Genomic DNA, 56,080 nt, shown 5'->3' on the forward strand with positions numbered 1-56,080 from the left:
ACCGCGCAGGACATCCTGTCGGAGACGTTCCTGCTGGCGTGGCGCAAGCAGCGGTCCGTACCGGACGACGCGTTGCCCTGGCTGCTGGCGGCGGCTCGCCGCCTGCTCGCCAACCGGGTGCGCTCCGATCTGCGACGGCAGGCGCTCGCGCAGCGGATGGCCGCCGTGATGGAACGTGCTCCGCACGAGGTGTTCGAGGACCGCATAGGGGACCGCGAGCGCGTGTTCCGGGTGCTGATGTCCCTGTCGGAGGGCGATCGCGAAGTCCTGTTGCTCACCGGGTGGTACGACCTGAGCGCGCAGCAGGCGGCCGGGGCGCTGGGGTGCAGCAGGGCGGCCTACGCGCTGCGCCTCCACCGGGCCCGCAAGCGGTTCCGCGCGGCGCTGGAGCAGCGGGCCGCGTCCTTCCCCACACATGATTCGGAGGTACACGCATGACGAACGACCCTGTTCTGGACGCTGTCCGGGACCTGCGCCCGCAGGGCGCCGAGGGCTGGAGCGATTCCGTCGACGGGCGGGAGACGCTGCGGAACGTGCTGGGCCGGGCGGCGCCCCGGAGCACGGGGCGGCGCTCGTTGCGGGTCGTCGTGGCCGGCGGCGCGGTCGTCGCCGCGCTGGCGGGAGGCGGGGTCGTGGCGGTCGCCGGGGGCCTGCCGTTCGGGAAGGACTCGGGGGCGCAGGTGATGTGCGCCCGCACGCTCGCCCGCGGCGCGGACCTCTCCGGGCTGCCGTCCGAGGCGATCAAGGAATTCGACCCGCGGGACCCCGGCAAGGCCTGTGCGCAGCGCTGGGAGGAGATGTGGGGCCCGGCCGAGCCCGTCCCCTCGTCCTTCGCGGCCTGCTACTACCCCGGCGCCGCCGGCAAGGTCGTCTGGCCCGCCGAGGGTCTCGGGCAGGACGAGGCCTGCGCCCGCATCGGGGCCCGGCCCATTCCCGTCGGGTAGTCCGGGCCACGCCGGTTCCCCCGCGATCGGCGGCGCGCAGCCGATCGCGGTCCGGAGCGCGGTTTCCCGGGGTCCTTACCAAAAGGGCGCGGGTCGCAGGGGCGACCCGGTGACATTCGGCGTACGCGGTTGCTCCAGGTGACACCTTGCTTTCTTCCGTCCGTACTCGTTGACACGGCGACGGCCGGGCGCGGCGCAGCTGCGGGCGCGTCCGGGACATCAGACGAGAGAAGGCGCGCATGAACGTCAGTGCTCACATCGAGGCCGTCTACGCGGACGTCCGCCGGCGCAATGCCGGGGAGACGGAGTTCCACCAGGCGGTTGGGGAGGTGCTGCACTCGCTGGCGCCGGCGTTGGAGGCGCACCCGGAGTACGCGGAGGCGAGGATCGCGGAGCGCCTGTGCGAGCCGGAACGGCAGGTGATCTTCCGTGTGCCGTGGGTGGACGATCAGGGACGCGTGCGGGTCAACCGGGGGTTCCGGGTGGAGTTCAGCAGTGTGCTCGGCCCGTACAAGGGGGGCCTGCGCTTCCACCCGAGCGTCGACCTCGGGATCGTGAAGTTCCTCGGCTTCGAGCAGATCTTCAAGAACGCGCTGACCGGGCTGGCGATCGGCGGCGGCAAGGGCGGCTCCGACTTCGACCCCAAGGGCCGCTCGGAGGGCGAGATCATGCGCTTCTGCCAGTCGTTCATGACCGAACTCCACCGCCACCTGGGCGAGCACACCGATGTGCCGGCCGGGGACATCGGCGTGGGCGGCCGGGAGATCGGCTACCTCTTCGGGCAGTACAAGCGGATCACCAACCGCTTCGAGGCGGGCGTCCTGACCGGGAAGGGCATCGCGTGGGGCGGTTCGCACGCGCGGACCGAGGCCACGGGGTACGGGGCGGTGTACTTCGCCGCCGAGATGCTGGCCACGCGCGGGCAGGGCTTCGAGGGGCGCAGGGCGGTGGTCTCCGGATCCGGGAACGTCGCCGTGTACGCGATCGAGAAGGTGCGCGCACTGGGCGGTTCGGTGGTGGCCTGCTCGGACTCGGGCGGCTACGTGGTCGACGAGGACGGCATCGACCTCGAGCTGCTGAAGGAGGTCAAGGAGGTGCGCAGGGCCCGGCTGTCGGCGTACGCGGAGGCCAAGCCGACGGCGCGGTACTCCGAGCGCGGCTCGGTCTTCGACGTGCCGTGCGACATCGCGCTGCCGTGCGCCACGCAGAACGAACTGGACGGGCAGGACGCCGGGGCGCTGGTGAAGAACGGCGTGCTGGCGGTCGCCGAGGGCGCGAACATGCCGTGCACCCCGGAGGCGATCGAGGTCTTCCGGGAGGCGGGTGTCCTCTTCGGCCCGGGCAAGGCCGCGAACGCGGGCGGTGTGGCGACCTCCGCGCTGGAGATGCAGCAGAACGCCTCCCGCGAGGTGTGGACCTTCGAGGAGACCGAGGCCCGGCTCGCGCAGGTGATGCGCGACGTCCACACCCGCTGCCGCGCCACCGCAGCGGCGTACGGAGGCACCCCGGACGACTACGTCCTCGGCGCCAACATCACCGGCTTCCTGCGCGTGGCGGAGGCGATGGCGGCGCAAGGCGTCGTCTAGGCGGAACGACCCCGGGGCCCGGGGCGCCGTGCCCTCCCGTGCCGCACGGCACGGGAGGGCACGGGCGTTCCCGGACGGGGGTCAGGAGGCGCCGCCGCCCATGACGCGGGCGAAGGCGGCCGGTTCGGCGTCAAAGCCGCGGACGCCGGGACGGAACCGCCACTCGCCGGCCTCGCCGCGGCGGAACTCGCCGACGGTGGCCGCCGTGGCGGCGGCGACCTCGCCGAGGTCGGAGGCGGCGAGGTCGGTGTGGCTCGCGACGACGCGGACGCCGGTGCCCGCGACGTCGCCGAAGGTCAGGCGGCCGCCGTGCTGCTGCACGACTATGCCGACGACGACCCGGCCGTAGGAGGGGGCGAGCCGGTCGAGTTCGAGGGTCATCACCTCGTCGAATCCCAGCCCCTTGCCGGTCTTGCTGTCACGGTCGAGGGTGATGGTGCCGTCCGGGGAGCGGCTGTCGAAGTGGACGAGGTACGCCGGGGTGCCGTGCGGGTCGGCGGCGGCGTACGTCGCGGCGACGATGTCGAGGTCGCTGGCCGGCGCGCCGATCGGGCTGGGGTCCCACTTGAGCTGGACCTGGACTTTGCCCAGGCCCTTGGTGACGTTGTTCACTCTGGCTCTCCTTGCTTCACGGGGTCGGGTTCAGCGGCGGCCGGTGACGCGGACCGGGGTGACGCGGACCGTGACGCGCTCGCCGGCGTCGCGGGACGCGGGGTGGAAGGCGGCGTAACGCAGGCCGGTGTACTTCCGCGGCGGCTCGCCGAGCAGCCGGTGGCCGGTGTCCGCGGTGACGATCGCGTCGCCGCGGATCTCGGCGCAGGCGTACGGGCTCTCGGGCGGGTCGACCATGACGGGCACGCGCGGGTCGCGGCGGAGGTTCCTGCCCCGCAGGTGGTTCTTCGGACCGTCCGAGAGTACGGCTGGCACAGGTAACGCCCTTTCGTATGCCATCAGTTGGGGGCGGTCGTGCTCCGCGCGCCCGCCCGAGGCGGCAACGAACGAGGGTGACCCCGGATTCCTGGCAACCGACCCCCCGTCCCAGATGGTTCATCGGGTGTGAGGTCGGGAGCACGGACAGGAACGCGATGGCGAGGACACCACGGTGAGGGATGCGGAGACGGACTTCGAGAAGTTCGTCGCCGCGCGCGGGCCGCGGTTGCTGCGGGTCGCCTGGCTGCTGACCGGGGACGCGCACCTGGCGGAGGACCTCCTGCAGACGGTCCTGGCCAAGGTGTGGCCGAAGTGGCGGGGCATAGCCGGGGAGAACCCGGAGGCCTACGTCCGCAGGGCGCTGGTGAACACGGCCTCGTCGTGGTGGCAGCGCCGCTGGCGGGGCGAGGTGCCGCACGGCGAGGTGCCGGACGCGGCCCCGGCGGCCGGGGCGGACCCGTTCGCCTCGGTCGACCTGGAGCAGTCCCTCGCGGTCCTGATACGCCGCCTTCCCGCGCGGCAGCGGGCGGTCGTGGTGCTGCGCTACTTCGAGGACCTGAGCGTCGACGAGACCGCCGAGGTGCTCGGCTGCAGGCCGGGCACGGTCAAGAGCCAGGCGGCCAAGGCGCTGGCGGTGCTGCGGGGGCAGATCGCGGCGGTGCCGAGCCTGGCGAGAGGGGGTGAGCGGTGTGAACACGGGACCTGAGCCGGAGGAGGAGTGGGAGCTCAGCGTGCTGCTGGAGCGCGTCGTGCCGCAGCCGCCGGCGCCGGGGGACCGGATGGCCCGGATCAGGCGGCGGGTGCGGCGGCGCAGGCGGCGCCGCGTGGCCGCCGCCGCGGCGGCGGCCACGATCGGCGGCGTGACGGCGATGGTGGTGGCCGCCGCGCTGTTGCGGCCGGAGGGCGCCGTGACGCCCCGGGGGCAGCGCGTCGATCCCGCGGCGTCGCCGTCCCGCTCGGTGCCGGCCCCGGGACCGTCCCTCCCGGAACCGACCCGGAGTCCGGGGTCCGGGCTCGCGATCGTCCGGCTGGACGGTCTGTACGGGCTGACCCTGCGGGTGCCCGACGGCTGGCGGTCCTTCGAGACCGCCGACCCGGATTCGCTGGTGGTCGGTTTCGTCGGCTCGGGGCCGTTCCGCAAGCGCGGCGACTGCCCGAAGGAGGAGCGGGGCAGCTACTCGGTCTGCGCGCCGGTGGGCTCGATCGCCGAGGGCGAGGTGCTGATCTCGTTCCGGCAGGTGGAGGGGGTCGGTGCCGAGAACGGCGACGGGAGGTTCCTGGTGAAGGGCGTGCTGCCCGCGCGCGCGGGCTGTCGCGTACTCGGCGGTGACAGGGAGCTGACGGCCTGGAGGGCGAACCCCGATCCCGAGTCGGTCGTCGGGCTGACGGTCAGCGCCTGCTTCCACCGTCCGACGTCGGCCGTCGTCGACGCGGTCATGGCGAGCCTGGAGTCGGCGCGCCTGGAGTCCGCGAGCCTGGGCTCGCCGTCACTCGTCGTGCCGCGCGGGTCCCGCGCTCCGGGCTGAACCGACGGTCCCGGACCGGCCCGTCGGCGAAGTTCTTCACTCCGCCCCCTCCTCCCTGTTCTTTCCGAATGACACGAAAGGCATGTCCATGCCCGCATTCCGCCGCCGTGGCGGTGTTCTGTCCGGCATATCGGTCGCGGTGGCCACCGCCGGTGTGCTGGCCGGTTGCGCTCCCGCGGCGACCGTGGCCGGGGCGCCGCGAGCCGCGGCCGCCGCGCCGTCGCTCGCCGCGCCGGCAGCCGCGGCACCGTCCCCCGAGGCCACGCCCGAACCCGCCGTCCCGACGCTTCCGGACGAGGTGCCCGGGCTCGGTCGGCGCACGCTCGCGGCCATCCCGGACGACGCGCGCCAGGTCGTCGTGGTGACCGGGGACGGCAGGAACTCGTCCCGGTCGCGGGTCGTGGTGCACGAGAGAACGCCCGAAGGCTGGCGTGGCGGCGCGAGCTGGCCCGCGCGCAACGCGCAGCGCGGCTGGACGCGTGACCACCACGGCGGCGACAGGCGCTCGCCGATCGGCGTGTTCGGCCTCACCGACGCCGGGGGCCTGAAGGCGGACCCGGGCACCCGGCTTCCGTACGACCGCTCCGGCGGATTCCGGATCGTGGGCACCGGCCTCGAAGGGGAGCCGCTGGAGGGCTCGTTCGACTACGTCGTGGCCATCGACTACAACCGCAAGCCCGGCACCTCGCCGCTGGACTGGACCCGCCCCATGGGCGCGGCCAAGGGCGGCGGCATCTGGTTCCACGTCGACCACGGCGGGCCCACGCACGGCTGCGTCGGTCTGTCCAAGGCCCACATGCGGCAGTTGCTGCGGACCCTGGATCCGGATCTGCACCCGGTCGTCGTGATGGGCGACGCGGCCTCGCTCAGCCGCTGAGTCGCGCCGCCCGCGCGGCCTCGTCCGCTCCGACGGCGCCCGGCCGGGAGCCGCCGAACTCCCAGTGGGTGGCTCCGAGTCCGCCCGCGGCCAGGGCGGCGTCGATCCGGCGGCGGACCTCGGCCTCGTCGTCGGGCGCGGACGCGAACAGCACGCGCAGCCGCAGTTCGCCACCGTCCCCGGGAGCGGCGGCGGTGTGGTGGGGTGCGAGGGGGCAGGGCGGTTCGTGCTCCCAGTGGCCGCACAGGGCGGCGGTGATCGCGGCGCCCGGTGCGCGCTCGTCGCCTCCGGGGGCGAGCGTGACGACCGCGTCGTGGGCGAAGGCTCGGCGCACGTCTCCAGTATGGGCGCCCGGCCGCCGCACTCGTCGCGCGGACGCATCGCCTTGTGCCGGACGCGCCGCCGCAACGCGGAGAGCGGCGGCTCCGGGGCGGCACGCGGGCAGCGCCTCGGGGCCGTGGCCGTCGTAGCGGTACGTCGCCTACCTGGTGCCGCTCCCGGTGGCGGTGCCGCCGGTCGTCGTCGGCTGCCGCCGAGCACGCCGCCCGACGCGGCCGGGAACGCGTACGAGATGCCGAACCCGCCCGTGCAGCGGGTGCCACGCGCGTGCGCCGTGGGGAGAGCCCGCACTCCGTGCCGCCCCCGCGGGCTGCCGGCCGGTGGCGGGCGCCGCCGGTGCCGGGGCGCGGATGCCCCGCGGCACCGGTGATCCGGGTGGTTGCGACCGCCCTGACCTCGTGCCCGCCGGCGGGAGGTGGCCCGGACCGCACCCGGCGACCGTAACGGCCGCGGGGCCGGGGCCCGGCGGACGTGCGGTGTCCGCACGAGGATGTGGCAGGGCCGCGACACGCAGGCCGAGACGGGACCGGGACGCGGTGCTACAGTGCGGACAGCACGGCTGTGCGCCGCTCTTCGGCGCCGGTGCCTTTCCGCGTGACCGCCTCGCCGCGGTCCGCTCCCGCAGTCCGCTGCGGTGTTCCCGTTCGCCCTCGCCCCGCGTCGGCGACTCCCCGAGGCTTCGCCTCTTCTGCCGCGTGACCCGGCGGCCGGCCGATCCGCCGCCGCGCGCGCCTTTCCCCGAGGACCGCGTATGTCCACTGCTCCCACCCCTTCCGCTTCCGCTTCCGCTTCCACCCCCGCGCCCACCCCCGCGTCCACCCCCGCATCCACCCCCGCTTCCTCCGGTCAACGGCTCGTCGCCGTCGCCGGCGTCCTCGACACCACCGAGGGTGGACGCGGCTTCCTGCGCACCGCCGGCTACGCCGAGGGCCCCCACGATGTCCTGGTGCCCCCGGAGGTGATCAGGCGTCACGGGCTGCGCAGGGGCGACGCCGTCGAAGGCGTGGCCACCGCCGGCCGGTCCCGCGCCCTCGTCCGCGCCGAACACGTCGGCGGGCTGCCCGCCGATCTCGCCCGCGGGCGGCGGCGCTTCGCGGAGCTGACCCCGCTCCACCCGCGCGAGCGGCTGCGCCTGGAGTCTCCCAAGGGCGGTCTGGCGACCCGGGTCGTCGACCTGCTCGCGCCGGTCGGCAAGGGGCAGCGCGGGCTGATCGTGGCGCCGCCGAAGGCCGGCAAGACCATGCTGCTGCGCAACCTGGCCGACGCCTTCGCGGACAACCATCCCGAGTGCCACCTGATGGTGGTGCTCCTCGACGAACGGCCGGAGGAGGTCACCGAGATGAAGCGGGCGGTGCGCGGCGAGGTCGTCGCCTCCACCTTCGACCGCACGCCGAAGCAGCACATCGCCGTCGCCGAGCTGGCGGTGGAGCGGGCCAAGCGGCTCGTCGAGACCGGCCGGGACGTCGTCGTGCTGCTGGACTCCCTCACCCGGCTGTGCCGGGCGCACAACAACGCGGCGTCCTCGGGCGGCCGGACGCTGTCCGGCGGCGTCGACGCGGCGGCGCTGCTCGGCCCGAAGCGGGTGTTCGGCTCGGCCCGGCTCGCGGAGGAGGGCGGTTCGCTGACGATCCTGGCCACCGCGCTGGTCGACACCGGATCCCGGGCCGACGACTACTTCTTCGAGGAGCTGAAGAGCACCGGCAACATGGAGCTGCGCCTGGACCGGGCGCTCGCCGACCGCCGGGTCTTCCCGGCCGTGGACGTGGCCCCGTCGGGCACCCGGCGCGAGGAACTGCTGCTCGGCCCGGCCGAACTGGCCGCCTCCCGCGGACTGCGCCGGGCGCTGCGCGGTGCCGGGAGCTTCGAGACGCTGCTGGAGCGGATGCGGGCGACCCCGGACAACGCCGCCTTCCTGCGGCAGATCCGGGGCACGGTGCCTGCGGCGTGACGGCCCGGCACCCGTTCGCCACGCCCGCCCCGCCCCGCCCCGCATCATGGTTCGGTGACCACACCGCAGCGCGTGGGGCCCCGGGAATCCGGCGGGAGGGACCGGCGGCCCGGTTTCGTCTGGTACGCCGCGTACGGCTCCAACACCCATCTCGTGCGCCTCAACAGCTATCTCGCCGGCGGGGTGCCGCCCGGCGGCGGCCGGGAGTATCCGGGCTGCCGGGACGCGCGGCCGCCGCTGCGGTCGGTGCCCCTGGAACTGCCGGGGCGGATGTACTTCGCCACGCGGTCGCCCGTCTGGTCGGGCGGCCGGGCCTTCTACGACGCCGAAGCGCCGGGCGGCGGGGTGCGCGCCCTCGCCCATCTGGTGACGGTCGGCCAGTTCTCTGACATCGCCGCCCAGGAGATGTACCGGCAGCCGGGGACGGACCTCGACCTGGCCGAGGTGCTCCGGCACGGCCGGGCGCGGCTCGGCGACGGGAGGTACGAGACGCTGCTGTACCCCGGAGACGTCGACGGCCACCCCGTGCTCACCTTCACCGCGCCCTGGGACGCCGCGGGCACCGAGCACGTCAGGCCCTCCGGGGCCTATCTCCGGCACATCGCCGAGGGGCTGGCCGCTTCGGGCGCCTGGGATCTGCCCGGCATCGTGGCCTACCTCGCCGAGTGCGCCGACGGGGAGTGGGAGGCACGGGAGATCGCGGCGCTGCTCGGACCGTGACCGCGGTCGCCGATGGATTACGGCGCCGCCGCCGGTCCTAGGTCGTGTCGTCACATGCCCGCCTGCCCCGCGGTGCCTGGCACGGCGCCTCGCTGCGTTGTCGAATCGTCCGAGTAGCCCACTACGAGGACGACTCTCCGCCTTGCGATGCACCGCACCAGACGCCGCTGGGCCCGCCCTTCGGGCGGTGGGGGCACCTCCCGGCGGTAGCTGGGGGAGCTCATTTGACGACACGACCTAGGGATGTACGCGCCACGCATCCCCGGACCCGCACCAGGAGGTCGCCCATGGCCAGGCCCGCGCCGCCCCCGTCCGCGCCCCGGCCGGACGGAGGGCCCGCCGTACTCGTCCTGACCGGGAGGCTCGACCGCGCCGGGATCCCCCCGCTGGTCGAGCGGTTGCGCGCGCTGCTGCGCGAGCGGGGTGGCGGCACGGTGCTGTGCGACGTGGGCGGACTCGAGGGCGCCCCGGACGCCGTGCTGATCGACGCGCTCGCGCGGCTCCAGCTCACCGCCCGGCGCCACGGTGGCCGGATCCGGCTGTGCGGCGCCGGGAGCGCGCTGCGCGGACTGCTCGCGCTCACCGGGCTGGGCGAGCTACCCGGCCTCGGGTTCGAGGCGGGCGGGGAGGCCGAACAGCGGGAAGAGCCGTTCGGTGTCGAGGAAGGAGTTGAGCCCGGTGATCCGGCCGTCTGATATCTCGATGACCTGCAGCGCCCACGGCTCGTGCCCCCCGTCGGGGCCGGGCCGGTACTGCCCGAAGCCCGGAGTGCCGTTGGCCGTGACCGGGACGAGCCGCGAACCGCGGCAGCCTGAGCCGATCCCGAGCATCCAGCCCCGGATGTCGGCGTGCCCGCGCAGCCACAGGCCGAAGGGCGGCATCGACAGCGTGGCGTCCTCGTGGAGCAGCGAGGTGAGGGCGTCGAGGTCGTAGGACTCGAAGGCGGCGACATAGCGGCCGAGCAGGGCGCGCTGTTCTTCGTCGAGCGGACGGGCCGGGTCGGTGGCGGCGGGGCCGACGGCGGCGAGGGCGGCGCGGGCCCGCTGCAGCGCGCTGTTGACCGAGGCGACGGTGGTGTCGAGCAGCTCGGCGACCTCGGCGGCCTTCCAGGCCAGTACCTCGCGCAGGATGAGCACCGCCCGCTGGCGCGGGGCGAGGTGCTGCAGGGCGGCGACGAAGGCGAGGCGCACGCTCTCGCGCCGGTCGGCGAGGTCGGCGGGGTCGCCCGTCTCGGGCAGGACGCGGCCGTCGGGGGCGGGGGAGATCCAGGTGCTCTCCGGCAGCGTGCCGGGCAGCGGGCCGTCGGCCGTGCCGGGCGAGGCCAGGTCCATGGGGCGGGCGCGGCGGCCGGTGCCGCCCAGGATGTCCAGGCAGGCGTTGGTGGCGATGCGGTACAGCCAGGAGCGGAGGCTGGAGCGGCCCTCGAAGCGGTCGTACGCCCGCCAGGCCCGCACCATCGTCTCCTGGACGGCGTCCTCTGCCTCGAACGCCGAGCCCAGCATCCGGTAGCAGTAGCCGGTCAGTTCGGTGCGATACCGCTCCAGCTCCTGTGCCACATCCGGGGGTGCAGCGAGATTGCTCATGGTTCTCCTCCGCCTTCCGATGAGTTCCGGAGCGCCCACGGGTCTACTTCAGCACAGAGCACTGACAGAACCCCGGAACGGAACGAGGCGGACCATGCCGACCCAGATCTTCGTCAACCTCCCCGTGCAGGACCTGCCCAGGTCGAAGGCCTTCTTCGGCGGCCTCGGCTTCTCCTTCGACGCCCGCTTCACCGACGACAACGCCGCGTGCCTGGTGATCGGCGAGGGCATCTTCGCGATGCTGCTCGTCGAGCCCTTCTTCCGGCAGTTCACGAAGAAGGAGGTCGCGGACGCCACGAAGACCACCGAGTCCATCCTCTGCCTGGGCGTCGAGTCGCGGGAGCGGGTGGACGAACTGGTCGACACGGCGCTGTCCACGGGGGGTTCGCCCTCGAACGAGCCCATGGAGCAGGGCCCGATGTACGGCCGCAGCTTCCAGGACCCGGACGGCCATCTGTGGGAGGTCGCGTACATGGATCCGGCGGCGCTCCAGGGCTGACCGCCGGGCCCGGGCGGGGCGGGTGCTCAGCGCGGGGGGACGCCCGGAAGCTCCTGTTCCGCCCAGATCAATTTGCCGTCCGCGGTGTAGCGGGTGCCCCATCTGCGGGTGAGCTGGGCGACGAGGAAGAGTCCGCGCCCGCCTTCGTCGGTCGTCCTCGCGTGCCGCAGCCGCGGCACCGTGTTGCTGCCGTCGTAGACCTCGCAGATGAAGACCGACTGCCGGATCAGCCGCAGCCGGATGGGGCCGGAGGCGTGCCGGATCGCGTTGGTGACCAGCTCGCTGACGACCAGTTCGGTGGTCGTCCGCAGTTCCTCCAGCCCCCACTCGGCGAGCTGGCGCCCGGCCAGCGCGCGGGCCTCGCTCACGACCGCCGGGTCGACGGGCAGGTCCCAGGAGACGAACCGGTCCGGGGTGAGCGCGCACGTACGGGCGAGGAGCAGGGCGACGTCGTCGGCGGGCGGGCCGGGCAGCAGGGTGTCCAGTACGGCCGTGCACAGGTCCTGCAGGGGCAGCCCCGGGCGGGCCAGGGCGTGCGCGAGCCGGTCCAGGCCGACGTCGACGTCCTCGCCGAAGGTCTCGATGAGCCCGTCCGTGTACAGGGCGACGACGCTGCCCTCGGCCAGTTCGAGTTCGGCGGACTCGAAGGGCATGGCGCCCAGGCCGAGCGGCGGGCCGGCGGGCAGCTCGGCGAAGGTGACCCGGCCGGAGGGGTCGACGAGCGCCGGCGGCGGGTGCCCGGCCCGGGCCATCGTCAGCCGGCGGGTCACCGGGTCGTAGACGGCGTAGAGGCAGGTGGCGCCGGTGACGGTCGTGGCGACGGACTCGTCGGCGCTCTCCTCCTCGGTGAGCCGGATGACGAGGTCGTCCAGGTGCGCCAGCAGTTCGTCGGGCGGCAGGTCCATGTCGGCGAGGGTGTGGACGGCCGTGCGCAGCCGCCCCATGGTCGCCGCCGCGGTGAGTCCGTGCCCGACGACGTCCCCGACCACCAGTGCGATGCGCGCCCCGGACAGCGGGATGACGTCGAACCAGTCGCCGCCCACGCCGTCCCGGATGTCGGTCGGCAGGTAGCGCGAGGCGACCTCCAGTGCCGTGCCGCCGGTCAGGGCGTGCGGCAGCAGGCTGCGCTGCAGGGTCAGCGCCGCCTCGTGCTCGCGGGTCCAGCGCCGGGCGTTGTCCAGGCACACCGCGGCGCGGGCCGCCAGCTCCTCGGCGAGCAGCAGGTCGTCCCGCTCGAAGGAGCCGGGCCTGCGGTGCCGGAGGAAGGTCACCACGCCGAGAACGGTGCCACGGGCCAGCAGCGGGACCCACATCACCGACCGCATCGCGAACTCGCGGATCTTGGCCGCGCGGGCCGGGTCGTCGGTGAGCCAGGACGCCCGGTCGATGGCGATGTCGGGCTCCAGCTCGGACCGGCCGGAGATCATGCAGCGGACGTGCGGGGAGGTGTCGCCGGCGTTGATCCGCTCGCCGAGCGCGACGATGGACTCGGGGGTGCCCCGGTGCACCGAGCGCATCCCGGAGCGGCGCAGCGGGACCCCGCGCAGCGCCTCGCCGGTCGGCGGCTCGTCGCCGCGCAGCACCGGTTCCAGCAGGTCGACGGTGACGAAGTCGGCGAGCCGGGGGACCGCGACGTCGGCGAGTTCCTGGGCGGTGCGGGTGATGTCCAGGGTGCTGCCGACGCAGGCCCCGGCCTCGTTGAGCAGCGCGAGGCGGGCGCGCGCCCGCCACCGGTCGGTGACGTCCATGCCCATGTAGCAGACGCCCATCACCCGGCCCTCGGGGTCGTCCAGGCGGTAGAAGGACGTGGAGAAGGACCGCTCGCGGTACGGGGCGGCCAGGGTCCAGCCCTGGTACTCGTGGTCGATCACGGGCTCACCGGTGAGCAGCACCTGGCGCATGATGTCCTCCAGCGCCCCGGTGTCCAGACCGGGCAGGGAATCCGCCATGCGCATGCCGATGCGGCGCTCGCGCGGTACGCCGCCGAAGCGTTCCAGGGTGTCGTTGAGCCACACGTAGCGCAGGTCCGGGGTCAGGACGGCCATGCCGATCGGCGACCGGGTGAGGAAACCCTCCAGGATCGCGCTGCTCACCGCCCAGGAGGGGGTCCTGGCCAGGTCGATCGCGGACACCAGCCAGCGCTCCCGGCCGTCGGAGTCCGTCAGCGCGGACACCCGCAGTCCCAGCTGGATCCGCCGTCCGTCGCGGTGCCGGGCGGCCACCAGACCGCCCCAGATGTCCTGGTCGCGCCACTGGGCGACGACGTCGGCGGCCTCGGCCGACTGGTCGGGGGAGGCGAGCAGCAGGGCCGCCGCCCGGTGCAGCGTCTCCGCGGCCGGATAGCCCAGCAGGTGCTCCGCGGCGGCCGTCCAGCCGACGATCGTGCCCTTGTCGTCGATCAGCGCCGACGCGGCGTAGGCGAGGTCGAACGGTGCCTCGGCCGGCGCCGCCGCGCTTCCCTCCGGGGTGACCATCAGGGGTGTCCCATTCCCGTGGTTCCGTGTCTTTCATGCTAGGACCTCCCGACCGAGGGGGCTCCCTCGCTCCGGACCCGCTCAGGAGAGCGGGTCCGGGGGCCCGGGCGGCGCGGCGGGGCGCAGCGCGTGCAGACCGCCGTCCACGGGGAGCGCGGTGCCGGTGACCGCTGCGGCCGCCGGCCCGGCGAGGTAGGCGACGGCGTCGGCGACCTGCTGGGCGGTGACCAGCCGGCCGCTGGGCTGGCGGGCGCAGAGCGCGGCCCGCTCGGCCGCGGGGTCGGGGGCGGCGGCGATCAGCCGCTCCACCCAGGGTGTGTCGACGGTGCCGGGGGTGACGCAGTTGACCCGGACCCCCTCGGCGAGGTGATCGGCGGCCATCGCCAGGGTGAGCGCCAGGACGGCACCCTCGCTGGCCGCGTACAGGGCCTGGCGCGGCAGCCCGGAGGTGGCCGTGACCGAGCAGACGTGGACGATCGACGCGTAGGGGGAGCGGCGCAGGTACGGCAGCGCGGCCCGGCTCGCGCGGACCACGCCGAGGACGTTGACCTCCAGCACCCGGCGCCATTCCTCGTCCGGGTTCTCCTCGACGGTGCCCACGGCCTCGATCCCCGCGGTGTTGACCAGGGTGTCCAGCCCGCCCAGGTCCTCCACGGCGCGGCCGACCGCCCACCGTACGGAGGCGTCGTCGGTCATGTCGGCGGCGAGCGCGTGCAGGTGTCCCGGTGCCCGGCCGGGCGCGTGGTCCAGTACGGCCACCCGCGCGCCGCACGCCGCCAGCGTCTCCGCGGTGGCCAGTCCGACGCCCGTGGCCCCGCCGGTGACGATCGCGGCGAGACCCCGCAGTTCCCGGGCGGTCATCGGGCCGCTCCGGTTCCCGCGCGCGTGACATTGCTCCCCGAACGGGTCGGGCGCAAGTACCCATCACTCGTACGGGTGAAGCCCATCTCCGCGGCCCGCCCAGGTCCCGCCGTCCTCGCACGCCGCCGACGGCAAGGCGGCGGGTCACCGGGGGCGCCGCCGTACGGGCGGGGAGCGGTCGAGGGGGTGTGCCGCCGGGGTGGGGCCGCCGGATCCGGGGCGGCGGTCGTCCGTACCGCCGGGGGGTGCCGGGCGGCGGGCCGCGCGCGTGCCCCGCGGGGCGCATGTGACGTGCGGAAGCGCTGCTCGGGGGTCCTCGCGGGGGCGGCTCGCCCGGTGTGTTCCTGCGCGCTCATGAGGGCCTCCCGGGACGCGGGAACCGGCGTCGTCCCTGATCAAGCCATCCTTGGTCAAACAGTTTATATCGGTCACCGGACATGATCGATTCATCGCCCCGCGGAGCCGGACCTCATGATCGTCAACGGTTTGCGCGAGCGCCGCAGAACCGATAACCATACGTCAACAGGCATGTGCCAAAGGCATTATGAGAGGGCATCAGCCAGAGAATGGAAGCGGCTATGCTACTTGCGGCTCAGCGTGTTGTAGCAATTACGCCAGGTCAGGTGCTCGCTGCCGGACGACCGCCGATTGCCCAGCCCGCCGAGGCCGCACTCCGCTCGCTCGTGCCGTGTTCGTTCCATGACTAGCGATCACCTGAGGATGCTGATGGTTCGTGCTGGATCGTCCCCCGGAGACCGCCGGCCCACCGCCACGTCCGCGTGGTTATTGCCGGTCGTCATAGTCGCGGCGGTCACGGCCGTCGCCGTATGGACCGTCCCGTCGGCCGCCCGGGAGCCGGTGCTGTGGTGTGGTGTGACCGCCACGGTGGCCGTGGCCGTCCTCGGGGCCGAGACCGCCCGCAGGGGCGGTGCCGTCCGGGCCCTGCGCGAGCAGCTCGTACGGCGTGAGGAAGAACTGCAGTTCCGGCTCTCCCGCCAGGAGGCGGAGACCGAACGCCTCGCGAGGGAGCAGCTGCCGAAGGCGGTGGCGCGTCTGCAGCGCGGCGAGTTCGTCGCCGACGTGCTCAAGGACATCGACGAGGACGCCGAGGGCCTGACCCCTGGATTCCAGCTCGCGCACCAGCGGATGCTGCACTCGATTCTCGAGGCGGTCTCCGCGGAGGAGGACATCCGCGAGTCCTCGCAGCGGGCCTTCGTCAACATCGCCCGGCGCGTGCAGGCCATCGTCCACCAGCAGGCCAGTGATCTGCGGGAGATGGAGGACCGGCACGGCCGCACCCCCGAGGTCTTCGGGGACCTGCTCAAACTGGACCACGGCACCGCCCTCATCGGCCGGCTCGCGGACAGCATCGCCGTCCTCGGCGGGGCCCGCCCCGGACGTCAGTGGCGCCGGGCCGTGCCCCTGTTCAGCGTGCTGCGCGGCGCCATGTCCCGCATCACCGACTACACCCGCGTGGAGCTGCACTCGGTGTCGGAGGTGGCCGTCGTCGGCCCCGCCGTCGAGCCGCTGATCCACGCGATCTCCGAACTCCTGGACAACGCCACCCGCTACTCCCCGCCGCACACGAGGGTTCATCTCACCGCCGTCGAGGTGCAGTCCGGCATCGCCATCGAGATCGAGGACGGCGGCGTCGGCCTCAGCGAGGAGTCCCGGACCCGGGCCGAGCGGGCCCTGGCGGAGGCCCAGGCCGGATTCGACCTGGGCGACCTGGGCGAGACCCCCCGCCTCGGCCTCGCCGTCGTCGGGCGACTGGCGGCGACCTGGAACTTCCAGGTCTCGCTGCGGTCCTCCGCGTACGGCGGGGTGCGCGCGGTGGTCATCGTCCCGCAGGACGTCATCACGACCGTGGCCAACGCCACCGGCCTGGCGCACGGCATCGGCTCCGTCTCGGGCCCCCGGCCCGTGGTGCCGGACCAGCGGTCCTCCGACCCCCGTACGGCTCCCGCGCCCGCCCCGGCGGCCGCGCCGGTTCCCGTCACCGGTCCCCGGCCCTCGCCCCCCGCGTCCTCCTCCTGGGCGGAGGAGGACGTACCGGTGGTGCACGAGCGGACGGCGAACGGGCTTCCCCAGCGCCGCCGCCGCAATCCGGCACCGAGCCCCGCCCCCGGCGCGCGGGTGGGCGCCTCGCCCGCCGACGGCGCGGTCACTGCCGCGTCGGACCCGAAGCCGGGCAAGGAGCCCGTGCAACCGGGCATGTGGCTGGCCGCATTCACCAGCGCCGTGTCCGGCGAGAGCACTGCCGCCTCCTCTGACAGCAACAGTGACGAAACGTTAGATAAGGGTGAGTAGCCGTGATTCAGCAGCGGGCCAACATGGACTGGATGCTCAAGGACCTGGCCACGAGCGTCCCGGAGACACGTCACGTCGTGGTGCTGTCCTCGGACGGCCTGCGCATGGCCCAGTACGGCGGCGACACGGACGCGGCCGACCGCCTGGCCGCCGCCTGCGCGGGCCTGCAGAGTCTCGCGGCGGCCATCGCCGGTGAGTTCCCGCACGGCGAGGGGACGATGCGGCTGGTCGTCATCGAGGTGGACGGCGGCTTCTTCTACCTGATGGCGGCGGGCGCGGGTGCCTATCTCGCGGTCCTCGCCGACGAGGGCGTGGACGCCGGGCTCATGGGCAATCGGATGCGCGACCTGGTCGCGCGGATCGGCGCACACCTCACGAGTCCTCCGCGCCGGGACGGGCAGGCCGTATGAGCGACGGACCTGTGGAGGAGTGGGACAACGGAAACCCCGAGCGGCTCTATGTGGTGACGGGAGGCCGCAGCGGATCCTCGGACGAGACCGCCATCGACCTGGTCACCCTGGTACGGGCCCGCTCGGGGCCACCCCCGGGCATGGCGCCCGAACAGGCCGCGATCATGCGGCTGTGCACCTCTCCCCTGTCCGTCGCCGAGATCTCCGCGTATCTGAACCTCCCGGTCAGCGTGGTGACCGTACTTCTCGCGGATCTGCTGGCCGAAAAGCGGGTGGAGGCACGACCGCCCATCCCGCCCGCACTTCTTCCCGACGCTGCACTGATTGAGGCGGTGATGCATGGACTTGAAAGGCTCTGACGCGAACGGCGTCAGGGGGCCGCGGAGCGAGGACGCTCTCCCGGAATCGGCAGCCGCCGCGGTCAAGATAGTGATTGTCGGGGGTTTCGGGGTCGGCAAGACGACCCTGGTCGGATCCGTCAGCGAGATCCGACCGCTCTCCACCGAGGAGACGATGACCCAGGCCGGGGTCGGCGTGGACGACATCGTGGGGGTGGAACGCAAGACCGCGACCACGGTGGCCATGGACTTCGGCCGCATCAGCATCAACGACCAACTGGTCCTCTATCTCTTCGGGACGCCCGGCCAGCAGCGCTTCTGGTTCCTGTGGAACGGGCTGTTCGAGGGCGCGCTGGGCGCGGTGGTGCTGGTCGACACGCGGCGCCTGGAGGTCAGTTTCGACGTGATCGGGCGCCTGGAGGAGCGCGGCACCCCCTTCGTCGTCGCCGTCAACTCCTTCCCGGAGTCGCCGACATACCCGCTCGACGAGCTGCGGTCCGCCCTGGACCTGCCGGATCACGTTCCCCTGGTGGAGTGCGACGCCCGGTCCCGCAGTTCCGTCCGTGACGTGCTGATGACGCTCATGCGCCATCTCCACTCCCTCGCCGCCACATCGGCCCTGTGATTCCTCATCGCCCGTGATCAGGAGCGTCCTGTGACCACCCCACCCCCCGAATGCCCCGCCCACGGCCTCGGCCCGGGCGGCCTGCGGCGGCTCTACGGCCCCGAGGCCGCGGCCGATCCGATGGCCCTGTACGAGAAGCTGCGCGCCGAGCACGGCGCGGTGGCCCCCGTACTCGTGCACGGTGACCTGAACGCCTGGCTCGTCCTGGGGCACCACGAGAACCTGGAGGCCATGCGCAACCCCTCGCGGTTCTCCCGGGACTCGCGGATCTGGCGGCACTTCCGCGACGGCAACGTCGCCATGGACTCGCCGCTGCTGCCGATGGTGGCCTGGCAGCCGCTGTGCGTCTTCGCCGACGGCGCGGAGCACGAGCGGCTGCGCGGCGCCGTCACCACCAGCATGGGCCGGCTGAACCGCCGGGGCATCCGCCAGCACATCATCCGCTTCTCCAACCAGCTGGTCGACGAGTTCTGCCAGTCCGGCAAGGTGGAGCTGGTGACCCAGTTCGCCGAGCAGCTGCCGGTTCTGGTCATGACCCAGCTGCTGGGCATGCCGGAGGAGTACGGTCCGCGGCTGGTCGAGGCGGGCCGGGACCTGATGCGCGGCACCGAGACGGCGGTGGCGAGCAACGAGTACGTGCTGTCTGCGTGCAGGCAGCTCGTCCAGCGCAAGCGCGCCGATCCCGGCGGTGACCTGACCTCCTGGCTGCTGCGCCACGAGGCCGAGCTCACCGACGACGAGGTCGCCGAGCACCTGCGGCTGATCCTCATCGCGGCCAACGAGCCGACCGTCAACTTCATCGTCGGCGCGCTCAAGATGGTGCTGACCGACCCCCGTTTCCGGGCCCACCTCTCCGGCGGCCACATGACGCTCCCCGACGCCCTGGAGCAGGTGCTGTGGGACGAGCCGTCGATCGCCGTGGTCCCGGGCCGCTGGGCCACCGGGGACACCGAGCTGGGCGGCCAGCGGATCGAGGAGGGGGACATGGTGATGTTCGGCATCGCCGCGGGCAATGTGGACCCGCGGGTCCGGCCGGACCTCTCCACGCCGGTACACGGCAACCGCTCGCACCTCGCCTTCAGCAGCGGTCCGCACGAGTGCCCCGGCAAGGACATCGCCCGGGCGATCGTCGACACCGCCATCGACACGCTGCTCATGCGGCTGCCGGACCTGCGCATCGCCGTGCCCGAGGAGGAGCTGACCTCGGAGGCCGCGTGGATCTCCCGGCATCTGGTCGCGCTGCCCGCGGAGTTCAGCCCGGCCAAGCCGCTGGGCGACCAGGCCTCGGGTCCGGGGGAACCGCAGCCGTCCGGGGAGGCCCGGATCCCGCAGACGCCGCCGAAGCCGAGGCTTTCCGGAACGGCTCCGACGGTGGGGGCCGAACTGCCGCCCGCGCAGCCGGAGCCCGTGTACGATCCGCGGCCGGCGGCCGCGATTCCTCCGCAGCGCCGTTCCTGGTGGCGTGCGCTCGCCTCGCGCCTGGGGGTGCGCCGGCGGTAATCACCGTTCTCGGTGTCTCACTGTGTGACCGGTTCACGACGGGCGCACGGGCGAATGCGCCCGTGCGCCCGTCGTGCGCCGTAGGTGCTCTGAGCCGGTCATGGCCGGTAGTGGCCGCATTCGGCCGAGATCGTTCACCCGGCACACACACCTCGCTCCGGAACACAACCGGAATGCACGTCAACTAGCGCTCTGCTGACGAGATTTGGTCTCTTGACGCCTCCGCCATATGCCGGAGTAATTGTCATTTGAGTGATCCACTTGTGTTCGATTTCCGCCACCTGGCGGAGGGGTGCCGAGTGGAGTGGTCGTCGCAGCTGAGAGGTGATCGTCGGTGGAGTCCGGGTCCGTCGTTCCGCCGGCTCGTCCCCCCGCGGGCCTGTTCGCGTGCCCTTGTCGCACGGCCCCCGCCCACCCCTGTCGGTCAACGTTTGGCGCGTTCATGGCAAGGTTGTGCGGAAGGTAGCTGGCCCGGCCTGCCCTCCCCCAAGCTCGAAGGAGCATGTCCGTGACCACTGTGCCCGCCCTTCAACTGGCTCCCTTCTACTGTCCGGTCGCACCGGCCGTGCATCCCTTGGCGGAGGTCTTCGACCGGGCGACCATCGAGTGGGTCCGCCGCTTCGGTCTGTACGAGAACGAGTCCCAGCGCGCGCGACTGGAGCATGTCGGCGCGGGCCGGCTCGCCGCGCTCACCTCGCCGTTCGGGACCCAGGAGGCGACGCAGATCTCGTCGGACTCCCTCATGTGGCTGTTCGCCTTCGACGACGCCCACTGCGACGAGGGCCGGCTCGGCCGGCGCCCCGGCGAGCTCGGCCGCGTACTGACGAGGCTGCTGCGGATACTCGAGGCCCCCGAGACGCCGTTGTCCCCGGGCAGCCCGTACTTCTGCTTCGAGGCGGCCCTCCGGGACCTGCGGCTGCGCGTGGGCCGGGTCGCCACCGCCGCGCAGATCGTCCGGTGGACGGACGCGATGCGCATGTACTTCCTGTGCCAGGTGTGGGAGGCGGCCAACCGCGTCGAGGGCGTGACGCCGGAGCTCGACGACTACGCCCTGCTGCGCATCCACAACGGCGCCATGAAGGTGAGCGTCATGCTGCTGGACATCGCGGACGGCTACGAGGTGCCCCCGGCCGACCTCGAACGCCCGGAGGTCCGCGCGCTCACGGAGGCGACCTGCCTGCTGGTCGGCTGGGACAACGACATCCTGTCCTACCGCAAGGAGCACGTGCGCGACGGGGACAACCAGAACCTCCTCGACGTCCTCGCCCACGCCGCCGGCAAGCCGGTCCCGGGCATGGTCTCCGAGGCGATGTTCCTGCGCGACCAGGTCATGGTCCTCTTCGACAGGCTGGGCGCGCAGGTGTGCGCCACCGCGTCGCCCGGGCTGCGGAGGTATGTGACCTCGCTCGGGCACTGGATCCGGGCGAACCTCGAATGGGGGACGACCTGCGAGCGCTACCTCAACCCCGAGGACCCGGCCTATCTGCCGACCACCTGGGCGGCGGCGCCGATGGCCGGCAGCGACGCCCCGGTGGACCTTCCCGCGATCTCCTGGTGGTGGCGGCAGCTGCAGGGCTGACCGCCCGGCTCCCGTCCGGGCCCCTCGCGCCGCCGTCAGCGGGACGGCGCGAGGGTGCCGGCGCCTCCGGGCGCGAGGGCGTCGTCGGTGGGGGAGACCGCCGGGAGATCCCCGACGGGGCCCTCGGCGGACCGGGGGCCGGGTGCGGTGCCGGCCGGGGAGTCCCCGGCGGCCGGGTGCTTGTCGCAGGAGCAGGTGGGCTTCAGCATGTCGATCTCTCCCAGCGTGTGAGCCCGGGGTCATCGCTCGAGACACGATGATCCACGGTCGTTTCTTACCAGACCGGGACATTCGCCGCCGTGGCGTTGAGGATTCCCACGTCCCGGCCGACTCAATCGGCCAACGCGCCCCGTACTTGTGCCGGCCCATGCCGACGGACCGGTTGAGCGGCCGATCCGGTTGATCCGTAGGAGAGGGTGGCGGGCGCCGGCGCCTCCTAGGATCACGCCATGGAACTGACGTTCGTGGACGTGAAGCCTGGTGAACCGGCCATGAGTGGTGAAGTCGGGCCGCTGATAAGGGCGTTGAGACCCGCCCTGACCGCCGACGGGTTCGCCGCCTTCGCCGCCGAGGCGCATGAGCAGGGTGTGGTCTTCACGGTGGCGCTCGACGAGCGGGAGCGCTATCTGGCGGTGGCCACGCACCGCGTGCTGACCACCAGCAGGGGGCGGCTGCTGGTCGTCGACGACCTCGTCACGGCGCTGGACGCGCGCGGAGCGGGGGTGGGCACGCGGTTGCTCGCGGAGGTGGAGGCCAGGGCCCGTGCGGCGGGCTGCGAGCGGATCGCACTGGACGCGGGCGTGGCCAACCACGGGGCGCACCGCTTCTTCCACGCCCGCCGTATGGCGATCACGGCACTGCACTTCGCGCGCGAGCTCTCCTGATCCCGTCCGGCGACCGGCGACCGGCGACCGGCGACGGCGGCCGCTGACCGCCGTCGCCGGTCGCTCAGAGGTCGCCGGTGAAGGCCACCAGTTGCGGGGTGCCCAACGGTGCCGTCACCGCGGTGCGGGTGGCGTGGTCGAGGAGCCACTGCTTCAGCACGTCGAAGTCGGCGTCCCCGTAGGTGTCCTTGTAGAGCGCGGCGATGCCGGTGACGTGCGGGGCCGCCATCGAGGTGCCGCTCATGATCGCGTAGAGCCCGCCCGGGAAGGCGGAGGCGATGTCGACGCCGGGCGCGTTCAGATTGACGCAGGAGCCGAAGTTGCTGAACGGCGCCCGGTGGTCGGCCCGGTCGGTCGCGGCGACCGTGAAGGCCTCCGTGGCGCTGGCCGGGGAGATGGCGCAGGAGCTGACGTCGTCGTTGCCCGCCGCGACGACCGGGAAGACCCCGGACCGGGCCAGTGTGTCCAGGGCCTCGTTCATCGTCGGAGAGTAGAGGCCGCCCAGCGAGATGTTGGCCACGGCGGGCCGCGCCGCGTGCCGCGCGACCCAGTTGATCCCGGCGATGATGCCGGAGTTCGGGCCGCGCGCCTCGCAGTCCAGTACCCGTACGGCGACCAGGGAGACGCCCCGCGCGATCCCGGTGTGCTCCCCGCCGACCGTGCCCGCCACGTGCGTGCCGTGGCCCGCGCAGTCCGAGCCGTCCCGGCCGTCGTCCATCTCGTCGACGCCGAGCCGGGCGCGGCCCCCGAACTCCGGGTGGGTGAAGTCGATCCCGCTGTCGACGATGTACGCGGTGACCTTGGCTCCGGTGGCCCGGACGGTGAAGCCGTGCGTCGCCGGGGCCCGGTTGTTCACGCGCTCCAGGCCCCAGAACCTGCCGGTGCCGTCGGCCGGGGGTGGGATGCCCGGCAGCCGCCGGCTCGTCGCGACCGGGACCCGGTCCTCCTCGGGCAGGACGACCGTGGTGTCCTGCTCGACGCCGCGCACGGAGGGCAGGGCGCGCACCCGCGCCAACTGCGGCCGGGTGAGCGGAGCGGCGAAGCCCCGCATGACGCTGTCGTACACGTGGGCCGGGGTGACCCCGGCCGCGCTCGCCACGGAGGCGGGGTCGCTCCCCGGGGCGAGCGTGACGATGTAGCGGCCGGGGATGGAGTTCGGCGCGCCCACCCCGAGCAGCGGTGCCAGGGCGGCCGGGGAGTGCGCCTGTGCCGGGTTCGGCGCGGGGAGGGCGGTCAGCGCGGGCACGGCGGTCATCAGCACCGCGGCGAACGTCCGGCGCAGGGACACACGCATGCGTCGATCTCCTCGGGGCTCGGCGGGCGGCACGGCCGACGGGCCGTCAGCCGGCCCTCTCCCCCACCCTGTCAGCCAGGATCGGACGCGGGCGCGCCCTGGTACGCCATCCGGGCCGGGGCGCGACGAGCAGCCCCAGGCCGATCCACACGTAGGCGCTGCCGCCCACGAGTGCGCCCGGGCCGCCGGTGCCGGGGTCGCCCCGCCACAGCCACACCACGCTGCTGCAGAGCAGGACATAGCTGCCGGCCGCCGCGACCACGAGCCCCCGGGTCCGCACCCGCAGGGCCTCGCCGGCCAGTGCGGCCAGCGCCGGGATCAGCCACACCAGATGGTGCACCCAGGTCACCGGGCTGACCAGACAGGCCGTCACACCCGTGAGCGCGACGCCCGTCGCGATGCCGGTCCGGCGCACCTTGTACGCCCACACCGCCAGCACCGCGACGACGGCCACCGCCCACACCCACGTGGGCGCGTCGAGCCGGGCGAAGGTGCCGCGCAGCGACTGGTTCGAGGCGTACGAGAGCGAGCCGACGCGGTCGGTGTCCCACATCGCGCGGGTCCAGAAGTCGCGCGAGGCGCCGGGTGCGACCAGGGCCGCCAGCAGGGTGGCCGAGGCCGCGGTGGCGGCCGCGGCGATCCCGGCGCGGCGGTGCCCGGCGAGCAGCAGCCACCCGATGAACAGGGCGGGTGTCAGCTTCACGGCGGCGGCGAGGCCGATCGCGCAGCCGGCCCAGCGGCTGCCGCGCCGCAGCAGTTCGGCGTCGGCGAGCACCAGGGCGAGCAGGACGAGGTTGACCTGCCCGAAGGTGAAGGTGTCGTGGACCGGCTCCAGGAGCGCCGCCAGGCACCCGGCCAGCACCGCCGCGTACCAGGGGCACCAGCCCTCGCGGCGCACGATCGGCCACACCGTCCACCACAGGACGGCCGCCCCGGCGCAGATGTTCAGCGCGGCCGCGACGACGACGGCCGCCGGCCAGGTCACCAGCGCCATCGGCAGCATGCAGAGCGCGGCGAACGGGGGGTAGGTGAAGCCGTACGAGGTGCCGGGCTTCAGGTAGTCGTAGACGCCGACGCCGTCGTGCACCCAGGAGTTGACCGCTCCCCAGTACACGGAGACGTCGAACCAGTGCCGGTGCAGCGGCACGGTCGCCAGGAACAGCGCGGTCGCGGTCACCGCGGCGGCGGCCGTCACGATCCGTCTCATGAGGCGATCGCGGGCCGTACGAGGCGGACCAGTCGTACCGCGGCGAGCGGCAGCAGGGCCAGCGCCGCGCCCGTCGCGGCCAGGGCGATCTGCCGGGGTGTCGCGGCGAAGCCGCTGGGCAGCACCGCGAGCGCCAGCGCGGCGCTGCCGAGCGCGGCGAGCCGCCGCACCCGGCCGTCCGGGGCGGCCACGGCGAGCGGCACGAGCCCCCACAGCAGGTACCAGGGGCGGATCGCCGGGCCCAGCAGCGCCACCGCGAGGAGGCTGATCCCGAGGGCGTACACCGGCCCGAGCCGTCTGCGGAACAGCCATACGGCGCCGATGACCAGTGCGGCGGCGGCCATTCCGAGCAGCCGCCAGACGTCCGGGGTGCCGACGAACCGGCCCAGGACGTTGACCAGTGACCAGTTAGAGGCGGAGGCGGGCGTGGTCAGCGCGCCGATCCAGCCGTAGCCGACGCCCGTGACGGCGGTGACCGTCACAGTGGCGGCCGCCGCGACCGCCGCCGTGGCGGCTCCGGCGCGCGCCAGGCGCCGGCGGCCGGCCAGTTGCTCCGCCCACAGGCTGGCCACCACCAGCAGCCCGAGTGCCGCCGGTGCCTTGACGAGGGCCGCCAGCGTCACCAGCGCCGCGGCCACGACCGGGCGCCGGGCCAGCGCCGCGCCCAGACCGGCGCCGAGGAGTCCGAGCATCACGGCGTCGTTGTGCGCCCCCGCCACCAGGTGCAGCAGCACCAGCGGATTGAGGGCGCCCAGCCACACGGCCGCGGCCGGGTCGGCGCCGCAGCGCCGCGCGAGACGCGGCAGGAGCGTCGCCATGAGCGCCACGCCCAGCAGCGCCAGCGCGCGCATGCCGGCCACCCCGGCGTGTGCCGCGAACCGTGCCAGCGCCAGGAACGCCGGCCCGTACGGCGCCGGGCTGTTCCGCCAGAGCGCGGGCACCTCGGCCGCCGCCGTGCCCCCGAGCACGCTCGGCCCGTAGGTGTAGGCGTCGATGCCGGCGTTCACCATCGCGCCCTGCGCCAGGTAGCTGTAGACGTCCCTGCTGAACAACGGCGGGGCCAACAGCAGCGGGGCCGCCCACACGGCGAACGTCGTCAGGAGGGCCCGTATCGACGGCGGTTGCGCCCCGCGCACCAGTCGTCCCAGCTGCCACCACGCCGCGATGAGCAGGCCGAGGCCGAAGTACGCCACCAGCAGCCCGGCCGCCGCCTCGCCGTGCGGCAGTGCGATCCCGTCGCGTACGGGAAGCGCCCCCGCGGCCCTGCCGCCGACCGCCAGCGCGACGGTACCGGCCAGTCCGAGAACCATCGTGCGAGTCACGCCCGCACGCTCCCATCACCGGGTGTCCGCCGGACGACCGGCGGGCGACCGGCGGATGACCGGCCCGCTCGCGTGCCCGTTTCGCTACGGTGAGGGGATGTTCACGCCCGGGGAACGCGACCGTGTGCGGGCCCGGCTGCTCGGTCTCGCCGCGGACGACGAGGAGGTCACGGGGGCCGCGGTCACCGGTTCGCTCGCGTTCGCGGGCGGCGGCGACCGGTGGTCCGACATCGATCTGGTGCTCGGCGTGCGGGGCGTGCCGAGCACGGTGCTGGCCCGCTGGACGGGGTGGCTGTACGGGCCGGAGTTCGGGGCGCTGCACCACTGGGACCTTCAGGCGGGGGCGACCGTCTACCGGGTGTTCCTGCTGCCGGGTGCGCTGGAGGCGGATCTCGCGTTCACACCGGAGGAGGAGTTCGGGCCCCGGGGGCCGCAGTGGCGGACGGTGTTCGGCGTCGCGGGTCCCGTACCGGACCCGGAGCCGGTCGACCCGGGGACGCCGGCGGGGCTCGGCTGGCACCACGTACTGCACGCCGCGGCGAGCATCGACCGGGGCCGGCTGTGGCAGGCCGAGCACTGGATCGGCGCGGTGCGCACCCAGGTCATCGCCCTCGCCTGCCTGCGTCTGGGTCACCCGGCGGCCTACGCCAAGGGCGCCCACCTGCTGCCCGAGGAGGTCACCGAGCCGCTGCGGGCCACGCTGGTGCGCTCCCCGGAGCCGGCGGAACTGCGCCGCGCTCTTGCCGCGGCCGCCACCGCCCTGGGCCGCGAGGTGGACCGCGCCGACCCGGCGTTGGCGCAGCGCCTGTGGCCGGTCCTGGTGGAGCGGGGCGGCGCGGCGGGCTGAGGTCCGCCGACGGAATCGGCCTCGCCGACCGGGAGCGGTACGACCCCCGTCACCCGTCCCACCCGGACCGTCGTCGCCGCGCCGCGCCGCGCCTCGCCCGGGCGACCGCTGTGGGTGCCCGCGGGGGCGTACCCCGGAGCCGCCCGCGGCGCGTCGGTGCGATCCTGAACCGCGTGCGAGATGCGATGACGGTGGTGGAGGCGGCGTTCGCCGGTGCCCTGGGGGCGGCGGAAGGGGACGAGGAGACGGCGCTGGACACCGGGGCCTCGGCCATGGGGGCCGCGGAGGCCGGGTGGGAGGAGGTCAGCCGGGCGGTGGCGGCCGCGACGGGCGGGGTGCTGCGGGGGTGCCGGGCGCGCGGCTGGGAGGACGCCGACCTGCTGCGGATGGCCCGGCGGGAACTGCGCCCGGAGCACGTGCGGCTGGCGGGTCTGCTGACGGAGGCCGGGAGCGCTGACGCCGGGGGCCTGCTCTCGTCGTACGGGGCCGCCGAGCGGCTGGACCGCTTCGCGGTGGCGACGGCCGTGCTGGAACTGGTCCGCCTGCTGGGGCGGCTGCCCCGGATCACCCCGCCGTCCGCCCCCGGGCCGGTGCCCGCGCCGAGCGGCGCCGGGCATCCGATGCTGAGGCGGATCAGGGCGCTGCTGGCGAAGGCGGAGTCCACGCTCTTCCCGGAGGAGGCGGAGGCGCTGACCGCCAAGGCCCAGCATCTGATGGCGCGGCACAGCGTCGACGAGGCGCTGGTGGCGGGCACCGCGCCGGGCGCCGGCCCGGGCGCGCGGCGGATCGGCGTGGACCGCCCTTACGAGGCGCCGAAAGCGCTGCTGCTGGACGCGGTGGCGGCGGCGAACCGCTGCCGTGCCGTGTGGTCGGCGGAGTTCGGCTTCTCGACGGTCGTCGGCTGGGAGCCCGATCTGGACGCGGTGGAAGTGCTGTACACCTCGCTGCTGGTGCAGGCCGAGGCGGCGATGCGGCGCGGCGGCGGCCCGGAACCGGCCGCCGGGCCGGGACGGAAGGGCGGCAGGGGCGGGAAGGGCGGGAAGGGCGGGAGCCCGTCCCGGGACTTCCGGGAGTCCTTCCTCATCGCCTACGCGGGCCGGATCGGCGAGCGCCTGGCCGCCGCCTCCCGCGACGCGGCGGAGGAGGCCGCGGAGGGGTCCGAGGGCGCCGAGGTGCTCCCGGTGCTCGCGGCACGCGAGGTCGCCGTGGGGCGGGCCGCGGACGAGATGTTCCCGCAGACCAGGACGGAGCGGCTGAAGGGCCGGGATCGTGAGGGCTGGGAGCACGGCACGGCCGCGGCCGACCGGGCGGCCTTCCACGGTCCGGTCGGCCCGTCCAGGCGTTCTCGTGGGTGAAGTGGCGCCACTTGGGCGGGTGGGGCGGGGCGGGCCTGGTGTTCGGCTGTCGCGCCGTCTCGCTCCCTTCGGTCGCACAGCGGCGGGCTGCGGAGGGGAGGGTGGCGGCCTGGGGCTGGTCGGCGGTGTGCGGGCCGGTGGGTGGCGGGGGTTCAGGCGCCGGAGCGGGTTCCCTCTCCGGTGGTGTCGGTCTCGTTGCCGTCCGCGGGTAGAGATGGCCGGTGACCACGCCCACCGTGCGTGGGTGGCGCGCCCGCCGTAACCGGCGTCTGCGGGTGATTCCCCGGCAGGAAGCGGGCTCGGCGGGTGGTCTGTCGAGATCGGGCTCTGTTCCGCCGACATAGTCGGTGAAAGCGGGCCCGATCTTCCCTGGCTCCAAGATCGGGCTCTGTTCCGCCGACTATGTCGGCGAAAGCGAGCCCGATGTCCCGTCAACGGCTCGACAGCACCTCGAATCAGCCGCAGTCGCCGGTCACGGCGGGCCCGCCCACCACCGGGAGTAGGCGCGGATGCGGCCATCTATACGCGCGGACGGCAACGAGACCCGCGCCACCGGAAAGGCACCCCGCTCCGGCGCCTGAACCCCAGCCGAACACCGGCCCGCACACCGCCGAAGAGGACAAGCCCCCACCCTCCCCTCCGCAGCCCGCATCTCTGCGACCGAAGGGAGCGAGACGAACCCGCACCCGCCACCCACCGGTGGCGACAGGGGCAGGCGCACCGCGTCCCGGCCGGGTGCACCTACAACAGCCACCGGGTCTGGCTGTAGGTGGTGCCGCGGGCGTACGCGAAGGCCATGGTGGGCTCCACCTCGTACACCAGTGCCTCGTGGCCCTCGCCGACGAAGACCTGGTCGCCCACCTCGAAGTGCCATCCGGATCCGTACTTGGCCTCGTACGCCGCCGCGATGCGGCGCAGCTGGTTCTCGCTGCGCACGCGCGCCGCCTCGCCCTCGAGCACCACGTCCAGGCCCTCGCCCAGCGCGTTGTTGCCGGTGGTGAGGACGACGCGGCGGTTGCGGGCGAGGTTCTTCGCCTTGCGTTCGTCGGCGCCGGTGCAGAAGTGCAGGGCGTCGTCCAGCCAGACCCCGATGAGCGGGGTGACGTGCGGGCGGCCGTCGGGGCGGACGGTGGTCAGCCAGTAGATCTCGGCTTCGGCCAGGTGCCCGCGGGCCTCGTGCCAGGTCGTGGGGTCGGCGCCGGCGCTGCTGTAGCGGGCGTCGAGCTCGGGCTCGGGTTCTTTCTCTTCTGCCATGGCTCCACTGATACTCCATCAGCCCGCGCGCAGCGCGTACGCGCTGTCCACGGCTTCCGCCAGGTCGCGCACCGCCGGGTCCTCGGTGATCGCGGCCAGCGCGTGCGCGCGGTCGCCCAGCTCGGCGAGCCCGGGGGCGCCGGGCAGCTGCTCGTCACCGGTGTCGTAGGTGCGCAGCGCGTCGGCGAAGTAGGCGGCGACCGCGTCGACACGGAGCCTCGGCGAGGTGCCGGAGTCCCACAGCCGGCCGGCGAGCCGGTCCGCCTCGACGCCGGAGGACGCCTCGTGCGGGCTGCGGTCCGCCGGGTCGAGCCAGCGCACGGTCGCGGTGGCCACGTGGCCCCGGGCGCCGGGCTTGAGCCGTACGGCGTAGAGCGCGGTGACGGTGTGGCCGGGGCCGACCTCGCCGCCGTCGACCCGGTCGTCGCGGAAGTCCTCGTCGGCGACCGCCCGGTTCTCGAAGCCGATCAGGCGGTAGTGGTCGACGGTCCGCGGGTCGAAGGAGACCTGGGCCTTGGCGTCGCGGGCGCGCAGACCGATGTTGACGGGCAGTTGGTCCACGAACAGGGCGCGGGCCTCGGCCGGGGTCGAGACGTACGAGGTGTGGCCGTCGCCCTTGTCGACCAGCTCCTCCATCAACCGGTCGCCGTACTCGTTGCCCACACCGACCCCGAACAGCGCGATGCCGTGCCGCGTGCGGGCCCGGTCGATGCGCTCCAGCAGGGCGTCGGGCTCGGTCTCGCCGGTGTTGGCGAGGGCGTCGGAGAGCAGTACGACCCGGTTGGTGGCATCGCGCCGAGCGCTCTCCAGGGCCACGTCGTAGCCGGTGCGCAGGCCCGCCTCCAGGTTGGTCGAGTCCTCGGGCGCGAGGCGGTCGATGACGGAACGGGCGTGCCGCCGGGCGCCCTCGGCGCCGAGCCGGGTGGCGGGCAGGGCGACCCGCGCGTGGTCGCTGAAGGTGACGACGGCGAGGGAGTCGTCGTCCCGCAGTTCGCCGACGGCGGCGCCGAGCGCCTTCCGCACCAGGTCGAGGCGGCCCGGTTCGCTCATCGAGCCGGAGATGTCCACGACGAAGGTGAGGACGGCCGGCGGCCTGTTCTCCTCGTCCGCGGCGCGCGTGGCGAGCCCGACCCGCAGCAGCGACCAGCCCTCCTCGTCGCCGATGCGGGCGCCGTCGACGGTGACGGAGAAGCCGTCGCCCCTGGGGGCGGGGTAGTCCTGGCGGAAGCTGTTGACGAACTCCTCGTAGCGCACGTCCGAGGGGGAGGGCAGCGCGCCCTCGTCGAGCCGCCGCTTGGCGTAGCCGTACGAGGCGGTGTCCACGTCCAGCGCGAAGGTCGACAGCCGGGAGGCGTCCGGTGCCCGCTCCAGGTCGCCGTCCTCACCGGTGTCCTGCCCGTTCCACTCGGCACCGTTCTTGGAGCCCTCGTCCGCGCCCCGCACCGGTCCCGGCCGCGCGTCACCGGAGTGCCCCCGGTCCCCGCTCGCACCGCACCCCGTCAGCACCGCGCCGGCCGCCATCGCGGCCAGCACGGTCGCCGTGATCCGTCGCATCATCGTCACCCGCCTCCCCCTGGGCGCCCCCTGCGCCTTCTGCGACTGTGACGTACGGGGTGCCGGGAGGGTGGCATCGGCGCCGTTGCGGAAGGATCTCAGTCGGGCAACGCCCGGTCGGCCCGGGTCAGATGGAGGGGGCCCGCCGCGCGCGTAGGCCGTGGAGCGCGGCACCGGCGGCGAGGACGGCCGCGCCCGCGGCGACCGACGTCCAGGGCAGGGCGAAGGCCAGGACGAGGCAGCCGAGGAGGCCGAGGGCGGGGACGGCGCGCCGGACGCCGGGGCCCAGGGTCCAGGCGGAGGCGTTGGCGACGGCGTAGTACGCGAGGACGCCGAAGGAGGAGAAGCCGATCGCCCCGCGCAGGTCGGCCGTGGCCGCCAGCAGGGCGACGACGGCGCCGACGGCGAGTTCGGCGTGGTGCGGCACCCCGGTCCGCGGGTGCACCGCGGCCAGGGTCCGCGGCAGGTGCCCGTCGCGGGCCATGGCCAGCGTCGTACGGGAGACCCCGAGGATGAGCGCCAGCAGGGAGCCGACGGCGGCGACCGCGGCGCCCACCCGCATCAGCGGCGCGAGGTCGCCCGCGGCGTCGGCCAGGGGCGCCGCCGAGCGGGCGAGCTCCTGCGGGCCCAGCACCGCGAGCAGGGCGACCGCGACGGCGGCGTAGACGACGAGCGTGATGCCGAGGGCGAGCGGGATGGCCCGGGGGATCGTGCGGGCGGGGTCCCTGACCTCCTCGCCGAGCGTGGCGATCCTGGCGTAGCCGGCGAAGGCGAAGAACAGCAGTCCGGCGGCCTGCAGCACCCCGCCCACGGTCGCGTCGGCCCCGATGTCCAGCCGGGCCGCGTCGGCGTCGCCGCCGGTGAACGCGGCGACCACGAAGGCCGCGAGCGCCGCGAGCACGACCGCGACGATGCCCCGGGTGAGCCAGGCCGCCTTCTGCACGCCCGCGTAGTTGACGGCGGTGAGCGCCACGACCGCGGCGACGCCGACGGCCCGCTGCTGCTCCGGCCAGACGTACGCGCCGATCGTCAGGGCCATCGCCCCGCAGGAGGCGGTCTTGCCGACGACGAAGGACCAGCCCGCCAGGTAGCCCCAGAACGGGCCCAGCCGCTCGCGCCCGTACACATAGGTCCCGCCGGATGCGGGGTACAGCGCGGCGAGCCGGGCCGAGGACATGGCGTTGCAGTAGGCGACGACGGCGGCTGCCGCGAGCCCGAGCAGCAGCCCGGATCCCGCCGCCCGGGCGGCTGGGGCGAACGCCGCGAAGACCCCGGCGCCGATCATCGAGCCGAGTCCGATGACGGTGGCGTCGAAGACGCCGAGCCGTCGCTGCAGTATCGCGTTTCCACCGGTCACGGCGGCAAAGCTATACCGTCCCACTGCTAGACACCGCGTCAGCAAGCTGCCATCGTGGCCGCCTGGGAACGGTGACGGAACGACGAAGTGACGACGCGGCGACGCGAAGGCGAAGGGCGGCGGACATGGTGCAGCGCTGGGTCACGGCCTCCGACGGGGTGCGGCTGGCGGTGTACGAGCAGGGGGACCCGGCCGGGCCCACGGTGCTGTGCGTGCACGGCTTCCCCGACGACCACGGCGTGTGGGACGGCGTCGCATCCCGCCTCGCCGGCCGCGGCTTCCACGTCGTGTCGTACGACGTGCGCGGCTCGGGCGCCTCGGGCGTCCCGCGCCGCACCCGCGCCTACCGGCTGCCGCAGCTCGCCGCCGACACCACCGCCGTCGCCGACGCGGTCAGCCCGCACGCCCCGGTCCATCTGCTCACCCACGACTGGGGCTCGGTGCAGAGCTGGCACACCGTCAGCACCCCCGAACTCGCCCACCGCTACGCCTCGATCACCTCGATCTCCGGCCCCGACCTGGACCACACCGGCCGCTGGTACCGAGCCCAACTGCGCCGCCCGTCCCCGACCCGGCTGCTGAAGCTCGCCAAGCAGTCGCTGGCCTCGCAGTACGTCGGGTTCTTCCATCTGGCGGGGATCGCCGAACTCGCCTGCCGCAGCGGCTTCCTGGACGGCGTCGTCACGACCCTGCGCCGCCTGGAGACCGGTGAGGCCCCCATCGGCTACGGCCCCGGGCTCGCCGCCCGCAACCGCGCCGGGCTCAAGCTCTACCGCGCCAACGTGCTGCCCCGCATGCTGCGGCCCCGCGTCCGGCACGCCGCCCTCCCGGCGGTCGTGCTGGCCCCGTCGAAGGACGTGTTCGTCCTGCCGCCGTGGCAGACGGAGATCACCGACTGGGCGACCGGCGCCGAGATCCACCATGTGGACGGCGGCCACTGGCTGCCGTCCCACCGCCCCGACCTCGTGGCCGAGCACGCCGCGCGCCTCGTCGAGCGCGCCGAGAAGGAGAGGAGCGCCGCATGACCGCCGAGCCCGAGCACCTCGTCCTCAAACCGCGCGACGTGCAGTGGGACTGGGACGGACTGCCGGTCCGCTACCTCGACGACGACGCCTTCCTCACCCACTTCGCCAACGTCCTCAACATCCTGCTCCCCGAGGGCGAGGAGTGGTTCCTCACCGTCTTCCAGCAGGCCGTGCCGATGATCAGGGACGACCGGCTGCGCGAGGACGTCATCGGCTTCATCGGCCAGGAGGCCATGCACGCCCAGGCCCACCAGTCGCTGATGGACCACTTCAACCGGGCCGGCCTGGACACCGGCGGCTTCATCGCGCAACTGCACTGGTTCTTCCGGGAGATGCTCGGCGACCGGGGCCTGACCGGCAGGGCGGCGCACGGCTGGCTGATCGAGCGGGTCGCGATCATCGCCGCCATCGAGCACGTCACGTCCTTCCTCGGCGACTGGATCCTGGGCGCGCGGGCGCTGGACGACCTCGACAAGCACGAGAAGGCCGAGGCCGTCCTCGACCTCTACCGCTGGCACGGCGCGGAGGAGGTCGAGCACCGGGCCGTCGCGTACGACCTGTTCACCCATCTCGACGGCCGCTACCGGCACCGGGTGCGGGCCCATCTGGTGGCCTTCCCCGTGCTGCTCTACTGGTGGGTGCGCGGCCTGCGCCATCTCATGGCCGCGGACCCGCTGGGCGCGGGGAAGCCGCGCCCGCGCGACTGGTTCCGCGGTGCCCGGCGCGGGCTGCTGCCGTCCCCGCGCGCGGTCGTACGGCTGTTCTTCTCCTATCTGAGGCCCGGCTACCACCCCTCCCGGTACGGGTCCACCGCACAGGCCGTCGCCTACCTCGCGTCCTCGCCCGCCGCGCGCGCCGCGCTCCACTAGGGGGTCTCCTCACGTGTCCCTGCCCGACCCGCGCACCCTCGCCGCTGCTGGGGCATGGGCGACCCCGCCGCCCCGCCGGGCCGGCGGCTCCCGCCCCGAACCGCTGCTCGCGCTGCTCGCCCGAATCACCCCGCTGCTGGTGCGCGGCAGCGCGCGGCGGCCGGTGCGCGAACCGGCCGCCGTCGACCGGTCCCTGGCGCTGCGCGTCACGGAGGTCACGGCGGAGGCCGAGGGCGTCGTGGGCCTGCGGCTGGTCCGGGCGGACGGCGGCGGCGCGTTCCTGCCCGCGTGGCATCCGGGTGCCCACCTCGACCTCGACCTGCCGTCGGGGCGGCGCCGCCAGTACAGCCTGTGCGGTGACCCGGCCGTCCGGGGCGCCTACCGCGTCGCGGTGCGGCTCGTCCCGGACGGGGAGGGCGGCTCCCGTGAGATGCACGCCCTCGCACCGGGCGCGGTCCTGCGCACCCTCGGCCCGCGCAACGCCTTCCCGCTGGCTCTGACCGGTTCCGGGTCCCTGCTCTTCGTCGCGGGCGGCATCGGGATCACGCCGATCCTGCCCATGGTGCGCGCCGCGGCCGCCGCCGGGGCGGACTGGCGTCTGGTGTACGCCGGACGCAGCCGGGCGACGCTGCCGTTCCTGGCGGAGCTGGCGGGCCTGTCGGCGCACGAGCCGTGGCGGGTGCGGGTCCGCACCGACGAGGAGGCCGGCGGCCCTCCGTCCGCGGAGGAGCTGCTGGCGGACGCGGGCCCCGGAGCCGCGGTCTACTTCTGCGGGCCGCCGGCGCTCGTCCCCGGACTGCGTTCCGTGCCGGCGCTGCACGTGGAGCGGTTCTCGCCGCCCCCGATCACCGACGGCGCGGCCTTCGAGATACAGCTCGGCCGGGACGGGGAGGTGCTCCCCGTCCCGGCCGACCGCACCGCGCTCTCCGTCCTCACGGCCGCGCGGCCCACGACGCCGTACTCCTGCCGCCAGGGCTTCTGCGGCACCTGCCGCGTCCGCGTCCTCGCGGGAGGGGACGCGCTCCGCCACGGCGGCAGCGCCACCGCCCGCCGCACGGACGACGCGATGCTCGTCTGCGTCTCCCGGGGCGCCCCCGGCTCCCGTCTCGTCCTGGACGTCGGAACCGGGTGAGGGGCGGCCGCCCGGCCGGGGCTTGGCGGCCGCGCGGACAGGCACGACCTCTTACACGGACAGCGGGTCCAGCGGGGTGGGGAAGGGGTGACCCTCCATCATCGCGCCGAGGCCGCGCACCGCGCAGACGTCGGGCCGGTCCGCGATCGTGACCGGCATCCCGGTGGCCTGGCGGAGCATCATGTCGAGCCCCGGCAGCAGCGCGCTGCCGCCCGCGAGCATGATGCCGCGGTCGGTGAGGTCGGCGACCAGGTCCGGCGGGCACCGCCTGAGCACCACGCCGATCCCGTCGACCAGCGTCGCCATGGGCATCCGGATCGCCTGCCGCACCCCCTCCGTGTCGACGCGCACGGTGCGCGCGATCCCGCTCGCGACGTCGCGGCCCTGCACCTCCGCGCTGGGTGCCGTGGGCCCGGGCGCGGAGAGGATCTCGTGCAGCGGGCGCACCGACTGGCTGGGCAGCACCAGTTCGTGCGTGTTGCGCAGGTGCTGGACGACCGCGTGGTCGATGGCGTCGCCGCCCACCGAGATGGTCTCCGCCGCGACGATCGAGCCCAGCGACATGACCGCGATCTGCGTGGTGCTGGCCCCGGCCAGCATGAGCATCGTCGCCTCGGGCTGTTCGACCGGCAGCCCGCAGCCGACGGCGGCCGCGATGACGGAGTCGACCAGTTCCACCCGCCGTGAGCCGAGGCCATACAGCGTCTCGATCGCGGCCCGCTGGGCCAGCGGCTCGCTGCCGTTGGGGGTGCAGACGGCCGCCCGGAGCATCGGCTTGCGCCGCCAGGCCTTGCGGAGCTGACCGCCCAGCAGATGGCGGAGCATGCGCTGGGCCATGTCGATGTCGACGACCATCCCGGCCTGGATGGGGCGGACCACGCGGATGTGCTCGGGCGTGCGGCCGGTCATCTGCTCGGCGAGCGAGCCCACCGCGATGAGGGCGCCGCTGTGCGCGTTGACGGCGGCCACGCTGGGCTCGTCGACGACGAGTCCCTGGTTCTTGAGGTAGACGCGGGTGCGGGACGCGCCCAGGTCGACGGCGACGGAGCAACGACGCAACTGGGCCAGACTGACGGTCACGGCAGATCCTCCCCGAGGGGCCGGTTCCCGGGCCGCCCCTGCGGCGGGCCCGTCTGATCATCGTGCGGGCGCAAGTCGAAATCCGCCTGTTCTGATACTCCGAGCGATTGATCCGGTTATCGAATGATCCGTGCGGCCAGGACCGCGATGTCGTCGTCCGCCGGTTCCACGACCAGCAACGACAGGACCCGGTCGACCAGTCCGCCCAGATCACCGTTGGAGTGCAGGCGCAACCCGGCGAGGCGGTCGAGCGAGGCGTCGATGTCCTCCCCGCGCCGCTCGATGAGGCCGTCCGTGTACAGGAGCAGGACGTCACCGGCCAGGCAGTCGGTCGAGACGGCCTCGTAGCCGCCGTGGCCGGTGCCCAGGGGCGGCCCCACCGGGACGCTGACGATGTCGACCGTGCCGTTCGGCCGGATGACGGCGGGCGGCAGGTGTCCGGCGCTGGAGTACGTGCACTTGCCGCGCACCGGGTCGACCAGGGCCAGCAGGCAGCTCGCCGGACGGCCCGACTCGGTCTCCGAGATCAGGGTGTCCAGCCGGCGCAGGATCCGGTGCGGCGGCAGGTCGGCCGCGGCCACGAACCGGAGCATCGAGCGGTACTGGCTCATGTCGACGGAGGCCGCCACCCCGTGCCCCATGACGTCGCCCATGGCGAGCAGGGTGCGCCCGTACGACAGCCGTACGGCGTCGTACCAGTCGCCGCCGACCAGCGCGGTGGTCCCGGCCGGCTGGTAGCGGAACGCCGCCTCGACGGAGGGGTGCGGGGAGCCCGGCTCGGACATCAGGGCGCGCTGCAACTCCAGTGCGATGCCGTGCTCGTGGGTGTAGCGGCGGGCGTTGTCGAGGTAGATGGCGGCCCGCCGGACGACGTCCTGGACGGTCTCGGTGTCCTGGTCGGTGAACCCCGGGGACTCGCCGCACCGCACCAGGGTCACCGTGCCGATCGGCTCGCCGCGCGCGGCGAGCGGCACGACGAGCGCCGAGTGGATGCCGACCGAGCGGAGCGCCGCCATCCGCTCGCGGGCGGGCGCGCCGTGGCCCAGCGCGTCGTCGTCGAAGAGGTTCTGCAGCACCGGGCGCCCGGACTGCAGGCAGCGCGGGATGGTCGCGCCGGACGGGTACTCCACGTACTCGCCGGGCTCGCCGAAGATCTTGACCTGCTCGCGCAGGTTCGGCAGTGCTGCCATGGCGGCCCGGCGCAGCCGCAGCACCCCGCGGTTGTAGGGGGCGGCCCGTTCGGTGGGGAAGACCTCGACGGTGGCGATGTCGGAGAGCAGCGGCACGAGGAACCCGGCGAGTTCGGCGCAGGTCTCGTCCATCTCCAGGGTGGTGCCGATGAAGGTGGCGGCGCGGTCCAGGATCGCCAGCCGCTCCCGGGCCCGCTCCAGCTCCTGCTGGTGCTGGCGGGAGGCGCTGACCTCCAGCATGATCCCGACCAGGCCGAGCACCGTGCCGTCGGCCGCGTCCAGCCGGTGGTACGCGCCCTGCCAGTAGCGCCGGGTCAGTTCCGACTCGGCCCGGGTGTGGCCGCTGGAGGGGACCTCGCGCGATTTGCCGTCGGCCAGGACCTGGCGCAGGGCCTCCTCGCCGGCCTCGTCGAGGTCCGGCAGTACCTCGGTGATCCTGCGGCCCAGGTGGGCCTCGGCCGGCAGGCCGTTCATCCGGGCGAGGGCGGGGTTGACGTAGACGTAGCGAAGCTGCGGGTCGTAGATGCCCACGCCCGCCGGGGTGCCGTCCAGCACCTGCCGCAGGACCGCGTGGTCCAGCGGTGACCAGCTGCCGGGCTCACCGTCACCGCTCACCCGGTCACCCTCCTGTCCGCCGAGTGCGCCCGTTCCCATGATCGGCCGGTCCCGGGCCGGGCGCACGCCCGGATGCGATCACCCCGCCGGGTGGCCGTCGATCCGTGGGGCGTGTCGCCCGGGCACCCCGGAGATCCGGCCCGACAGGATCGGGCGATGCGATGGAGGACGGCGGTCGCGGCGCTCTGCCTTCTGCTCGCGGCGGCTCCGGCGGTGGCCGGCGAGCGCCCCGAGCCGCCGCCCGGCCCGCCGGCGCGGGTGGAGCGGTTGTACGCGCAGGCCGCCCGGGCCGTGCAGGCGTACGAGCAGGCCGAGCGGGCCGTCCGCCGCAAGCGCGCAGACCTGCGGCTGCTGCATCGGGCCGCGGCGGGGGAACGCCGCCGGCTGGCGGTGCTGCGGGACCGGATCGGGGCGATGGCCCGCAGCGAGTACCGCAACGGGGGGCTGGGTCCGTCGGCGCGGCTGCTGCTGTCCAGAGGGCCCGACCGGCTGCTGGAGGGCGCGACCCTGGCCCGGCAGGGCGACCACGCGCAGGCGGCGCTCCTGGCCGAGCGGGTGCTGGCCGAGCGCCGGCTGGCCGCGGAGACGGCGGCCGTCGACCGGACGCTGGCGGTGCTGGCCCGCGAGGTCCGCCGCAAGGACGCGCTCCGGCGGCGCATCGAGGCGCGGCTGCTGCGGGCCCAGGCCGGGCTGTCCGCCCGGGACCTCGCGCTGATGTCCCACGAGGGCCTCTCGGCGAACTGCCCGCGCGACGTCCCCCGGGCCGCGCCCGGGTCCTCCGCCGCCACCCGCCGCCACGGCGCCCCGCACTGGGTGCGCCCGGTCGCGCACTACACGCTCACCGCCGGCTACGACGAGTCCGGGGCGCACTGGGCGCATCGCCACACCGGACAGGACTTCGCGGTCCCCCCGGGCACGCCGGTCCGTGCGGTGGGCGACGGCACGGTGGTGGTGGCCGGGTGCGGCGACGGCTTCGGCAACCAGATCGTCGTCCGGCACGACGACGGCTACTGCACGCACTACGCCCATCTGTCCGTCCTGGAGGTCGCCCCCGGGCAGCGGGTCCGCGCGGGCGAGCGGATCGGCCGGTCCGGGAACTCCGGCAACTCCACCGGCCCCCACCTGCACTTCGAGGTCCGCGTGACGCCCCAGATGGGCTCGTCCGTCCCCCCGCTGCCCTGGATGGCCCGGCACGGGGTGCGGATCACCCGCTGATCTCTCCGGCACCGCGGGGCCGGGCGACCGGTCGGCCCCCGCCCCCCTGCCGTGCCGCCCGGCGCTCAGTGGTGGAAGGCGGTGGGCGCCTCGCCGGGCGGGTGGAGGGGGTGCTCCTGGGCGCGCAACTGGGGGAGGTAGCGCTTCAGGTCGGCGAGGAAGAGGTCGGCGAGGTCCTCGGAGAAGCCGTTGCGGACCACGACGCGCAGCACCGCCAGGTCCTCGCGGTGCGGCGGGTAGGTGTAGGCGGGCACCAGCCAGCCGCGCTCGCGCATCCGCCGGGAGACGTCGAAGACGTCGTAGGCGGTGACGTGGTCCTTGGTGGTGAAGGCGAAGACCGGCAGCTGGTCGCCGCGGGTGATCAGCCGGAAGTCCTCGCACTCCTCGATCCGCGACGCGAGGTAGACGGCCACGTCCCGGGCGGTCTGCTGGACGGTGCGGAAGCCGTCCCGGCCCAGCCGCAGGAAGGTGTAGTACTGCGCGACGACCTGGGCGCCCGGCCGGGAGAAGTTCAGGGCGAAGGTGGGCATGTCGCCGCCGAGGTAGTTGACCCGGAAGACCAGTTCCTCGGGCAGGGCGTCGGAGTTCCGCCACAGTGCCCAGCCGACGCCCGGGTAGACCAGCCCGTACTTGTGGCCGGAGGTGTTGATCGAGGCGACCCGGGGCAGCCGGAAGTCCCAGACCAGGTCCTCGTCGAGGAAGGGCGCGATCATTCCTCCGGAGGCCCCGTCGACGTGGACGGGGATGTCGAGCCCGGTCCGCTCCTGCAGGGCGTCCAGCGCGGCGCAGACCTCGGCCACGGGCTCGTACGAGCCGTCGAAGGTCGAGCCGAGGACGGCCACGACGCCGATGGTGTTCTCGTCGCACAGCGCGACGGCGGCGTCGGCCTCCAGGTGCAGCCGGTCGCCCTCCATCGGCACCAGGCGCGGTTCGACCTCCCAGAAGTTGCAGAACTTCTCCCAGCACACCTGGACGTTGGCGCCCATGACCAGGTTGGGGCGTGCGCCGCCCGGGTGGCGGTCGCCGGCGCGCCCGGTCAGGCGGCGGGCGAGGGACGTACGGCCTGCGCCGTCGCCGACGCGCTTCGCCCAGCGGCGCTTGAAGGCCATGCCGGCGAGCATGCAGGCCTCGGAGGAGCCGGTGGTGGAGCAGCCGACGGCGCTCTCCGGATCGGGGGCGTGCCACAGGTCGGCGAGCATCGACACGCAGCGCCGCTCCAGTTCGGCGGTGCGCGGGTACTCGTCCTTGTCGATCATGTTCTTGTCGCGGCACTCGCCCATCAGCACCCCGGCCTCGGGCTCCATCCACGTGGTGACGAAGGTGGCCAGGTTGAGGCGGGCGTTGCCGTCGAGCATCAGCTCGTCGTGGACCAGCTGATACGCCGTCGAGGGCGCCATCGGGCCGTCGGGCAGCCGGTGCTTCGGGGGCGCCGCGCGCATCCCGGCGACCGGGTCCGCCCCGGCGTAGAAGGGGTTGACGGCGAGCTTCGGCAGGCCTTCGGCACCTTTGTGAAGCGACATGTCGTAACGATAAGGGTGAAATCGGTCACCGGCAGGTCGGCGGGAACCCGCGCCGGTCCGGGGCCTGACCGGGGCCGCTCAGCCCGCCGAGGACATCGACAGCTTCGCCGCGAACCCCAGGAAGAGCGCCGCGGCGCCCGAGGTCAGCCCCGCCGCCAGCCGCCTGCGGCGCCGGAACTGGGCCGCAAGCCGGGTGCCGCCGAAGATCAGCAGCGTCAGGTAGCTGAAGCTGAAGACCTGCGCGATGGCGCCCAGCGCCAGGAAGGACAGCGCCGGGTGGGCGTAGCCGGGGTCCACGAACTGCACGAAGAACGAGATGAAGAACAGGATCGCCTTCGGGTTGAGAAGGCTGATCACCAGCGCCCGCCGGAACGGCTGTTCGGCGTCCGCGACCGCCTCCGCCGCGCTGTCCGCCGCCACCGGCTCCGCGCCCCGGGACCGCCACATCGCCCAGGCGGCCCTGGCCATGCCGAGGGCGATCCACGCCAGATAGCCGGCACCCGCGTACTTCACGATGCCGAACAGCACCGGGTTCGTCGTGAGCAGTCCGGCCACGCCCGCCGCCGAGGCGGTCATCAGCACGGTGTCGCCGATGAAGACGCCCAGCGCCGCGCGGTACGCCGTACGGACCCCGCGGCGCGCCGCGACGGAGAGCGTGTACAGCGAGTTCGGCCCCGGCAGCAGCACGATCAGTACGGTGCCCAGCACATACGTCGACAGGTCGGTGATTCCCAGCATGCGCACCAATATGGCACTTGCACCTCACGTGGCGTGAGGCCGGAGGGTGTGGTCATGAACACGAGCACGGGCTATCCGGTCGGGCAGGTGGCGGGTTTCGCCGGCGTGACCGTCCGCACGCTGCACCACTACGACGAGATCGGACTGCTCTCGCCGAGCGCCCGCAGCCACGCGGGCCACCGGCGGTACAGCGACGCCGACCTCGACCGGCTGCAGCAGATCCTCTTCTACCGGGAGCTCGGCTTTCCCCTGGACCAGGTGGCGGTCCTCCTCGACGACCCGTCCGTGGACCCGCGGGAGCACCTGCGGCGCCAGCACGAGCTGCTGACCGCGCGGATCGGGAAACTGACGGAGATGGCCGATGCCGTCCAACGAGCCATGGAGGCACGCACGATGGGCATCAACCTCACGCCCGAGGAGAAGTTCGAGGTCTTCGGGGAGTACGACCCCGACCGGCACGCCGAGGAGACCCGGGAGCGCTGGGGCGACACCGAGGCGTACGCGCAGTCGCAGCGCCGCGCCGCCTCCTACACCAAGGAGGACTGGCTGCGGATCAAGGCGGCGCAGGAGGACTGGGGCGCCCGGCTCGTCGCGCTCCGCGAGTCCGGCGCCCCGGCGGACGGCGAGGCCGCGATGGACCTGGCCGAGGAGCACCGGCGGTTCATCGTGGACCACTACTACGACTGCACGTACGAGATCCACACCGGCCTCGCCGGGATGTACCTGGCGGACCCGCGCTTCAACGCCTTCTACGAGGCGATCGCGCCGGGCACCGCCCAGTACGTCCACGACGCGATCATGGCCAACGCTAGGCGTGCCGGGGCGTGATCACCGCCGCGGTGCCGTAGGCGCACACCTCGGTGCCGACGTCGGCGGCCTCGCTGACGTCGAAGCGCATCATCAGCACCGCGTTGGCGCCACGCGTCTGCGCCTGCTCGACCAGCCGCTCCATCGCCTGGGTGCGGGTCTGCGCCAGGGTCTTGGTGAGCCCCTTCAGCTCGCCGCCGACCAGGGACTTCAGGCCCGCGCCGATCTGGCTGCCCAGGTGACGGGAGCGCACGGTCAGGCCGAAGACCTCGCCGATCACCCGTTCCACCCGGTAGCCCGGCACGTCGTTCGTGGTGACCACCAGGACGGCGGACTGGGGCGACTGTCCGCCGCCGTACTCGTCGATACCCATACGGGCATCGTCGTCCCGTCCGCCGCCCGTCGCAGCCTCAGTACTCCAGGCGCGGCGCCCGTTCCGGGGCCGGGCAGATCCGGCCGCCCTCGTGGTCGAAGACGTACAGGTGCGCGAGGTCGACCAGCAGCGGCACGTGCTGGCCGGGGCGCAGCCGCAGGTCCGGGCCGGTGCGGACGACCAGGTCGCCGCCCGCGGTGGCGGGCCGCCCGGTCTCCTCCCGCGCGGCCGGACGGTCCAGCACGGCCGTCTGGCCCGCGCCGGAGACCCGCGCCGCGGCCTTCTGCACCAGCCGGCCGAGGCCGGCCGCGCCGCCCGTCCGGGACGCGGCGCGGGAGCGCTGCCGCGCACCGGCCGGCCGGGCGGCCTCCAGCTCGGGCACGACGGCCGGGCGGGCGCCGGCGTCGAGGTGCACCAGCGACTCGTGGCCCTGGTACTCCACGTGCTCCACGACGCCGCTGAGCACCACCTCGCCGGGCCGCGCGCTGCTGGGCCGGTCGATGCGCAGGGCCTCCGAGCGCAGTCCGACGATGAGCGGCCGGCCCTGCTGGATGCGGAGCATCTGGTGGTCCCTGCTCAGCGGCCGGGGGAGGACGAGTCGCTGCCGTCCGAGGTCGATCCACATCCCGCCGTCCAGCGAGGCCACCACGGTCGCCTCGAGCAGGTTGATCCGCGGGGTGCCGATGAAGGCGGCCACGAAGACGTTCTGCGGCAGGTGGTACGCCTCGCGCGGGGTGCCGACCTGCTGCAGGACCCCGCTGCGCATGATCGCCACGCGGTCGCCCAGCGACATCGCCTCGGCCTGGTCGTGGGTGACGTACACGGTCGTCACGCCCATGCCGCGGGTCAGCCGGGCGATCTCGGCGCGCAGGTGCGCGCGGAGCTTGGCGTCGAGGTTGGACAGCGGCTCGTCCATCAGGAAGACGGACGGGTGCCGGGAGATGGCCCGGCCCATCGCGACCCGCTGCCGCTCGCCGCCGGACAGCTGGCCGGGGTAGCGGTCGAGGATGTCCTCGATGCCGAGGGTCCGCGCGGTCTCGGCGACGCGGGGGCCGGTGTCCTGCCCGGGCATCTCGAAGCGCAGCGGGAAGCCGATGTTCTCCCGGCTGGTCATGCTCGGGTAGAGGGCGAAATTCTGGAAGACCATGGCCATTTTGCGGTCGCCCGGTGCCAGGTCGTTGGCGTACTCGCCGTCCAGGAGCAGTTCGCCGGAGGTGATGTCCTCCAGGCCGGCGATCATGCGCAGGACCGTGGACTTGCCGCACCCCGAGGGGCCGAGCAGCACCAGGAACTCGCCGGGGGCGATGTCCAGGGAGAAGCGGTCGACGGCGCGTACGCCGCGGCCGTAGGTCTTCGAGACGTCGTGCAGTGAGATGGCGCGAGTCATGTGGGTTCCGCCGGATCATGATGATTCAGGAGTGACGGGCGACTTGCGGTGTTGCACGGTAAAACGCTTGGGAGGACCGTAGCCGAGCGTTCCCGGGCTGGGAACGGTTCGGTCACGACCACGTTGATACTTTTGGCGCGTGACGACTCTCTCCCTGGGCCCGCAATGGCTCGACCCCGATTACCTCATCTCGTCCGCGGGCCTGATCGGCCTGCTGGCGATCGTCTTCGCCGAGTCGGGTCTGCTCATCGGCTTCTTCCTGCCGGGTGACTCCCTGCTCTTCACCGGCGGTCTGCTGGTCGCCGGCGGCAAGCTGGACTGGCCGATCTGGTCGGTGTGCCTGCTGGTCTGGATCGCCGCGGTCGCGGGCGACCAGGTGGGCTACCTCTTCGGCCGCAAGGTCGGGCCCTCGCTCTTCCGCCGCCCGGACTCCAAGCTCTTCAAGCAGGAGAACGTCGAGAAGGCCCACGAGTTCTTCGAGCGGCACGGCGCCAAGTCGATCGTGCTCGCCCGCTTCGTGCCGATCGTGCGTACCTTCACTCCGGTCATCGCCGGCGTCAGCCGCATGAACTACCGCGTCTTCGTGACGTACAACATCATCGGCGGCCTGCTGTGGGGTGTCGGCGTCACGCTGCTCGGCTACTGGCTGGGCCAGATCGCGTTCGTCCACGAGCACATCGAGCTGATCCTCATCGCGATCGTGCTGCTCTCCGTCGTCCCGATCGCCATCGAGTTCCTGCGGGCCCGCTCGGCGTCCAGGAAGGCCGGGCCGCTGCCCGAGACCCACGCCGACGACGACGCCGGCCAGCCCCCCCTCCAGCGCGGCTCCGGCGGGCGCCACCGCGCGAACCGCCGCTAAGACCCGTTAGCCCACGGAGGGAGTGGGCAGTCGTTCCGCTGTGCCAGGGGGGAGGGTGCCCGCACCCTCCCCCCTGGCACACCCGCACTCGCACCCGTACGCGATCACGCACCGAAAGGAGGATCCCCGTGGCGCACCCCGAGGAGCCCGAGCAGTCGACCGGCGGCTCGGAGTTCACGCCGCCCCTGGGCGTGGAGCTGCCCAGGCCCGAACCGCAGGGTTCCGCCTTCGCCCGCCCGGGGACCCGGACCTCCCCGCAGCTGGCGCACCCGGCCTTCACACCCCCCGAGGGCGTCCCGATCGTCAGCCTCTCCAAGGAGGCTCCCTGGCCCGACCGGATGCGCACGATGCTGCGCATGCCCGTCGGCGAGCGCCCCGCCCCGGAGCAGCCCGCCCGACGGCCGGAGGCGGAGGGCGGGCCGCCGGTCCCGCGCGTGCTCGACCTGACGCTGCGCATCGGTGAGCTGCTGCTCGCCGGCGGCGAGGGCGCGGAGGACGTCGAGGCCGCGATGCTCGGCGTGGCCCACGCCTACGGGCTGGGCCGGGTCGAGCCGACCGTGACGTTCACCCTGCTGGGCATCTCGTACCAGCCCTCGCTGGTGGACGCGCCGGTCACCGCGAACCGCACGGTGCGCCGCCGGGCCACCGACTACACCCGTCTCGCGGCCGTCTTCCGGCTGATCAACGACATCACCGCGGCCGACCTGACCCTGGAGGACGCCTACCGGCGGCTGGCCGAGATCCGCCGCAACCGCCATCCCTATCCGGGCTGGCTGCTGACCGCGGCGGCGGGCCTCCTGGCGGGCGCGGCGAGCATGCTGGTCGGCGGCGGCGGGCCGCTGGTGTTCGCGATCGCCGCGCTCGGCGCGATGCTGGGCGACCGGCTGGCGTGGCTGTGCGCCGGCCGCGGGCTGCCGGAGTTCTACCAGTTCGTGGCGGCGGCGATGCCGGCCGCGGTGATGGGTGTGCTGATCGCGCGCTTCGGCCAGCACCTGCCCGGTACGAGCACCCTTCAGGCCTCGGCGGTCATCACCGGTGGCCTCTTCGCGCTGATCCCCGGAAGGGCCCTGGTGGCGGCCGTGCAGGACGGCCTGACCGGCTTCTACATCACGGCCTCCGCGCGCCTGCTGGAGGTCATGTACCTCTTCACCGGCATCGTCGTCGGGGTGACGCTGATCCTCTACGCCGGGGTCAGCCTGGGCGCCGAACTCGACCCCGACCAGGTGCTGCGGACCTACGAGAACCCGCCGGTGCAGCTCGTCGCCTCGATGGTGCTGAGCCTCGCCTTCGCCGTGCTGCTCCAGTGCGAGCGGAGCGTGCTCGTGATCGCCGCCCTCAACGGCGGCGTCGCCTGGACGGTCTACGCGGCGCTGCACCAGGAGAAGATCGGCATCGGCATGTCGCCGGTCGCGGCCACCGCCGTCGCCGCCGGTCTGGTGGGCCTTTTCGGCCAGGTGCTCTCCCGCTACCGCTACGCCTCCGCGCTGCCCTACGTCACGGCGGCGATCGGCCCGCTGCTGCCCGGTTCCGCGACGTACTTCGGTCTGCTCGGGCTGACCCGCGGCCACCTCGACCAGGGTTTCGCCTCGCTGACGAAGGCGGCGGCGCTGGCACTCGCCGTGGCCATCGGGGTGAACCTGGGCGGCGAGGTCGCACGTCTGTTCATCACGCTGCCGCGTGGCGCTGACCAGGCACGACGTCGCGCGGCGGCCAAGCGGACCCGCGGTTTCTGAGCCTTCCGGGCCCCCTCGTGGCGCCGCCCGGAGATCAACCAGGCAACCTGATGTTAACTGTCCGTATCGTGGTCGTAGTTGACTGTAATCGGCTCCGGGCGTTTCACTTCACCAACTGGAGTCCGATCCGGGGTTAAAACCGACCTTTCGGAGGCATGGAGCCTTGGCTGACGAGTATCTGAGCCCGCTGGATCTCGCCTTCTGGAACCTCGACTCGCCGGGCCATCCCATGCATCTGGGCGCCGTGGCCGTCTTCGAGCGCGACCCGGCGTGCCCGGTCGACGCCGACGGCCTCGCCGCGCTGCTCACCGCCCGGGCCGAGGCCGTACCGCGGATGCGGCAGCGCGTGAAGGACGTCTGGTACGGCGTCGGCGGGGCCGCCTGGGCGGTCGACGAGCACTTCGACGCGCGGCGCCACGTCCACGCCGTACGGCGGGCCGACGCCCACGCCGCCGTAGCCGAACTGATGTCCCGGCCCATGGACCGCGACCGGCCGCCGTGGGAGGTCTACGTCATCGAGGGCGCCCCCGACGCGCCCTTCTCCGTCCTCGTCAAGCTGCACCACGCCCTCGCCGACGGCCTGCGGGCCGTGGAGTTCGGCGCCGCGCTGCTCGACCAGGGGGCCCGCGCCAAGGCGTCCGCCGCGACCGCCCCGGCGCCGCGGCAGGGGGCCGAGGCGGCCGTGCCCACCCAGGTCCGCGGCCCCGGCATCCCGCTGCCGGGACTGCCCGATCCCCGGCAGGTCGTCGCCTCCCTGCCGGAACGGGTACGGGAGGCCGGCCGGGCGCTGGGCATCGGCTCGGCCGTGCTGCGCGCCTCCCTCGACCCGGGCGGCCCCGCCGCGCTGGGCGCCGCCTGGACGCCCGGAGGCGCGGAGCGCCGGTTCGCCACGGCCTCCCTCGACGTCGACGACCTGCACCGGATCCGCAAGACGAGCGGCGGCACGGTCAACGACGTGGTCATGGCCGTCGTCGCCGGCGCCCTGCGGCGCTGGATGGAGGCCCGCGGCGACGACCCGGCCGGACCGGGCCCGCGCGCCCTCATCCCGGTGGCGCGGCGCCGCCGCCGGGGCGTGCGCGGCGGCCGGGGCAACCGCATCTCCGGCTACCTGCTGCGGCTGCCGGTCGGCGAACCCGATCCGCTGGCCCGGCTGCGCGACGTGCGCGCGGGCATGGACCGCAACAAGGACGCCGGACCCGACTCCGGGCCGGGTGCGGTCGCCCTCCTGGCCGACAGCGTGCCACCGCTCGCGCACCGCTTCGCCGCACCGCTGCTCGCCGCCTCGGCGCGGCTGCTCTTCGATGTGCTGGTCACCAATGTGCCCATGCTCGACGTGCCGCTCACCCTGGACGGCTGCCGGATGACCGAGCTGTATCCGATCGCCCCGCTCGCCCGCGGCCAGTCGCTGGCGGTCGCCGTCTCCACGTACCGCCGCCGGGTCCACATCGGGCTCCTCGCGGACGGGGAGTCCGTGCCGGACGCCGACACCTTGGCGGCGGCGCTGCACGGCGCCCTGGCCGAACTGCTCGACGCCTGCGGATGAGACCGCCGGCAACGACGAGGGCGGCCCGCTCCTGCAGGAGCGGGCCGCCCTCGTGGCTGTGGGAGAAGCCGGACGGTCAGTGACCGCCGTGCTCCTTCAGGCGCTTGTAGGACGCCTCGATCTCGGCCTCGGCCTCGGAGCGGCCCACCCAGTTGGCGCCCTCGACGGACTTGCCGGGCTCCAGGTCCTTGTAGACCTCGAAGAAGTGCTGGATCTCCAGGCGGTCGAACTCGGAGACGTGGTGAATGTCACGCAGGTGCTCGACCCGCGGGTCCGAGGCGGGCACGCACAGCAGCTTGTCGTCGCCGCCGGCCTCGTCCGTCATGCGGAACATGCCGATCGCGCGGCAGCGCACGATGACGCCGGGGAAGGTCGGCTCGTCGAGCAGGACCAGGGCGTCCAGCGGGTCGCCGTCCTCGCCCAGGGTGTTCTCCACGAAGCCGTAGTCGGCCGGGTAGACCGTCGACGTGAACAGGTGCCGGTCCAGGCGGATACGACCGGTCTCGTGGTCCACCTCGTACTTGTTGCGGGAACCCTTCGGGATCTCGATCGTTACGTCGAACTCGAGCACAGCCTGTCCTCCATGATCAGCACATACTTCTGGTGATTAAGTGTCTCCCACGCTTGTGTGTGGTCGCGAAAGGGGCTGGTCCGGGGTGCCCGTTCCGAAGAACTGGCAGGTGGTGGCAGGGTCGGCTGCCGTAGGACTTGCCGTGGCGCTGACGGCTGTGGCCGCAGCGGGTCCGTGGGAGTCAGGCCAGCGTACGGCCGAACGGGCGATCGCCGCCTCCCGGGACGGTCAGGGGACGCAGGCGCGTCCCCAGAAGAAGAGCGGGGGCGGCCACAAGGGGGCGGTCGCACCGGTGCCGCCCGCCCCCGAGGTCCTGGCCGCCGTGGCCGCCTCGCACGACGCTCCGGCGCCGACCAAGGCGGGGCTGAACCGCCGGCTCGGCCCGCTGCTGTACGACCCCGCGCTCGGCGCGATGACGACGGGCGCCGTCGTGGACGCGGTGTCGGGCCGGACGGTGTGGGGGCAGCGCTCCGGCACGGCCGCCATTCCCGCCTCCACCACGAAGATCGCCACGGCCGTCGCATCGCTGTCGCTGCTGGGGCCCGACCACCGGCTCACCACGGGGGTCGTCGCCGCGGGCAAGGGCCGCGTCGTCCTGGTCGGCGGCGGCGATCCCACCCTCACCGCCCGTGCGAAGCCCGGGGGCGGCTGGACGGCGGCGTCGCTGCGCACCCTCGCCTCCGACACGGCCCGCGCCCTGCGCGCCAAGGGCGTGCGCTCGGTGAGGCTCACGTACGACACCTCGCTCTTCACCGGTTCCGCCGTCCACCCCATCGGGCGCAACGACAACATCGCGCCCGTCACGGCCCTCATGGCCGACGAGGGCCGCAGCGACGGCAAGAGCCACAAGGGCCCGGCCGCCCGCCAGTGGGACCCGGCGGCGCAGGCCGCCACGGCCTTCGCGGACCTGCTGGGCAAGCGCGGCATCAAGGTCGAGGGCGCGGTGAAGGCGGGCAAGGCGCCCTCGCGCGTGCCCGCGGCCGACCGGCTGGCAGAGGTGCGGTCCGCACCACTGGCCGAACTGGTCGAACGCATGCTGACCAACAGCGACAACGACATCGCCGAGGCACTCGCCCGGCACACCGCCCTGGCCGCGGACCGCCCCGGCTCGTTCTCCGGTGGCGCCAAGGCCATCGACTCGGCCCTCCGCCGGCTCGGGCTCTCTCTGAAGGGAGCCCGTTTCGCGGACGGCAGCGGGCTCAACCGCGGCGACCACCTCACGGCGGAGCAACTGGCGCGGATACTGGCACTGGCCGCGGACCCCGACCATCCGGAGCTGCGCTCCGTCCTGACCGGGCTGCCGGTGGCCGGCTTCACCGGGTCCCTGCGCGACCGCTTCACCTCCGCCGGCGGGGGCGCGGGGCTCGTCCGGGCGAAGACGGGCACGCTCACCGGGGTCAACGCCCTCGCGGGGACGGTCGTCGACGCCGACGGCCGCCTGCTGACGTTCGCCTTCCTCACCAACGGCACCACCAACCCGATCGCGGCCCAGTCCGCCCTCGACCGCCTCGCCGCCAAACTCGCCGCCTGCGGCTGCCGCAAGTAGCCGCGGGCGCTGCCGGCGGCGGCGGGTGGGCTGTTCGGCTGTTCCGCCGTCTCGCTCCCTTCGGTCGCACAGCGGCTGGCTGCGGACGGGGAGGGTGGGGGCGGGCTTTCGCTGCGGTGTGCGGGCCGGTGGGTGGCGGGGGTTCAGGCGCCGGAGCGGGGCGCCTTTCCGGTGGCGCGGGTCTCGTTGCCGTCCGCGCGTATAGATGGCCGCTTCCACGCCATTGGTGGGTGGTGGGCGCGCCTGCCGTGACCGGCGTCTGCGGCTGATTCGGGGTGCTGGTGGGGGGTGGGCGGGACATCGGGCTCGCTTTCGCCGATATGTTCGGCGGAACAGAGCCCGATCTTTGAGCCAGGGGACATCGGGCCCGCTTTCGCCGACATAGTCGGCGAAACAGAGCCCGATCTCGACAGACCACCCGCCGAGCCCGGTGCTGCCGGGGAATCACCCGCAGGCGCAGGTCACGGCGGGCGCGCCACCCACGAAGGGTGGGCGTGGCAACCAGCCATCTCTACCCGCGGACGGCGACGAGACCGGCACCCGCGAACAACGAGCCCCGCTCCGGCGCCTGAACCCCGGCCACCCACCGGCCCGCACACCGCCGACCAGCCCCAGGCCGCCACCCTCCCTCCGCAGCCCGCCGCTTTGCGACCGAAGGGAGCGAGACGCCGGGACAGCCGACCACCGCCGCCGCCACAACCCCCACTCACCCCCACCCACCCCGACCCGCCCGTGCCGCGGGCGGGGAACGCTCCCGGGAGAGCGGACAAGCACGTACCGTGAAGGAATGACGAGCATCGGTGGTGCGGAGATGGTCGACTGGAATCTGGCGGTCGCGACCGCCACCCGCTTCGTGCGGCCCGGACCCGAGGTGAGCCGGGACGAGGCGCGGGCGGTCGTGGCGGAACTGCGGCGGCACGCGAAGGAGTCGGAGGCGCACGTCCGCGGCTTCACCAGGATGTTCGGCGATCAGGAGGACCCGGCCGACACCGGGACCCCGGTGCTGATCGTCGACCGCCCGGGGTGGATCAGGGCGAACGTCGCCGGTTTCCGCGAGGTCCTCAAGCCGCTGCTGGACAAGATGCAGGCCCGCCGGCCGGGCGGCCCCGGCGGTGCCGTACTGGGCACCGTGGGCGGCAAGGTGACCGGCGTCGAGGTCGGGATGCTGCTGAGCTTCCTGGCCTCGCGTGTGCTCGGGCAGTACGAGACCTTCGCCCCGGCGACCCGCGACATGCCGGCCGGGCCCACCGTGCCGGGCCCCGGGGAGCCGCGCACCGGGCGGCTCCTGCTGGTGGCCCCCAACATCGTCCACGTGGAGCGCGAACTCGACGTGGACCCGCACGACTTCAGGCTGTGGGTGTGCCTCCACGAGGAGACCCACCGCACCCAGTTCACGGCCGTGCCCTGGCTGCGGGACCACATCGAGCAGGAGATCCAGGCCTTCCTCGGCGAGACGGAGATCGACCCGTCGACGCTGATCGAGCGGCTCCGCGAGGCGTTCCAGGCGTTCTCCTCCGGCAGCCGGCCCGACGCGGAGGAGGCGTCGGTCGACGCGGACGGCGACGAGGGCCGCAGCCTGATCGACCTGGTGCAGACCCCGAACCAGCGGGAGATCCTGGGCCGGTTGACCGCGGTCATGTCGCTGCTCGAGGGGCACGCCGACTACGTGATGGACGGCGTGGGCCCGGACGTCGTGCCGTCCGTGGCGGAGATCCGGGAGAAGTTCCAGCGGCGCAGGCAGAGCGGCGCAGGGCGGATGGACATGGCGCTGCGCAAGCTGCTGGGGCTGGACGCCAAGCTCCGGCAGTACCGTGACGGCGAGCGCTTCGTGCGGGCCGTGGTGGACGAGGCCGGGATGGACGGCTTCAACCGGATCTGGACCTCGCCCAACACCCTGCCCACCAAGCAGGAGATCGCGAAACCCGCGGACTGGGTGGCACGGGTGCACCGGCGGAGCGATACCTGAGCGGATTCGGGGGCACAGCCACCCCCCGGGGCCTCCCGGTTCACCCGTCCGAGGGACCGTGGGCGCAGGGTAAGCGTGCGATGCTCGAGTATTGCCCGCTGTCTGTCACCATCTAGCTACCCTGCGTCATCTTCACCGTCCCGACGCCTCCCCCAGCCTCTCCAGGAGGGAAACCGGACATGGGTCCCCACCCCGCGGTCGCGGCGATACGCCTGGCGGTTCGCCGCGTACTCCAGGACGTCCTGACCGACCACCCCGGCGGCAGCCCGCTCGTGCTGGCCGCGTGCAGCGGCGGAGCCGATTCGATGGCTCTCGCCACCGCCCTCGCCTTCGAAGCGCCCAAACTCGGCATCCGGGCCGGCGGTGTCACCGTCGACCACGGCCTGCAGGACGGCTCGGCGGCCCGCGCCGTCGACGTGGCCGACCGGCTGCGCGGTCTCGGCCTCGACCCGGTGGACGCGGTCGCGGTCACCGTGGGCCGCCAGGGCGGCCCGGAGGCCGCCGCACGGGACGCCCGGTACGCGGCCCTCGACGCCGCCGCGGAGCGCGCCGGCGCCGCCGCCGTGCTGCTCGGGCACACCCGGGACGACCAGGCCGAAACGGTGCTGCTGGGGCTGGCCCGCGGTTCCGGCATCCGGTCGCTGTCCGGCATGCCCGCCGTCAACGGGCGGTACCGGCGCCCGTTCCTGCTGCTGGACCGGGACACGGTCCGCAAGGCCTGCCTCGTGCAGGGCATCGACGTGTGGGAGGACCCGCACAACCACGACCCCGCCTACACCCGGTCCCGGGTCCGTCACGAGGCCCTGCCGGTGCTCGAGAAGTCCCTGGGCAAGGGCGTCGTGGAGGCGCTGGCCCGCACCGCCCAGCTCTCCCGGGACGACGCCGACGCCCTCGACCAGTGGGCGGCCCGCGCCGAGCGCTCCGCGGCCGACGCCGACGGCGGGCTGGACATCGCCCGGCTGCTGACCCTTCCCTCGGCCGTGCGCCGCCGCGTGATTCGCCGCGCGGCCATCGCCGCGGGCTCACCCGCGGGTTCGCTCTTCGCCCGGCACATCGAGGAGACCGACCGGCTGCTCACCGCCTGGCGCGGCCAGAAGCCCCTCAACCTCCCGGGCGGCGTCGTCGTCGGCCGGCGGAATGGCAGACTGTTCTTCCAGGCCTTGTAGACCGAGCCGGAAGTTGTGCGGGTGAACGAGAACGACATGGGCGCCGACCTCGAGAAGGTGCTCATCTCCAAGCAAGAGATCGACGCCAAGCTGGCGGAGCTGGCTGCGCAGATCGACAAGGACTACGAGGGCAAGGACCTCCTGATCGTCGGCGTCCTCAAGGGCGCCGTCATGGTGATGGCGGACCTGGCGCGGACCCTGTCGTCGCAGGTCACCATGGACTGGATGGCGGTGTCCTCGTACGGCGCGGGAACCAAGTCCTCGGGTGTCGTGCGCATCCTCAAGGACCTGGACACCGACATCGCCGGCCGGGACGTCCTGATCGTCGAGGACATCATCGACTCGGGGCTGACGCTGTCCTGGCTGATCAGCAACCTCGGCTCGCGCCGCCCGGCCTCGCTCGAGGTCTGCACGCTGCTGCGCAAGCCGGACGCCGCCAAGGTCGAGATCGATGTGAAATACGTCGGCTTCGACATCCCCAACGAGTTCGTGGTCGGCTACGGCCTGGACTTCGCCGAGAAGTACCGGAACCTGCCGTTCATCGGCACTCTTGCGCCGCACGTGTACGGCGGCTGAGACTCCGGGAACCCCGACGCCCTCCTCGGCGTTGGAGGGTGGTAACGCTGTTTGTTTACGGTCTCCGGCGCCTTCGGGTGACAATGCTGGGGTACCGTCCGAAGGTCGGTTCATACACCGGATGCATCGGCGGCCCTCCGGCCGCGATGCCTCACTGTGGCAGGAGGGACGGGGCGTGATCGCCCCGCATGGATGGACGTGAAGCGCTATTTCCGTGGGCCAGTCATGTGGATCGTGCTGGCTGTCCTCGCTGTGGTCGTCTTGATGCAGGTCGTTGGTTCGTCCGGCGGCTACAAGACGGTGGACACCGGCCAGGCCATCGAGGCCATCAACAGCAACGAGGCCAAGTCCGCCGAGCTGACCACCGGCGACGAGAACACGATCAAGGTCGAGCTCAAGGACGGCGCCAAGGTAGGCGGCAAGGACCTGGGCTCCAAGATCAAGGCGAGTTACATCGGCGACCAGGGCGTCGAAGTCGCCAAGATCCTGCAGACGAAGGTCGACGACGGCGACAAGAACACGCTGCCCGACGGTTACACCGTCGCGCCCTCGAAGCAGAACGCCTTCGTCGGCATCCTGCTGTCGCTGCTGCCCTTCGTCCTCATCGTCGTGGTCTTCCTGTTCCTGATGAATCAGATGCAGGGCGGCGGCTCCCGAGTGATGAACTTCGGGAAGTCCAAGGCCAAGCTGATCACCAAGGACACCCCGAAGACCACCTTCGCCGACGTCGCCGGCTCGGACGAGGCGGTGGAGGAGCTCCAGGAGATCAAGGAGTTCCTGCAGGAGCCGGCCAAGTTCCAGGCCGTGGGCGCCAAGATCCCCAAGGGTGTGCTGCTGTACGGCCCGCCCGGAACGGGCAAGACGCTCCTCGCGCGCGCTGTCGCCGGCGAGGCGGGCGTCCCGTTCTACTCGATCTCCGGTTCCGACTTCGTCGAGATGTTCGTGGGTGTCGGCGCCTCGCGTGTCCGCGACCTGTTCGAGCAGGCCAAGGCGAACGCCCCGGCCATCGTCTTCGTCGACGAGATCGACGCCGTCGGCCGGCACCGCGGTGCGGGCCTCGGCGGCGGCCACGACGAGCGCGAGCAGACGCTGAACCAGCTGCTGGTCGAGATGGACGGCTTCGACGTCAAGGGCGGCGTCATCCTGATCGCCGCCACCAACCGCCCGGACATCCTGGACCCGGCGCTGCTGCGTCCGGGCCGTTTCGACCGGCAGATCGCGGTCGACCGCCCCGACCTTCAGGGCCGTCTGGAGATCCTCCAGGTCCACCAGAAGGGCAAGCCGGTCGCCCCGGACGTCGACCTCAAGGCCGTCGCCCGCCGCACCCCCGGCTTCACCGGCGCGGACCTGGCGAACGTCCTCAACGAGGCGGCGCTGCTCACCGCGCGCAGCGACAAGAAGCTGGTCGACAACGCGATGCTGGACGAGGCCATCGACCGCGTCGTGGCCGGCCCGCAGAAGCGCACCCGGATCATGTCCGACAAGGAGAAGAAGATCACCGCGTACCACGAGGGCGGTCACGCCCTGGTCGCGGCGGCTTCTCCGAACAGCGACCCGGTCCACAAGATCACGATCCTGTCCCGCGGCCGCGCCCTCGGCTACACGATGGTGCTGCCGGACGAGGACAAGTACTCCACCACGCGCAACGAGATGCTCGACCGGCTCGCCATGACCATGGGCGGCCGCGCGGCGGAGGAGCTGGTCTTCCACGACCCGACCACGGGTGCCGCCGACGACATCGAGAAGGCCACCGCAACGGCCCGCGCGATGGTGACCCAGTACGGCATGACCGAGCGGCTCGGCGCGATCAAGTTCGGCACGAGCGACTCGGAGCCCTTCCTCGGCCGTGAGATGTCGCACCAGCGCGACTACTCGGAAGAGGTCGCCGGGCTGGTCGACGAAGAGGTCAAGAAGCTCATCGAGACCGCGCACAACGAGGCGTGGGAGATCCTGGTCGAGAACCGCGACGTCCTCGACAACCTGGTTCTGGCCCTCCTGGAGAAGGAGACGCTGAACAAGGAGGAGATCGCCGAGATCTTCAAGTCG

At 73.5% G+C, this 56,080-nt stretch carries 52 protein-coding genes (2 of these 52 running past the window's edge); 32 read left to right on the forward strand and 20 right to left on the reverse strand.

Features of this window, described 5'->3' with window-relative positions:
• From AB0F62_RS00530 to gdhA, 3 genes are all read left to right on the forward strand, one after another.
• Positions 1 to 438, forward strand: the 3' portion of a protein-coding gene (locus AB0F62_RS00530) for an RNA polymerase sigma factor (RefSeq protein ID WP_361790237.1). It extends 105 nt beyond the left edge of the window; 438 of the gene's 543 nt are visible here — the last part of the coding sequence; its start codon lies beyond the left edge, outside the window; it ends in the stop codon at positions 436 to 438.
• Entirely contained in the window at positions 435 to 944 is a 510-nt protein-coding gene (locus tag AB0F62_RS00535) for a hypothetical protein (RefSeq protein WP_361790240.1), read from the forward strand. The genes AB0F62_RS00530 and AB0F62_RS00535 overlap by 4 nt, the downstream gene beginning before the upstream one ends.
• Before the next feature lie 239 nt (positions 945 to 1,183).
• Positions 1,184 to 2,530 carry an NADP-specific glutamate dehydrogenase gene (gene gdhA / locus AB0F62_RS00540; protein ID WP_361790243.1) on the forward strand — a complete coding sequence of 449 codons (1,347 nt, stop codon included), beginning with the start codon at positions 1,184 to 1,186 and terminating at the stop codon, positions 2,528 to 2,530.
• A gap of 81 nt (positions 2,531 to 2,611) precedes the next feature.
• On the opposite strand, the gene AB0F62_RS00545 is transcribed toward gdhA, so the two are convergent.
• Entirely contained in the window at positions 2,612 to 3,142 is a 531-nt protein-coding gene (locus AB0F62_RS00545; RefSeq protein ID WP_361790246.1) for a TerD family protein, read from the reverse strand.
• A 30-nt stretch (positions 3,143 to 3,172) separates the two neighbouring features.
• Positions 3,173 to 3,457, reverse strand: coding sequence for a hypothetical protein (locus tag AB0F62_RS00550; protein ID WP_361790249.1), 285 nt, complete (start codon positions 3,455 to 3,457; stop codon positions 3,173 to 3,175).
• Between the two features lie 175 nt (positions 3,458 to 3,632).
• Here AB0F62_RS00550 and AB0F62_RS00555 point away from each other — a divergent pair, with 175 nt between their 5' ends.
• The 3 genes from AB0F62_RS00555 to AB0F62_RS00565 all read left to right on the forward strand — a co-directional run bounded on the left by AB0F62_RS00555 (position 3,633) and on the right by AB0F62_RS00565 (position 5,863).
• Positions 3,633 to 4,166: a SigE family RNA polymerase sigma factor gene (locus AB0F62_RS00555; RefSeq protein WP_361790252.1), complete on the forward strand. Its 534-nt coding sequence runs from the start codon at positions 3,633 to 3,635 to the stop codon at positions 4,164 to 4,166.
• A complete protein-coding gene (locus AB0F62_RS00560; RefSeq protein ID WP_361790255.1) occupies positions 4,150 to 4,986 on the forward strand; it encodes a hypothetical protein in 837 nt (278 codons plus the stop codon). The genes AB0F62_RS00555 and AB0F62_RS00560 overlap by 17 nt, the downstream gene beginning before the upstream one ends.
• 82 nt (positions 4,987 to 5,068) lie before the next feature.
• The gene (locus AB0F62_RS00565) at positions 5,069 to 5,863 is read left to right on the forward strand and encodes a L,D-transpeptidase family protein (RefSeq protein ID WP_361790258.1); all 795 of its coding nucleotides are present in this window, start codon (positions 5,069 to 5,071) and stop codon (positions 5,861 to 5,863) included.
• Here AB0F62_RS00565 and AB0F62_RS00570 read toward each other — a convergent pair.
• Complete coding sequence (locus tag AB0F62_RS00570; protein WP_361790261.1) at positions 5,853 to 6,197, reverse strand: hypothetical protein; 345 nt, start codon at positions 6,195 to 6,197, stop codon at positions 5,853 to 5,855. The two genes, AB0F62_RS00565 and AB0F62_RS00570, sit on opposite strands and share 11 nt — an antisense overlap.
• A gap of 756 nt (positions 6,198 to 6,953) precedes the next feature.
• On the opposite strand from AB0F62_RS00570, the gene rho reads away from it, so the two are divergent.
• From rho to AB0F62_RS00585, 3 genes are all read left to right on the forward strand, one after another.
• Positions 6,954 to 8,150, forward strand: a complete 1,197-nt coding sequence (gene rho / locus AB0F62_RS00575; RefSeq protein WP_361790264.1) for a transcription termination factor Rho — start codon at positions 6,954 to 6,956, stop codon at positions 8,148 to 8,150.
• Positions 8,151 to 8,222: 72 nt separating this feature from the next.
• Positions 8,223 to 8,870: a histone deacetylase gene (locus AB0F62_RS00580; protein ID WP_361790771.1), complete on the forward strand. Its 648-nt coding sequence runs from the start codon at positions 8,223 to 8,225 to the stop codon at positions 8,868 to 8,870.
• A gap of 287 nt (positions 8,871 to 9,157) precedes the next feature.
• Positions 9,158 to 9,565 carry an STAS domain-containing protein gene (locus AB0F62_RS00585; RefSeq protein WP_361790267.1) on the forward strand — a complete coding sequence of 136 codons (408 nt, stop codon included), beginning with the start codon at positions 9,158 to 9,160 and terminating at the stop codon, positions 9,563 to 9,565.
• On the opposite strand, the gene AB0F62_RS00590 is transcribed toward AB0F62_RS00585, so the two are convergent.
• Positions 9,467 to 10,453 carry a sigma-70 family RNA polymerase sigma factor gene (locus tag AB0F62_RS00590; RefSeq protein ID WP_361790270.1) on the reverse strand — a complete coding sequence of 329 codons (987 nt, stop codon included), beginning with the start codon at positions 10,451 to 10,453 and terminating at the stop codon, positions 9,467 to 9,469. The genes AB0F62_RS00585 and AB0F62_RS00590 overlap by 99 nt on opposite strands.
• A gap of 94 nt (positions 10,454 to 10,547) precedes the next feature.
• Here AB0F62_RS00590 and AB0F62_RS00595 point away from each other — a divergent pair, with 94 nt between their 5' ends.
• The gene (locus AB0F62_RS00595) at positions 10,548 to 10,952 is read left to right on the forward strand and encodes a VOC family protein (protein ID WP_361790273.1); all 405 of its coding nucleotides are present in this window, start codon (positions 10,548 to 10,550) and stop codon (positions 10,950 to 10,952) included.
• 26 nt (positions 10,953 to 10,978) lie between these two features.
• Here AB0F62_RS00595 and AB0F62_RS00600 read toward each other — a convergent pair whose 3' ends face one another.
• Together AB0F62_RS00600 and AB0F62_RS00605 are read right to left on the reverse strand one after the other, a co-directional pair.
• On the reverse strand, positions 10,979 to 13,426 hold the full coding sequence (locus AB0F62_RS00600) for a SpoIIE family protein phosphatase (protein WP_361790276.1): 2,448 nt from the start codon (positions 13,424 to 13,426) through the stop codon (positions 10,979 to 10,981).
• A gap of 81 nt (positions 13,427 to 13,507) precedes the next feature.
• Positions 13,508 to 14,287: an SDR family oxidoreductase gene (locus AB0F62_RS00605; RefSeq protein ID WP_361790279.1), complete on the reverse strand. Its 780-nt coding sequence runs from the start codon at positions 14,285 to 14,287 to the stop codon at positions 13,508 to 13,510.
• A 726-nt stretch (positions 14,288 to 15,013) separates the two neighbouring features.
• Here AB0F62_RS00605 and AB0F62_RS00610 point away from each other — a divergent pair.
• From AB0F62_RS00610 to AB0F62_RS00635, 6 genes are all read left to right on the forward strand, one after another.
• The gene (locus AB0F62_RS00610) at positions 15,014 to 16,597 is read left to right on the forward strand and encodes an ATP-binding protein (RefSeq protein WP_361790282.1); all 1,584 of its coding nucleotides are present in this window, start codon (positions 15,014 to 15,016) and stop codon (positions 16,595 to 16,597) included.
• A 2-nt stretch (positions 16,598 to 16,599) separates the two neighbouring features.
• A complete protein-coding gene (locus tag AB0F62_RS00615; RefSeq protein ID WP_361790285.1) occupies positions 16,600 to 17,007 on the forward strand; it encodes a roadblock/LC7 domain-containing protein in 408 nt (135 codons plus the stop codon).
• Positions 17,004 to 17,366, forward strand: a complete 363-nt coding sequence (locus AB0F62_RS00620; protein WP_361790288.1) for a DUF742 domain-containing protein — start codon at positions 17,004 to 17,006, stop codon at positions 17,364 to 17,366. Before AB0F62_RS00615 ends, AB0F62_RS00620 begins: the two co-directional genes overlap by 4 nt.
• On the forward strand, positions 17,347 to 17,970 hold the full coding sequence (locus tag AB0F62_RS00625; RefSeq protein ID WP_361790291.1) for an ATP/GTP-binding protein: 624 nt from the start codon (positions 17,347 to 17,349) through the stop codon (positions 17,968 to 17,970). Before AB0F62_RS00620 ends, AB0F62_RS00625 begins: the two co-directional genes overlap by 20 nt.
• 30 nt (positions 17,971 to 18,000) lie before the next feature.
• Entirely contained in the window at positions 18,001 to 19,470 is a 1,470-nt protein-coding gene (locus AB0F62_RS00630; RefSeq protein ID WP_361790294.1) for a cytochrome P450, read from the forward strand.
• 508 nt (positions 19,471 to 19,978) lie between these two features.
• Positions 19,979 to 21,049 carry a terpene synthase gene (locus AB0F62_RS00635; RefSeq protein WP_361790297.1) on the forward strand — a complete coding sequence of 357 codons (1,071 nt, stop codon included), beginning with the start codon at positions 19,979 to 19,981 and terminating at the stop codon, positions 21,047 to 21,049.
• Between the two features lie 35 nt (positions 21,050 to 21,084).
• Here AB0F62_RS00635 and AB0F62_RS00640 read toward each other — a convergent pair whose 3' ends face one another.
• On the reverse strand, positions 21,085 to 21,258 hold the full coding sequence (locus tag AB0F62_RS00640; RefSeq protein ID WP_361790300.1) for a hypothetical protein: 174 nt from the start codon (positions 21,256 to 21,258) through the stop codon (positions 21,085 to 21,087).
• A 240-nt stretch (positions 21,259 to 21,498) separates the two neighbouring features.
• Here AB0F62_RS00640 and AB0F62_RS00645 point away from each other — a divergent pair, with 240 nt between their 5' ends.
• On the forward strand, positions 21,499 to 21,933 hold the full coding sequence (locus AB0F62_RS00645; RefSeq protein ID WP_361790303.1) for a GNAT family N-acetyltransferase: 435 nt from the start codon (positions 21,499 to 21,501) through the stop codon (positions 21,931 to 21,933).
• Between the two features lie 64 nt (positions 21,934 to 21,997).
• On the opposite strand, the gene AB0F62_RS00650 is transcribed toward AB0F62_RS00645, so the two are convergent.
• Genes AB0F62_RS00650 through mptB form a run of 3 tightly spaced genes read right to left on the reverse strand, consistent with a single transcriptional unit; the run spans position 21,998 to position 25,744 of the window.
• Positions 21,998 to 23,227 carry a S8 family peptidase gene (locus AB0F62_RS00650; RefSeq protein WP_361790306.1) on the reverse strand — a complete coding sequence of 410 codons (1,230 nt, stop codon included), beginning with the start codon at positions 23,225 to 23,227 and terminating at the stop codon, positions 21,998 to 22,000.
• A gap of 46 nt (positions 23,228 to 23,273) precedes the next feature.
• Entirely contained in the window at positions 23,274 to 24,434 is a 1,161-nt protein-coding gene (locus AB0F62_RS00655) for a glycosyltransferase 87 family protein (protein WP_361790309.1), read from the reverse strand.
• Positions 24,431 to 25,744 carry a polyprenol phosphomannose-dependent alpha 1,6 mannosyltransferase MptB gene (gene mptB, locus AB0F62_RS00660; protein ID WP_361790774.1) on the reverse strand — a complete coding sequence of 438 codons (1,314 nt, stop codon included), beginning with the start codon at positions 25,742 to 25,744 and terminating at the stop codon, positions 24,431 to 24,433. Before mptB ends, AB0F62_RS00655 begins: the two co-directional genes overlap by 4 nt.
• Before the next feature lie 109 nt (positions 25,745 to 25,853).
• On the opposite strand from mptB, the gene AB0F62_RS00665 reads away from it, so the two are divergent.
• Both AB0F62_RS00665 and AB0F62_RS00670 read left to right on the forward strand, forming a co-directional pair.
• Positions 25,854 to 26,603: a hypothetical protein gene (locus AB0F62_RS00665; protein WP_361790312.1), complete on the forward strand. Its 750-nt coding sequence runs from the start codon at positions 25,854 to 25,856 to the stop codon at positions 26,601 to 26,603.
• Between the two features lie 173 nt (positions 26,604 to 26,776).
• Complete coding sequence (locus tag AB0F62_RS00670) at positions 26,777 to 27,958, forward strand: DUF2786 domain-containing protein (RefSeq protein WP_361790315.1); 1,182 nt, start codon at positions 26,777 to 26,779, stop codon at positions 27,956 to 27,958.
• A 741-nt stretch (positions 27,959 to 28,699) separates the two neighbouring features.
• Here AB0F62_RS00670 and AB0F62_RS00675 read toward each other — a convergent pair.
• From AB0F62_RS00675 to AB0F62_RS00685, 3 genes are all read right to left on the reverse strand, one after another.
• The gene (locus AB0F62_RS00675) at positions 28,700 to 29,212 is read right to left on the reverse strand and encodes a pyridoxamine 5'-phosphate oxidase family protein (protein WP_361790318.1); all 513 of its coding nucleotides are present in this window, start codon (positions 29,210 to 29,212) and stop codon (positions 28,700 to 28,702) included.
• Between the two features lie 18 nt (positions 29,213 to 29,230).
• The gene (locus tag AB0F62_RS00680; protein WP_361790777.1) at positions 29,231 to 30,769 is read right to left on the reverse strand and encodes a von Willebrand factor type A domain-containing protein; all 1,539 of its coding nucleotides are present in this window, start codon (positions 30,767 to 30,769) and stop codon (positions 29,231 to 29,233) included.
• A gap of 124 nt (positions 30,770 to 30,893) precedes the next feature.
• Positions 30,894 to 32,123, reverse strand: a complete 1,230-nt coding sequence (locus AB0F62_RS00685) for an amino acid permease (protein ID WP_361790321.1) — start codon at positions 32,121 to 32,123, stop codon at positions 30,894 to 30,896.
• 125 nt (positions 32,124 to 32,248) lie between these two features.
• Here AB0F62_RS00685 and AB0F62_RS00690 point away from each other — a divergent pair, with 125 nt between their 5' ends.
• Genes AB0F62_RS00690 through AB0F62_RS00700 form a run of 3 tightly spaced genes read left to right on the forward strand, consistent with a single transcriptional unit; the run spans position 32,249 to position 35,149 of the window.
• Positions 32,249 to 33,148 (forward strand): alpha/beta fold hydrolase, encoded by a 900-nt coding sequence (locus tag AB0F62_RS00690; protein ID WP_361790324.1) that lies wholly within the window; start codon positions 32,249 to 32,251, stop codon positions 33,146 to 33,148.
• On the forward strand, positions 33,145 to 34,017 hold the full coding sequence (locus tag AB0F62_RS00695; protein ID WP_361790327.1) for a metal-dependent hydrolase: 873 nt from the start codon (positions 33,145 to 33,147) through the stop codon (positions 34,015 to 34,017). Before AB0F62_RS00690 ends, AB0F62_RS00695 begins: the two co-directional genes overlap by 4 nt.
• Positions 34,018 to 34,030: 13 nt before the next feature.
• Positions 34,031 to 35,149, forward strand: a complete 1,119-nt coding sequence (locus AB0F62_RS00700) for a PDR/VanB family oxidoreductase (protein ID WP_361790330.1) — start codon at positions 34,031 to 34,033, stop codon at positions 35,147 to 35,149.
• A 51-nt stretch (positions 35,150 to 35,200) separates the two neighbouring features.
• Here AB0F62_RS00700 and AB0F62_RS00705 read toward each other — a convergent pair whose 3' ends face one another.
• Positions 35,201 to 36,229: a rod shape-determining protein gene (locus tag AB0F62_RS00705; protein ID WP_361790333.1), complete on the reverse strand. Its 1,029-nt coding sequence runs from the start codon at positions 36,227 to 36,229 to the stop codon at positions 35,201 to 35,203.
• A gap of 116 nt (positions 36,230 to 36,345) precedes the next feature.
• On the reverse strand, positions 36,346 to 38,034 hold the full coding sequence (locus AB0F62_RS00710; protein WP_361790336.1) for a SpoIIE family protein phosphatase: 1,689 nt from the start codon (positions 38,032 to 38,034) through the stop codon (positions 36,346 to 36,348).
• 156 nt (positions 38,035 to 38,190) lie between these two features.
• On the opposite strand from AB0F62_RS00710, the gene AB0F62_RS00715 reads away from it, so the two are divergent.
• Positions 38,191 to 39,249 (forward strand): peptidoglycan DD-metalloendopeptidase family protein, encoded by a 1,059-nt coding sequence (locus AB0F62_RS00715; RefSeq protein WP_361790339.1) that lies wholly within the window; start codon positions 38,191 to 38,193, stop codon positions 39,247 to 39,249.
• Between the two features lie 65 nt (positions 39,250 to 39,314).
• Here AB0F62_RS00715 and AB0F62_RS00720 read toward each other — a convergent pair whose 3' ends face one another.
• Positions 39,315 to 40,769, reverse strand: coding sequence for a glutamate decarboxylase (locus AB0F62_RS00720; RefSeq protein ID WP_361790342.1), 1,455 nt, complete (start codon positions 40,767 to 40,769; stop codon positions 39,315 to 39,317).
• Between the two features lie 78 nt (positions 40,770 to 40,847).
• Positions 40,848 to 41,507 carry a leucine efflux protein LeuE gene (gene leuE / locus AB0F62_RS00725; RefSeq protein WP_361790345.1) on the reverse strand — a complete coding sequence of 220 codons (660 nt, stop codon included), beginning with the start codon at positions 41,505 to 41,507 and terminating at the stop codon, positions 40,848 to 40,850.
• A gap of 54 nt (positions 41,508 to 41,561) precedes the next feature.
• On the opposite strand from leuE, the gene AB0F62_RS00730 reads away from it, so the two are divergent.
• Complete coding sequence (locus AB0F62_RS00730; protein ID WP_361790348.1) at positions 41,562 to 42,335, forward strand: MerR family transcriptional regulator; 774 nt, start codon at positions 41,562 to 41,564, stop codon at positions 42,333 to 42,335.
• On the opposite strand, the gene AB0F62_RS00735 is transcribed toward AB0F62_RS00730, so the two are convergent.
• Both AB0F62_RS00735 and AB0F62_RS00740 read right to left on the reverse strand, forming a co-directional pair.
• Positions 42,316 to 42,687, reverse strand: coding sequence for a YbjQ family protein (locus AB0F62_RS00735; RefSeq protein ID WP_361790351.1), 372 nt, complete (start codon positions 42,685 to 42,687; stop codon positions 42,316 to 42,318). The genes AB0F62_RS00730 and AB0F62_RS00735 overlap by 20 nt on opposite strands.
• A 37-nt stretch (positions 42,688 to 42,724) precedes the next feature.
• On the reverse strand, positions 42,725 to 44,074 hold the full coding sequence (locus tag AB0F62_RS00740; RefSeq protein WP_361790354.1) for an ABC transporter ATP-binding protein: 1,350 nt from the start codon (positions 44,072 to 44,074) through the stop codon (positions 42,725 to 42,727).
• Positions 44,075 to 44,213: 139 nt separating this feature from the next.
• Here AB0F62_RS00740 and AB0F62_RS00745 point away from each other — a divergent pair, with 139 nt between their 5' ends.
• The 3 genes from AB0F62_RS00745 (at position 44,214) to AB0F62_RS00755 (ending at position 48,209) form a co-directional block, all read left to right on the forward strand.
• Positions 44,214 to 44,933 carry a VTT domain-containing protein gene (locus tag AB0F62_RS00745; protein WP_361790357.1) on the forward strand — a complete coding sequence of 240 codons (720 nt, stop codon included), beginning with the start codon at positions 44,214 to 44,216 and terminating at the stop codon, positions 44,931 to 44,933.
• A 128-nt stretch (positions 44,934 to 45,061) separates the two neighbouring features.
• Positions 45,062 to 46,666: a threonine/serine exporter family protein gene (locus AB0F62_RS00750; protein ID WP_361790360.1), complete on the forward strand. Its 1,605-nt coding sequence runs from the start codon at positions 45,062 to 45,064 to the stop codon at positions 46,664 to 46,666.
• Between the two features lie 163 nt (positions 46,667 to 46,829).
• Positions 46,830 to 48,209 (forward strand): wax ester/triacylglycerol synthase family O-acyltransferase, encoded by a 1,380-nt coding sequence (locus tag AB0F62_RS00755; protein WP_361790363.1) that lies wholly within the window; start codon positions 46,830 to 46,832, stop codon positions 48,207 to 48,209.
• A gap of 76 nt (positions 48,210 to 48,285) precedes the next feature.
• On the opposite strand, the gene AB0F62_RS00760 is transcribed toward AB0F62_RS00755, so the two are convergent.
• A complete protein-coding gene (locus tag AB0F62_RS00760; RefSeq protein ID WP_361790366.1) occupies positions 48,286 to 48,780 on the reverse strand; it encodes an inorganic diphosphatase in 495 nt (164 codons plus the stop codon).
• 142 nt (positions 48,781 to 48,922) lie between these two features.
• Between AB0F62_RS00760 and dacB the strand changes: the two genes are divergently transcribed.
• The 5 genes from dacB to ftsH all read left to right on the forward strand — a co-directional run.
• Entirely contained in the window at positions 48,923 to 50,326 is a 1,404-nt protein-coding gene (gene dacB, locus AB0F62_RS00765) for a D-alanyl-D-alanine carboxypeptidase/D-alanyl-D-alanine-endopeptidase (protein WP_361790369.1), read from the forward strand.
• Between the two features lie 787 nt (positions 50,327 to 51,113).
• Positions 51,114 to 52,292, forward strand: coding sequence for a zinc-dependent metalloprotease (locus tag AB0F62_RS00770; protein ID WP_361790372.1), 1,179 nt, complete (start codon positions 51,114 to 51,116; stop codon positions 52,290 to 52,292).
• A gap of 179 nt (positions 52,293 to 52,471) precedes the next feature.
• Positions 52,472 to 53,458, forward strand: a complete 987-nt coding sequence (gene tilS / locus AB0F62_RS00775) for a tRNA lysidine(34) synthetase TilS (protein ID WP_361790375.1) — start codon at positions 52,472 to 52,474, stop codon at positions 53,456 to 53,458.
• A gap of 36 nt (positions 53,459 to 53,494) precedes the next feature.
• Positions 53,495 to 54,034 carry a hypoxanthine phosphoribosyltransferase gene (gene hpt, locus AB0F62_RS00780; protein ID WP_361790780.1) on the forward strand — a complete coding sequence of 180 codons (540 nt, stop codon included), beginning with the start codon at positions 53,495 to 53,497 and terminating at the stop codon, positions 54,032 to 54,034.
• Positions 54,035 to 54,226: 192 nt separating this feature from the next.
• On the forward strand, positions 54,227 to 56,080 hold the 5' portion of the coding sequence (gene ftsH, locus AB0F62_RS00785) for an ATP-dependent zinc metalloprotease FtsH (RefSeq protein WP_361790378.1). Its footprint extends 201 nt past the window's final position; 1,854 of the gene's 2,055 nt are visible here — the first part of the coding sequence; its start codon is at positions 54,227 to 54,229; its stop codon lies off the right edge, out of view.

The organism is Streptomyces sp. NPDC026673 (assembly GCF_040638135.1).
GTDB lineage: Bacteria > Actinomycetota > Actinomycetes > Streptomycetales > Streptomycetaceae > Actinacidiphila.

Coding starts and splice junctions, on each gene's coding strand:
- AB0F62_RS00650 (WP_361790306.1), bottom strand. CDS start 23,227: ATGCGTGTGTCCCTGCGCCGGACGTTCGCCGCGGTGCTGATGACCGCC.
- AB0F62_RS00665 (WP_361790312.1), top strand. CDS start 25,854: ATGTTCACGCCCGGGGAACGCGACCGTGTGCGGGCCCGGCTGCTCGGT.
- AB0F62_RS00610 (WP_361790282.1), top strand. CDS start 15,014: ATGGTTCGTGCTGGATCGTCCCCCGGAGACCGCCGGCCCACCGCCACG.
- AB0F62_RS00740 (WP_361790354.1), bottom strand. CDS start 44,074: ATGACTCGCGCCATCTCACTGCACGACGTCTCGAAGACCTACGGCCGC.
- AB0F62_RS00690 (WP_361790324.1), top strand. CDS start 32,249: ATGGTGCAGCGCTGGGTCACGGCCTCCGACGGGGTGCGGCTGGCGGTG.
- rho (WP_361790264.1), top strand. CDS start 6,954: ATGTCCACTGCTCCCACCCCTTCCGCTTCCGCTTCCGCTTCCACCCCC.
- AB0F62_RS00770 (WP_361790372.1), top strand. CDS start 51,114: ATGACGAGCATCGGTGGTGCGGAGATGGTCGACTGGAATCTGGCGGTC.
- AB0F62_RS00645 (WP_361790303.1), top strand. CDS start 21,499: ATGGAACTGACGTTCGTGGACGTGAAGCCTGGTGAACCGGCCATGAGT.
- AB0F62_RS00625 (WP_361790291.1), top strand. CDS start 17,347: ATGGACTTGAAAGGCTCTGACGCGAACGGCGTCAGGGGGCCGCGGAGC.
- gdhA (WP_361790243.1), top strand. CDS start 1,184: ATGAACGTCAGTGCTCACATCGAGGCCGTCTACGCGGACGTCCGCCGG.
- AB0F62_RS00600 (WP_361790276.1), bottom strand. CDS start 13,426: ATGGTCACCCCGGAGGGAAGCGCGGCGGCGCCGGCCGAGGCACCGTTC.
- AB0F62_RS00590 (WP_361790270.1), bottom strand. CDS start 10,453: ATGAGCAATCTCGCTGCACCCCCGGATGTGGCACAGGAGCTGGAGCGG.
- AB0F62_RS00730 (WP_361790348.1), top strand. CDS start 41,562: ATGAACACGAGCACGGGCTATCCGGTCGGGCAGGTGGCGGGTTTCGCC.
- AB0F62_RS00720 (WP_361790342.1), bottom strand. CDS start 40,769: ATGTCGCTTCACAAAGGTGCCGAAGGCCTGCCGAAGCTCGCCGTCAAC.
- AB0F62_RS00585 (WP_361790267.1), top strand. CDS start 9,158: ATGGCCAGGCCCGCGCCGCCCCCGTCCGCGCCCCGGCCGGACGGAGGG.
- AB0F62_RS00675 (WP_361790318.1), bottom strand. CDS start 29,212: ATGGCAGAAGAGAAAGAACCCGAGCCCGAGCTCGACGCCCGCTACAGC.
- AB0F62_RS00655 (WP_361790309.1), bottom strand. CDS start 24,434: ATGAGACGGATCGTGACGGCCGCCGCCGCGGTGACCGCGACCGCGCTG.
- AB0F62_RS00715 (WP_361790339.1), top strand. CDS start 38,191: ATGCGATGGAGGACGGCGGTCGCGGCGCTCTGCCTTCTGCTCGCGGCG.
- hpt (WP_361790780.1), top strand. CDS start 53,495: ATGGGCGCCGACCTCGAGAAGGTGCTCATCTCCAAGCAAGAGATCGAC.
- AB0F62_RS00640 (WP_361790300.1), bottom strand. CDS start 21,258: ATGCTGAAGCCCACCTGCTCCTGCGACAAGCACCCGGCCGCCGGGGAC.
- AB0F62_RS00680 (WP_361790777.1), bottom strand. CDS start 30,769: ATGATGCGACGGATCACGGCGACCGTGCTGGCCGCGATGGCGGCCGGC.
- AB0F62_RS00595 (WP_361790273.1), top strand. CDS start 10,548: ATGCCGACCCAGATCTTCGTCAACCTCCCCGTGCAGGACCTGCCCAGG.
- AB0F62_RS00735 (WP_361790351.1), bottom strand. CDS start 42,687: ATGGGTATCGACGAGTACGGCGGCGGACAGTCGCCCCAGTCCGCCGTC.
- AB0F62_RS00695 (WP_361790327.1), top strand. CDS start 33,145: ATGACCGCCGAGCCCGAGCACCTCGTCCTCAAACCGCGCGACGTGCAG.
- AB0F62_RS00605 (WP_361790279.1), bottom strand. CDS start 14,287: ATGACCGCCCGGGAACTGCGGGGTCTCGCCGCGATCGTCACCGGCGGG.
- AB0F62_RS00535 (WP_361790240.1), top strand. CDS start 435: ATGACGAACGACCCTGTTCTGGACGCTGTCCGGGACCTGCGCCCGCAG.
- AB0F62_RS00565 (WP_361790258.1), top strand. CDS start 5,069: ATGTCCATGCCCGCATTCCGCCGCCGTGGCGGTGTTCTGTCCGGCATA.
- tilS (WP_361790375.1), top strand. CDS start 52,472: ATGGGTCCCCACCCCGCGGTCGCGGCGATACGCCTGGCGGTTCGCCGC.
- leuE (WP_361790345.1), bottom strand. CDS start 41,507: ATGCTGGGAATCACCGACCTGTCGACGTATGTGCTGGGCACCGTACTG.
- AB0F62_RS00620 (WP_361790288.1), top strand. CDS start 17,004: ATGAGCGACGGACCTGTGGAGGAGTGGGACAACGGAAACCCCGAGCGG.
- mptB (WP_361790774.1), bottom strand. CDS start 25,744: ATGGTTCTCGGACTGGCCGGTACCGTCGCGCTGGCGGTCGGCGGCAGG.